Genomic DNA, 54,600 nt, shown 5'->3' on the forward strand with positions numbered 1-54,600 from the left:
AGCGATCTGGTCCCCAATGGGGCCTCGTCGCAGTCGCCCGAGTAGTATGTGTTGGTACAACCGTTGGTTGTGCCTTTTGGGGCGGTAGCTCAGCTGGTTAGAGCAGCGGACTCATAATCCGTCGGTCCCGGGTTCAAGTCCCGGCCGCCCTACTCGAAACATCGTTTGATCAGGGTTTCTTGTTCTCACCATAGGAGCAAGACTTGATGAAGTATCCGTTTATTATCCGTTTATTCAAAAATTCTGACCCCTCACAGCCACCTCTGATGGAGGTGCACGCCCGAGTTCGAGTGCTCTGGATCGGCCTCGCCCACCTGTGGGTTATGGACACTCACACCCTCTCTCGGCTCGGTCTCGAGCCTGTACTCACGACGAGCGAGCTCGCCGACTATCTCGGCGTGCACGTGCAAGCAATCTACGATCTCCGTAATGATGGCCGCGGACCGACCGGCTTTCGCGTCGGACGGGAGATTCGTTACCACGTATCTGATGTTCTCAGCTGGCTCGAGAGTCTTCGTGAGCCGGATCGGTTTCGCCGCGCTCTCGGATCCGATCTCTAATGGCGGGGCGACCACGCACACCCATCAGCACGGGTGGCACGATCAGAATTCGCAAGGTCAACCCCGGCGTGTTTCGAGCCGTGACCGTCTTTCGTGATTGGGACGGCCAGACTCGCAAGGTCACTACGACCAGCTCGAGTCGAAACGCTGCGCAAGCCGCGCTCAAGGTCGACCTGGCCGCACGGATGCGTGCCGGTGGACTCGACGACGCTCTGAACGCAGGGTCGCCGTTCCCGTTGCTCGCCGCCGCCTGGCTCGACGACGTCGAGCACGACGTTGACCGTTCTCAAGGCACCAAAGAGACGTATCAGCGTCAACTGGGAACACTGGTGCTGCCCTTTTTCGAGCACTTCACAATTCGAGAGGTGAGTGTCGGCCGGGTTGAGCGCTATCTCAAGCAGCAGCGCGAGAAGTCGTACACCCAGGCGAAGCGCTCACGCACGATCCTGGGCATGATCATGGCCTTCGCCGTTCGACGAGAGATCATTGCACGCAATCCCGTCACAGAGGCCTCGCGCATGAAGAAGCCTCCGCATACCCCCGAAGGCGCTGACGACAGAGCAGATAGCCGCCATCCGACTCGCGGCGCGCGAGTGGCGCTCGCAAGAGGGCAGGATGGGGCCTCGGCCCGACGGCCAGGTGCGCGACATCATCGAGGTGATGCTCGGTACGGCGACGCGCATCGGCGAGGTGCTCGCGTTTCGACGATGCGACGTCGACCTGAATGCTGATCCGCCGCAGGTGAGCGTGAGCGGAACGATCGTCGTTCATAAGGGGGCCGCCGTGCACCGCCAGGAGCACCCCAAGACGCACGAGTCGAATCGGATCATCCCCGTGCCGGAGTTCGCGGCCGACGTGATTCGCCAGCGACTGGCGCTGCTCGATCCCGACGACCCAGAGCACCTGCTGTTCTTCTCCCGAAACAACACCCCGCTGACGCCGTACAACGTGAGGCGCACCTTCAGGGGAATGCTGCGGAATGCCGGGTTCGAGGGGATGGACATCACTCCGCATTCGTTTCGCCGCACGGGCGCGACGTTGCTTGCCAACGAGCTCGGCATGCAGGCAACGGCCGACATGCTCGGGCACACGTCCACCTCGACGACGAAGGCGCACTACGCCGAGCCCGACCGTACTGTCAGGCCCGGCCCTGCCGCAGTCCTGCAGAAGCTCGCGCCGCCCAAGTGAGGTGTCGCAGTAGGGGAACCCCTTGCGGGACGGCATTCTGAGGCCAATTCACAAAGAGGCTAAATTCTCAGATTCGATTCGATTCCCGTCGGACTATGGTCCGGGATTTTTGCTTCCAGACCGAGCCGGCAGGATCAGGCACCAGACCCGGACGAGAAATCGGCGGGCGAAGAAAAGCAGCGCCAGCAGCCCGACAACGATAGGGATGGCAATTGGCCAAGCGGTGGTGAATACGAGAATCAGCGCAAGAGCTTCGAAGCCGATCAGCGAGGCTGCCCCGACATACATCGCAGCTGCGAGGTCATTAAGTTTCCACCAGGCGCGCGTCAAAAATTCTTGCGTTCGCCTCGCGTGCACGTTCCGGTGTGGATCTAGTCGCGGCTCTTTTGATGTCGCTAGCATTACTTCTCCTACAGATAGCGGCGCACAGTTGTATCTGCCGGCCGACTACCAAAAGAGAGGTGCACGATGAATCGACGTGCTCCATCAAGGGTCAGGCGACGGGCGTCTGACTTGTGGGCGCGCGCGGCATAGGAGTGCCTCTGCCACATCGCGTTATTTGTGGTGTGAAGTGCGAACGCGGCGGAGCTCCCCCGCTTTTCGTGGACGACGCGCGCAGGTCGAATTCCCGCGCCACAACGAAAACCAACAGGGCCACGATCACGGCGAGGCTCAAGAGAATTCCGACGGCGACCATGATGACGAAAACCTGATGACCCAACGTCAGATGCGGGCTGGCAACAACGAGCGCAAAATGACAAATCATGTAAAGTTCTTGCAGCACCATGCCCCCTCACGCACTTCTCTTACCGCTCAGCGTACCCGTCACGGCCTGGCACACAGGCGTCCGTAGCCGGAACCCCCTACGGGACAGGGACGCGACCCCGTCTCTTAGCGATGCTGTTCTGCGGCCCCACGGTTAGTGGTCCGCGACGAAGAAGCGGTCGGGAGCACGATTCTGTGCACTGGATGCAGCTACTGCAGTGCAAGCCAAGCGGCAACGCGAGGGTTGAACCAGTCTGGGCATTCCAGTGGTATTCCATGGCCACGGCCAGGGACAATTTCCATGTCGCTGCTAGGCAGGGCCGCGTGAATGATCTTGGCGGAGTCACGCATCAGGGCGCGCTCCCGGCTGCCGACCATTACGAATGCTTGACCGTGAAACTCTGACCACGTTGGCGGTACCGCGAATCGCATGTTGTCACCGACTGCGGCGAGCAAGGTGGTTTTGGTGATGTGAGCACTCGTGTCGATGTACTCTTCCATCAACTCTGCCGGTACAAACAACTCCCGGGCCTGAAGTCGGGCGAACCTGCGATTTTGCGCTAAGGGTGCAGCGGCCCCGAGTGCGCGAAGGGTGAGCCCGGCAAAGGGCATCGCTTTTGCCTGGGCGCTGACTATCATCACGCGATCTACGAGTTCGGGGTACTGAGATGCGAGTTCGATGGTGAGCTGTGCGCCCAAGGAGAATCCGATGACTGCCGTGGGATTCGAACCGCCACGCACCAGTAACTGGCTGAGAGCGTTTGCCGTCTCGGTGTGGGATTGATACGGCTCATCGGCACTGTGACCATGGCCCGGAAGATCGGGCACGACTACTTTGTACGTCGCTTCGAGGGTTCGTCGAAGCGAGGTCCACATCCACCCTGCTACTCCGCCACCGTGTAACAGAAGCACCGGAGGTCCGTCTGAGGGGCCGAATTCACTTACATGCACGGTGTACCTGCTCGCATGAAGGCCGTTGAAGCAATCAACCCGAAACGTCGGGACGATCGTTCACGTCCCGTGATCTGGTGCGCTCCTGAGCGTTTTCTGCTCGGCGCTGCAAACGATCGAGCCTCAGACCGGGCACAGTCCGAAAGGCACCGGCAAGCATGCGAAAGACTGCTCCGCTGTGAGTGATGGTGTGGGTCACCTCGGTCTTGTGATCAGCAACTGAAACGAGTTTCCAGGTCCCGGTTTCATGCGCCTGTAGTCCGTCCAGGCGCCAGACGACGCAATCCGTAGACACCTGTTCGTAAGTGATCGTGGGTGAACCAGGCAGTTTGGCTCGAATCGGATAGTGCTTGCCAAGCAGCGCAACCGGATCGACCGCTGTGACAGAAAGTATCGCGGGATTCCATTCCGGCAGGCGGCGAATATCGGCGAGAATGCTCGCAATCGTCGCCCTCGATGCATTGATGACGCGACTTTCGATGTATTCCATGATTCGCCCCGTGCTCTTGCCCGTAGAAATTCCTCAAGAACGGATGCTCGCGCCCCCAGTCACAGCCTAGGGCCACGTCAGACGGGGCCAGGTTTACGCTCACCAAGTCCGACGCCGAACGCGCCCGGAGAGCTACGCCTAACCGAACTATTGCACGCAGGTTCCGCACATCAATTGGGCTCTCTGGTCACTCGATCGACACGTCCCGCTCTAGTACCGAATGGGCAACGCCTTGTGAGATCCGGGATACTGGTGAGGCTACTGAAATGGGGAGGGCATTATGGTTTCATCCGAGGTTCCCGCTGAGATGATGGGAATACGAAGCACTTTTCTCAAGACGGTTGTGTCGCTGGTTCTTGGCATCGTGATGGGAGTGTTGACCTACTACGTCACTGTCCTGGCGGTGACCGCTCCGTTCCCGAGCAACCTCACGATCAACCCTCTGACTTTGGCCATGAGCGCTATCGTCGGTGCACTCGCGGTCGCCATCGGATGGCACCGGCCGCTTGTTGGACTGACTGCCGGCATCGTCATTATCGCGGTCGTGGCGTGGGCTGTAACGTGGGCGGCAACCGGACGAATCGTATATTCTCCGGCCAATGCCACTGGAATGAGTCCTTTCAACGCAGTGGCATTCGGTGCGGTCAGCGTGGCTCCGATCTTTGTCGGCGCCACAATGGCCACCGTTTCCGCCCTCAGGCTGCATTCTCCCCGGACCGGTAGCTAGAGAAGTATCTGCGCAGCACGCCGAGCTGTCGCGCCCGGACGCCGGACGCCCACTGCGACAGATATGAGGCCAAACCACCCGGCGGCCGAGTGCGCCGACATAGTGTCACACGGGAACCCCAGGCGGGACGCTGGAGCTCGCGCAGGCTTGCAGTCACTCTGATGAGTGTGCTTGTATCTAGATACAGTTGCGATCTAGATAGAGGATGCTTGATCATGAGGAATGGAGATATCTGGCCTGAGACCGACCAGGCGTGGGTGACGCGCTATCGAGCGTCGATGGCGGGCAAGCATGTGCCTGCCATTGCCCTCGACGAGCGCGAGCGCGAGCTGCTCAACGCGGTCCGGGAAGCAGATCTACCTGCGGCCCATCTTTTCGGCGATGCCCCCACGCTCGCAGCGGAAGATGTTCTCGAACTTGCTACCACCGCTGAAGCGGTGCGAACATCTGAAGGCGGGGGTCCGCACCACGCCGTGAGAGACGCTGGCGGCACCTTGCTCGGCATGGGCGTTGTCTCGGTGTTGCTTCTTGCTCTTCGCAGTGGTTGGTCTGCTGACCTCAACATTGCGCACCTCCTGGTGGCGGTCAGCGTCGCAGTTCCGTTCATGGGCTGGATTGCCGCTCGTGCATTCTTCTCGGCGGGACGATCCGTCGCAATGACGGGTGTGCTCGTGACGGCAGGCGTCATTGCCCTGGCCGGCATCGCCTCCGCAGTTGCTCTGGGCAACGATCACATCGTGGCCCGCGCGGTGCCCGTCCCGATCTTGGGCCTGGCACTCATCGCCCCGGGCATCGTCATACTGGTGCGGGCGAGCCGGATGCAGCGCCAGGTTCTCCGCACGAGTTGGGACGACTCTGACTGGCTGCGACGCCTGCGGGGTGGCCTTCGCGCGCGATTCGTACCAGCAGACATCGCGCGTGGCCATGTCTCGGAAATCCAGCAGTCTCTGGCCGTCAGTGACAAATTAGCTTATGAGGAATACGGGCACCCGCTGGTGTTGGCTCGTGACATTGCCGACGCCGATCGAACGTCACGGTTACGTCTCTGGTGGCTGTGGATCCTTGCCGGTACCGGATCGCCCCTCGTCGGCACCGCCCTGGTCGTCACTGCGCAGAGCTGGGGTAATCTGACGATCCCCATCGCGAGTCTGCTCTTGCTCAGTTCCATAGTCACCCCTCTCGTAGGTTGGAGCCGCCGACCGTGGGTGCAGCAGCGATGAGCACCGCCGCCTGGCAGCGCGCCTCCCTTCCGATGCTCATTCTCAACGTTCTCTCGGTCGCACCACGCCACGGATACGGCATATCTCAATCGCTCGCATCCGCCGGACTGCAACCCATCAAAGGCGCGCAACTGTATCCCGCGCTCGTCCGACTCGAGGACGAAGGAGCAATCGCCGCCCGGTGGGAGCAAAGCGAGTCTGGTCCTGCCCGCAAGGTCTATGAGCTCACGGCGACCGGTCATGCGCAGAGGGAGGCGCTGCGCGGTCTCTGGTTAGCCTTCATAGACGCGGCGGAAGCCGTGGGCCGCGCAGACTGATTCGAGGAATTCCGGACTCTCATCGGGATGGAGGTGAACGCCGTGCGTTGCTTCTACTTCCTCGCTCGGGGATTCTTGCGACGCTGCCGGTCGAGTTCCACACCCGCACAGGGAATCCCTCACGGGACCACGCGTTCTCCTTGTGATCTCAAGCCGCCGCATCACGACCGCGACGCGTGTGGCACACGATGCGCTCGACCGCGCTGATTGGACACACCTTGGACTCTGTCGTTGCCCACCCGCCTCGGCCTGTAGCGAGTTGGGATTACACGATTCCGTGTTGTTTAGGGACACCCCCGCCGGGTTTCAGCGAGCTAGGGTGTCCATGAACAGCTCCAGGGCGCAGAGGATGACACTCACGATGACGAGCAACCAGTTGGTGGCGACCAGAAATAGCCGGACGCCGATAGATATCCGTGGCGTGTCGGCCGGCGCGGAGCCGGGTGGCACGATGGGGTCAGCCTGATAGGAGTGGTGAAACTGGGCCCACAGAGGCGGGGCGATGAGTAGCACGACCGCCGCAATGAAGACCGGTAGCGCGGGAACACTGAACACGATCCGGTCCGCTGACCACAGGGATAACAGCACAAAAACCAGCGTAGTGACAAGCCCAACTGCCGCCCCCTCAATGAACGCTCTGCCCTTCCCGTGCGAAACTATCCGGACGATTATGATGGGGAGGATTCGTGGCAGGAACGCAATTATCGCGAGCACTGCGATCGTAATCAGAACCACCCCGAGCCCGAATGTCACGTCTGTCTGATGCCTGAGCGGAACGACCGTCTCTATGAGCGCCATCAGCCCGAGCAGGCCAAGCCCGCTGCGCAGGGTGGCACCCCACACCCCTTTTGCGGCATCTGCGGTTGCCGGAAGGCTCAGCTCCGCGGCGTAGTAACGAGCGCTGCCGAAAGATTCTTCCGCTAGTGCCCCGGAGTCGGCCAGAAACTCGCGCGCGGTCGCCACGGCGTCGCCGATCCGCGTTCCATTGACGTCGAGCAGGCGCAGCTCGATGGTCAGGCCTTCCAACCACTTCTCGTTTTCGGTGTCGCGGTCGTGTGCGTCGCGAATATTGCTGGTCGTCATGATTTAGCCGTCTCCGTGGTCAGTGCGGTGCTGCTTGTGGGTGTGTTGTCGAGGTGCGCCAGGACCGTGCCCGTAAAATCGCGCCAGTTGGCGGTCTGGGTTGTCAACTCGTCGCGTCCGGTATCTGTCAGCGACAGATATTTCCGCTCGGGGCCGCCGGCGCCGACCCGCCACTCGACAGCGATCCAGCCGGCCACTTCATAGCGAGTCAGCAACGGATACAGCGTGCCGCCTTTGATCGTGCCAAATCCGTTCTCTTCCAGCGCGGCCGCGATGGCGTACCCGTAGGTCGGGCCGGCGGCGAGAGTGCGCAGCACGCACAGGCCGAGGGCTGCCCGCATCCAATCGCTTGACCACTGTTTGGCGCCCATGACTTTCTCCTCCAACGCTGCACGCATAACTACATAGTGTCACTATTTAGTCAGACTATCTACTCGTCATTCGCGCGCTGGAGCCTCTTCCCTGAGCCGCGCCCGCGGTCGACCCCCAGCGCACCCCGAGCGGCCGGCATCGCGGACAACTTCTACGCGCTTTAAATGACCCCGAAGGACCTTGGATGTCATGGGCGCAGAATAATAATGGGGAATTACGCTGGCCTGTATCGTGAAAGCTGGATAAAAGTTCTGCCGCAAGCCGAACCCTCGGCGGGACACTAAAGCTTTTGGAGCGGACAGCCGTTTTCCACGGGCACTACAGGACGTTGATCGTCGGGCCCATCAGGAATTAATAGTGAAGCACAAGGTGCGGGAGACCATCGAGACTCTGATCCCGCAGTGCGCTTTCCGTTGCGGAAAGTGCTAGGTTTTCCGTAAAGGAAAGTCCGAAGCAGAAAGTGGAAAGTGGAGTCACGATGCAAAACGAAGAACAGGTCCCAATCTCTGCAGGCGATGCATTAGCATCCGCTCAAGCAGCAGAAGGTGCCATGCGGCGGCGCGCCCGCTCGATCAGGCCATCCATCGCCATCGTCGGACTAGCCAGTGGCGCGATTACCGCCGCCGTTTTACTCCCACAAGAGGTGTCATTCGTCGTTGCAGTCGTCGCGTTCATTGCCATAATCGTTTCGGCCTGGCTCTTCGAGCGTGCTGGAGTTCGCCGCCTCCTGGCCCAGCCAGGTCAGCATCTTGCAGGGCGACTGATCCTTGTCGGCGTGATGGTGCTGGTCCCGATCGCCGGAATCCTCATTGGAACGTACACAGACTACTTCTGGGCCGTCGTGGGGTTGGCGATCGCAGTGCCACTGGTGATGATTGCGGTTCCCTGGTGGTGGGAGCGAGATCTTCATCGCACAGCAGTAGGAACGTAACGATGCGCGCGGCATTCGATGAAGTGATCCATGCACCCAACAGGCTGCGCATAACGGCCGCGCTGTCGGCCGTCGAGAGCGCGGACTTTTCCATCATCCGTGATCTGCTGGGTGTCAGCGATTCCGTTCTCAGCAAGCACGTGAAGCCGCTGGGTGAAGCGGGCTACGTCAACATCACAAAGACCGTCATTGATTCCCACATGCGGACTTCTCTCGCCCTCACCACGAAGGGCCGGAAGGCCTACCGGGCGCACATAGCAGCCTTGCGAGAAATCACCGCAAATATGGGCGAGGCGGACACGAACAGTGGACAGGTCTCGGGACGTCCGCGACCGTGATCCAGCATCACTAGAACAAATTACCCCGATCGTGGTCAACCACAGCGCAAACTGCGACCCAAGCCAACTGCGAAAAGTTCAACGTGGCTCCCGCGATCCGTCCCAAGAGGTCCGTCCCACGTTCCATAGGAGGGACGTTGAACGACACAGATTTAGGGCCACAGCACCCGTCGGCCGATTTCGCCGACGCTGTGTCACAGAGGAACCCCTAACGGGCGCTCTAGGGTTGCTGGGATTCCCAGCGAGTTTCACCATCCTTCTTCGATGAGGTCGCGTGTAAGGCTTGATTTTGCGCCACCTTCATGGAGGCCTGATGATCGGGATGAATGTGCGCTGTGAGGCGGCAGACTTCGTTTGATCGCAACCAGGCGATCATCGCTTGAGCGGCCTCAGAAGCGATTCCTTGCCCTTGCCAGTCGGGTGAAATGACCCAAGCGATGTCAGCCACGAGACTCGACCCATCGTCTTCGACGGTTGCCTGTACAAATCCCACCGGCTTCCCGGAGTCTAGCTGTGTGACAACCCAGTTCAACCACCACTGCGAACCATCATCAGAGTGCCCAACGGCCTGCGCGGCATAGCGTTTTTCCAACACCGTCAGAGACGGTATTTCTCCGCCGGTGTATTCATAGAGCGCAGGGTCGGCCAGAACCTCGATCATCGAAGGCGCATGCTCCACCGACAGCGGTTCCAACAAAAGTCGCACAGAAGCAATGGGTTCAGTTGTGGGCCAGTCCATTCTTTGACAATGGCAGAGTCCTGAGGTCTTCGTAAGCCGAACCTGCTACGGGACGGGTACGGCACGGAAAAAGAGAGAGTCCGTTTAGCGACCCTGCTGCCGAATATAGAAACAGTCAGGGAACCGAGTCGAGGCGGCCTCCCATCCGTCGGCGGCCGAGGGTAAAGCGCGCGGTGAAAAGATGGAGACGCGTGCGACCTCCCATGAGCCTTCATCCCGTTCGAGAACATGTTCGCCGTGCAGGGACCGGACTAACTTCCAGCCCCGTCGCCCAGCCGCGTTTATGTGGTCGACTTCCTCGGCGCGCGATACTGGACCCACAATCCGAGTGGCTTCGGTGTTAGCAACGGGGGTGTTGCGACGGCTATCGAAACGCTGCTGGGCTGCCTGCCGGGACGTTCCTAGGGCTTTGCCAATCTTCGCCCAACTCAGTCCCGATTCCTGGGCTGATGCCACGGCTTCAGATTGCAGCTGCGCAGCAACGCGTGCCAGGTCCCCGAAGACAGTGACCGAGTGCAATAGGAAGTCAGGGGATTGATCCTCGTCACGGTTACTGAGGGCTACTCCTCTGTCGGCTGCAATTTTGGACAACTGTACCGACAAGGCAGCGTCGGCTGCTCCGGTCATCGTTCGTCGTCGTCCGCTGGGCGCCAGGAATCCGATCGCGAAGCTGCTTTGGACTTCTGGATGAAAAATGAGACGAGTCCAATTAGGCCAGCAATTAGAGCGATCCAACCAGCTACGCCCACGATGAAACTGGGGAGCCCAGCGCCTATGAACGTCGCAAACAATACCAAGCAGATGCCAAAAGCCAAGAGGGCCCAGAGGGCGGTTCGCGCAGTGCGAATCTTTGTCAACGAGTTCATGCGTCAAGGATACATTGACATTCAGCCTACCGTCAAGGCGACGTTGACATTATGGGGTGATCTCCGGCTGGACACATCCCCACGCCGTCGCTTGAAAATATCGAGGACGGCGTCCGGTTGCGACTCGGAAGGGCAACCGTGAGCGCGACTATCTGTTGGAGCGTCTAGCGCGACCAGCGTCGAAAAACGCTCTCCCGCAGCGCACTCAGATGACAATGATACTTGACATTGGATGTCAATGATCCTTAACATATGTGTATGTGTCCCCACGATTCCGCTTCCGCCACGGCGAACCCGGTGCGGGAGCGCCGCAAGGAGCGGCGGATCACCCAAGCCGAGCTCGCCGAGCAGGTGAACGTGAGCCGGCAGACCATCATCGCCATTGAACAAGGCGACTATGCCCCATCTGTGTATCTCGCGTTGCGGATCGCCCGTGCCCTGGGTGGGACCGTCGAAGAACTTTTCACGAACGAGACAGGAGCTGACACATGACGCGCAGACGAAACTTGCTGGACCGATGGACAGAGCGGGTCATGGACCTCGACAGCCCGGCATATGGCGACGAACGCGAACGCGCCGTGTCAATGGAGTCGAGTGCCTTCGGACTGACGGCCGGGCTCTACGTCGGACTCTTGGCAGCCCTCGTCGCCTCACTTTTCGGGCTCATTCTCCTGCCGGTTGTCCTGCTGGTCGTGACCGTCGTGCCGTCGGTCGCGGCCTTGTGGTATGCGAGTCGGCGGAACGTCAACCTCCAGAAGCTCGCCGAGAACGCTGGCGCCCGATCGACAATGGTCGGCATCATGATCTACGGCGTCGCGATGGTGCTGACCTTCGCCGCGATGACCTACACGGTACTCACGGGGGAGCCGATGCTGCCCACGCCATCGCTCGAGGTGACCCCAGGCGAGGGGTTCTTGGGCGGAATGGCCCAGGGCGCGGTCATAGGCGGAATGATCGGCGGGCTCGCCGCCATCGTCGGAGGTGTCCGCTCTTTCCGGCGGGTGAGCCGCCGACGCACGGGGCAAGACCGCTGAACGCTGTCCCGGTGCCGATGCTCGTTGCGCTCGCTTATACGAAACGGGCGAGCCGCAAGCGAGCTCCGCCATGCTCCAAACGGGAACCCCGTCCGGGAATCGGACCGTGCTGTCTTGGAGATGGATCGACTAGGTTTCGTTGTGGTTATTACGCGTCGATGCGTCGTCCGCGGTGCAGAACGGGAGAGACAGCTGCTCTCCGGAGCGATCCGCGAGCTGGTGGCCGGCGGTGAAGTCATTATCTACTGTGACGAGCAAGCGGTGTGCGACTGCTTTGTCGACTCGGTGGCTCTCTGACGGGATAATCAGGTGCATGTTGCACATCATCCCGGGCGGGTCAGCCCTCACATCCGAGCAGGCAAAGATCCTTGATGACGAGTTCTTTCAGGCACGTCCGCTGGCCTACTTCTCCGCGCGAATATCGGCACTTCTCAGTGCAAGCAGCGAGCAGAACGAGGTCACTGCCGGTGACGCGGTTGGGTTTCTCAAGGCGCTTGGCGATCTGGAGCTGGCGAATATCTTGGAGCACGGGGACAGCGACCGAGACCTCCAAGTGGCACTCGATTCTGTTTCGGTTCGCCACCATGCAGCAGAAGCGCTTATCCGAATGCTTCACGCGGTGGTCGTCGCAAGGCCTCGAACCGGGGACGCTGCTTGCACTTGGGCCACTCTCACCGACGGCCCTATTGGCCTTCATGAGGTGACAGATGAGCTGGCAGCCGCGATGAACTCAGACGTCGGTGCATTTGCAAAAGCGTTCCTTCCACCTAAATCGGTGCAGAGTGCGGCTGATATTGAGGCGTTTGGGGTGGCGTGGGCTTGGGTACTGCGGGCAGCGCAGCTCCTTACAGACAACGAGTTGACTGTAAACGCGGCCCATAACAAGTTGAAGCACGGCCTCGCAATCCGGACACGGGATGACGTGCGCCTAGAACTGATGACGGGTCCCGGACCCGGTGAAGACGGAGAAGTTCCCCTGAGTAGCTTTGGCCCCGGCAAATCCATCGTCATTTTCGACCGTCCGTTGGTCACATATCTCGCGCGGCCGTATCCACCCCGGAAGCAGGGGCTCGAAGCGACGTCGCTGCGTGTCGATCCGCCTGCGGTCCTGGCGGAAGCATGGATGATTTCGTGGGTCTATGCATCGGTGTTTCATGTCGCGGCTGCGCGCCATGGCAGCACGACTGATCGATTGCCGGCACCGTACCCAGCACCCCGAACTGGGCCGACGCCGGCGCAACTTCTCGAGAATTCAGGTGCGGCAGCCCTTGGTTATCGCGGCTCGGTGACGACGGCAACCGACACCTCGTTGAAGCCACGCCCGTCGGGGATTTTCTTCCCGGGGTTCTTCCAGTCGATGACCATCGATTTTGCGGGCGCGACAGCGGCCACGGTGGTGGACGGATAGTGAGCGTTCACCGGCAGACACCAGTCGGCAGCACCAGTGAACCTGCCGCCACGAATCCCCGATAGCCAGCCTTTTCGGCCGCGTCCAGCGTTGATTAGTCCCGCAACCGGATCACAGTTGTGTCCCAGTGGCCTCCGGAGCGACCGCGTGGCGTTAGCAGGATTGCGATGGTCACGGGCTCAGAATCAACACTTGACTCGCAGTGTTCATGATGAAGCAGCATCGCCCGTACTTTACCTATCGCCCGCGATAGCTCGGCGAGTCCGCTCGCGGCCATGAAGCTGAGCGACGCCTGCCCGTGACGCGGTGAAAAGAAGATTTTGCTCTCGACGCGGAAGTCGCCGCGCGCTCCAGTCTTCTCGCTCACCCGTTCCATGAACCCGGCCAGCACACCTCCGACACTGGGTAAACAGATTCTGTCGTTACGCGCGCGCTGCTCCGCCGTTCCGCAAGCCGGACGACCAATGCGACAGATCTAGCGCTGATCCATATAACTGCCCAATGCCCTGAGGCCGTGTCAGAGAGGAACCCTTACGGGCGCGGAACCCGTCGGAAAAGGTACCGCCAATGGACGAGATTAATTCGCCCTCCGAATCGAACTTGTGACTTGCCCATCAGATGCTTCGAACGTCCACGCATTGCCGCCCCCGACGATCCTGATGCTGGCAGGGTCGTGGAGCGTTGTGACAACCGCCGTGTTCTCGTCAATGGCAACGACCCGATCAGCGAGACCATTGACGACTACGGAGAGTGCCCGACCGAGGGTTCCGGCCTGGGCTGCGTGAACGTCGACCGTGAATGGGACCACGCCAAGGCCAGCCTTCAGCGTTATCTCCGCGAGCCCTTCCGCCCATTCTTCGGTGCAGACTTCTGTTCCATTCATCGTGTACCCCCCAATCAAGGCCACCTTCGGTGCGATCATCGCGCCCGCCGAAAACCCGATGTAGGACGCTCCTTGTACGATCGCCCTCGCGATCGCGTCGATCGATGTCTGGAGAGCATTCAAATAGGCGGGTGTCGGGCCGCCTGCGACAAGGATCGCATCGACGTCATCGAAGCTGGCCGATTCCACCTGTTTGTCACGGCAGACCAACACTGGTCGGATTTCGCACGGCATGCGGCTTTCGAGCGGTGCTGTGTAGGCCGGTAGAAAGTGCGTCGCGCTTCCTCCCTCGTCAAAGATAACGACGACGATTTTCGGAACCCGGTGTCTCGTCGCTCCTCGCTCAAGTACCTCGTCAACAAACTGGTCAAATATCTCGGAGGAAGTAGCGGTGTCCGGGCCGCCTCCGACAAGGAAGATACTCATGGCTGTCAACTTATCGGTGGCGACAGATGCTGGGACGCAAACGAGGAACGCGCGACGGCTAGCTCGTCGCAGGTGAGGAATTCGACCGGAGTCAGCGACCTGAATCGGCTTGGTCACTGCCCGTAAGCCGAACCGTCTACGGGACTTGGATTCTGCGAATCCGAATCGTTGTTGGCCCGATGCTGACGCCGCCGTGGATCAATCGGGCTGCGGCGAAGGCCGTGCGAGGGCCGCGATCACGCCGACAGCGCCCGAGAGAAGGAACGGTTCACTGAAGAGTGAACCCCTTGCATCGACCTGCTTCAATCTGGATATAAAATGTCCAGGTTGATAGGCTCGACATCATGCAGCTTCCAAAAGGGGTCGAGTGGGCCGCGCATTGCCTTGTCGTCTTGGAACGATTGACCGAAGATCACCCTGTCGCAAATTCGACCTTGGCGGAGGTCTATGGCCTCTCGCCGACCTACTTGAATAAACATCTCCAGGCTCTGACACGGCACGGCTTGCTGATTTCGATGCCCGGATCGGCCGGAGGATTTACGTTGTCACGTCCCGCATCTGAGATCACTCTTGCTGACGTCGTTGAAGCGCTCGAAGGCGGTGGACCGATATTCCGATGCACGGAAATACGGTGCGACGGGTTGTTTCAACCGCATTCTGCCGAGATTCGCGCGAGTGGATCGTGTGCCATTGCGGCCGCGATGTGGACGGCCGAGCAGGCGTGGCGACATAGCTTAGCCGCCGTTTCGATCACAGATCTCGTCCAAGGTGTCGACGCAGTCAGCAGCAAGAATCTGAACGAATTCGTTGAGAATAAGAACGTGAAAGTTGGTCCAATTTTATGAAGATCGCAGTGTTGGGAGCTACCGGAACCGCCGGCACGCGCACGGTAAACCTACTTGCGAAGAAGGGCATTTCCGTGGTTGAAGTGTCCCGTTCGGCTGGCGTAGATCTAATCTCCGGCAAGGGACTAAGTGATGCACTGCGCGGAGTCGATGTGGTGATCGACGCCTCCAATACGTTCCCCCAGGACGCCACGATGGGACTGCACGAGGCGCTCACCACTGCGACTCAGAACGTTGTAAAGAATTGTGTCACTCAAAGAGTAGGCCACCTGGTGTTTCTATCCATCGCCGGAGTGGAAGACCCCGTTTTTGACGATTTCCCCTACTACGCGGCAAAGCGCGCACAAGAAGAAATTGTTGCAGCCGGCCCAATTCAGTCGACCATCGTGAAGTCCACGCAGTGGTATGAATTCGCGACAAACCCCTCGGCAGTCTCCTTTCTGGACAGCGAAGTGCTTGTCCAGGACTGGCTCATTCAGCCGATCGCTGCTGACGCTGTCGCAAAGGTCCTTGTGGACACGGCCCTCAATGCGCCGGGTTCGGTCGTCAAGACCATCACCGGGCCCGAGCGGATCCGACTTCCTGAACTCACCTCCCGGGTACTAGCCCGGAGCGGGGACTCGCGGCCGGTGCGGTCAGCCAGCCCCTCGTTAAACGCGCTCTCTGAGGGGGTGCTGCTTGCTCCTACTGAAGCCACAATATTGGGACCGGATATCAACACCTGGTTAGCGTCGCTGCCCTCGGCGGGGTAAGCGCCATGTTCGACCTGAAGCACTCCGCACACCCGCTGTGGCCATAGTCCGAGAATGGGGCCCTCCGATTCATTCGATGTGCCCGAAAGCCGGACGACCAGCGGGCGCGTTGAAGCGTAATTCCGCTCAAGTCGATTCGCTGAGCAAGTCGCCCGCAACGGGAACCCCCACCGGGACGATCTGACGTGAAACCGAACGCGAACGTCACCTCGGCCCAAAGCCGTTCCCATCTGACACTCCGCGCCCACGTGGTCACTTAGTATTCGAGAAGCAGGACAATAACGCCCACGGTGTACTTTTCAAAGAGCGTCGACAAGCGATGCCGACTGTCGCGGTTTACCGTCCGGTGAACGTCCCGCTTAATGCCGAGGGCGGCGCTGGTTTGGTCGGATGTCATCAGGGGTGACGCCGGTATCGAACAGCTTCGAAGCAAACACCTCCTCCGCGTAACCGCGCCGGGAGCGGACGAGCGCCCCAGCACGTCCGCTGCCTTGCGGTCTTTCGGCCCGGCTGAAATCCGAACGCGAGGCCTACCGGAGGAAACTGAGCCAGCTCCAACTCGCGCTGGCCAAGGCGCAGGGTGAGAACTTAGAGCTCAGACGGCGCCTCGCCGGCCACGAGGATTAGGGCTAGAGATATGAGGAGCGGCCCGGCAAGCGGCCGCATTCGGCGGAGTGGAACTAACCACCCGGCCCGGTCGGATCGATCGGCGCACCGTCGCCATCCTCAGGTAGGTCTCCGCGCTCCACCGGTTCGCCCGGGGTCTTGGGAACGTCGGAGAAGAGCAGTTCGAGTTCCGCATCCGATGGCACGTGCACTTTCTTCGCGGCTGTCAGAAGATTCGCTGGCGACGCGTCGTTCATTCCGGATACCCAGATCAGCGCACCGTCTCGCACCGCGACGTACTCGTGGATGCCTCCAGCCGACCGATGCCAGACGCCATCCTCATTGGCACACGTCACCGCTCCGCCGGGCGTATCCCAAAGGGGTGTCGCAGCACACGACGCTTCCGTGAGTTCCCCGGAATCGCTACGGATGGTCAGCATCGCACCCGTGCTGCTGTTGAACCAGGTAGCCGACATCCCGTCTGCAGCACCCGGCCCGACCGACTGCGGTGCGAGATCGTAGCCGTCTACCTCAGTCGTGTACACGAGTTCAGGAGTGATACCAACAGCTCTCGCGAGCTCGGCGATCGAATCCAGGCTCGCCGAATCCGCGCCCGTCGTCGACGCGCATCCAGTGAGAGATACGCAGACGGACGCCATAGATGCAGCCACGGCTAATGTCCACGCCCTAGGAAAGCGACCAGATCGACGCAAGAGCACCCCCTCCTTCGGTCACGGCTGTGCTTGGCGACTCTGCCAATCGCCAGCTCGTACAGTGTGAGTCTACGGTCCGGCCTACCCGGCCGGGGCATGCGCCGACGACGCGCAACAGAAGAGCGCGCACAGGGGGGATACGGGGAGTCTGCACGCCCCATCACGAACCGTCAGCGGGACATTGCTTGGGCCCGCATAGACGTGTGACAGCATGTCCCATGCCCACCTTTACCTTTTCCGAGTCGAAGCACCTCCTGCGACATGATCTCGTTGGTCTCTATTCAAGCGTCGGGTGGACGGCGTACGCGAGCGACCCAGATGCCCTTGTCCGTGCGCTGGAGCAGTCGTCGTACGTCCTGACGGCGAGGAACGCGGACGGCGAACTTGTGGGATTGGCCCGCGTCGTCTCCGACGACAGCACTATTTGTTATCTCCAAGACATCCTTGTGAGCCCCAGTCAACAACGCGCCGGCCTCGGCAAGGCCCTGGTAGAAAAGGTCCTGGAGCGCTACGTCCACGTTCGACAGAAGGTACTTCTAACCGATGACGAATCTGGCCAGCGCGCATTCTACGAATCCCTGGGCTTCGTCGAAGGAAGTGACTTCAGCCCGACTCCTTTGCGTACTTTCGTTCAAATCGGGGGCTAAGAGCAATCGCTCGTCTTCGAGAGGGGAACCCTCAACGGGATTCCCGATGGAAGCTTACGCATCTGAGAATGGCGGTCGGATCGCGGAAACAGTTCTTGCTGCGGCTACCGCCGGAGATCTTTGATTGTACGGTCGCCCAAGAGCCAACTGATCCCAACAAACACCCCGCTGACGATCAAGGCGGCGAGAAGGAAAATCAGGGCCCTTCCGATGAAGCTGGCTGGTGTGCCGATGATAGTCGTCGTGGCCAGCCCGGCTGCGGCGCTGATCATTGCCGTGGCCAAGAGCCGGGTCAGACCCCACACCGCGGCCGGCTCGGAGTCGGGTTCGTGTCCGCGTTTTCGGAAAGTTCGTCGGAGTAGGACGTGAGCTGTCGACCATCCGGCAATGTTTGCGATCGAGATGCCGGCGGCGATTCCGATCACGGTCAGCTGCGGGGGCAGCAGGATCGCCGCTGCCAGCGCACCGGCTGCAGATAGCACGGCGATGGTGAGTTGTGTGATGAACGGGCCTCGGGCGTCTTGCAGCGTGAAAGATGTCCGGTTGAGGACGTAGGCCTGGCTGAAGCCGACGAGGCCGACCGCCAGCACCTGCAAGACGTGGCCGATGAGGGGCGTGCCGAAGATCGCCTCAGTCAGAATCGGCCCGACAGCGACGAAAACTGCCGCGGCGGCGAGTGACACATACGCGACAGGTCGGAGCGCGAGATTGGAGAGGGACTCGACTTCAACGAAGTTGTTGCGTGCGGCCGCCCCGCTCATGCGTGTATAGAGGACCGTGGTCAATGACACGGTCACAATTCCATGGGGCAGAAGTATTAGCAGGTATGCGATCGAGAGGGAGTTCAGGCTTGGCCCGTCGATGCCTAATTGGTTGAGTGACTCTCCGGCGCTGCTGGCTACGTTCGCCGTCACCAGGTAGGCCACTTGACTGGCAAACACCCCGCCCAGAGTCCAGCCGGCCAGCGAGGACATGTGGCCGAGACCGGCAAAGCCCCATCGGAAGCGCAGACGGAAACCGATGCAACGCAGCGGAATCAGCAACAAAAGGGACTGGACGGCGATGGCCAAGGTCGCGGCCCCGCTGAGGACCGCGACCATCAGTGGGGTCCACGAGCCAGCGTCACCCAGTCCGGAGGGCAAAGCGACGAGGAACACCAGGATGCCGCCGATGCCAAAGACGTTCGAGATTGCAGGTGCCCAGGCTGGGGCACCGAACACGCCGCGCGCGTTCAACACCTGCGACAAGACGGCGAAGGCGATGAGAAAGAAAATTTGCGGCAGGCACCAATACGCCATCGACGTAGCAAGCCCTAGCCACGGCGCGGACCACGTCGTGGCGTAGATCCAGACGATGCCCGGCGCACACAAGGTAAGAACGACCGTGGCGCCGGCCCCACCGATAAGGATGATCGTCAGAAGGCGGTCAGTGTCTTCCTGACCCGCGGGGCCAGCGTGCAGGTTCCGAACGATCTGGGGAACAAGTACGGCGCCGAGGACGCCGCCGGCGATCAAGGCGAACAGATAGGTCGGCGCCGAGTTCGCGATTTCAAACGTTTGACCAGCGACGGCCGTACTTGTTCCGCCGACGGCGGCCACCAGTAGAATGGCCTTCGCAAAGCCCAGCGCCCTGGAAACCAGAGTCGCCGCCATCATCGAGCCGACTGCTCCACGAGCGCTCACCGTGAACGACCTGAACCAGTGCTTCGCTGTCGACACCCAGCACTAGATTCCCCCATTGGTCAACATTCCCACAACTCCGTCCCGGTGCCACACTGCCGCAATTGCCCAAACCCCGTTTTGAACTGTTTCTCGGGGGAACCCTGAGCGAGACAGCTGCAACGTTCCGGTCGTGGATCCCTTAAAGCGCAGGCCGAGTCGCTGTTTGGGCGTTGGGCTAGCGTGGGGTTATGACGCGCGTGTGGCTGACGGAATGGGAATGGGCGTGCTGCGGCGATGCTTTTGCCATCGGCGATGGGGTGGACTTCGGTATCGAGACGCGAACGCCGCCTGCTGGTCTCGCTGACATGCTCGGACCGGAACTCATGGCCACGGTAGACGCGATGGAGTCGCACCATGAGGAAGAGTTCACCGATCGTGTGCGCGGCAGGGTCCTTGCAGTGCACGCGGTCACGCAGGACGTCATCGAGCGTCGGTCGCTACGTCGGCCCGGCCACGGCGCGCCGCCCGAATCGATCATGCCGGCGGACGGCGACGAGTGGCCGAAGGTTGGCCGCGACCTCGGTAATGGTACGTTCCTGGGGACTTCGCCCTCTCGATACATGATCGAGATCGTGCCAGTTGCGAATACAGCGATGTTGGCCCCGGCTCAGGGCGTTCGGCTGCGCATCGATGAAGACGCCGAACCTGACGTCGAAGAGTTTGCTGTCCTACCGCCCGAGCAACACCGACGCTCACTGGAGGGCTGGCTCGTCGACGTCCAGGAGTATCCGTAAGGTGTCCGCTCGCGGAACCCTCAGCGGGATTTGCGTAGCTTGGAGTCCAACTTGCTCATAAGGTGATCGACGCGACTCTTTCCCGTTGGTGCTTTTGGATAACGGCTGAGAACATCAATCAGGCCTGGGGTGGCGTGGTTTTTGGCTCGCTCAACGAAGTTGTCGCCAACCTCGGGATTGTCACCCGCGACCAACTCAGCGATACGCGCCGCACTTGCGGGACCGCGCAGGATGTGACTCACCTGAGTGGCTTTCGCAATTGGGTGCAGGTAGGCGGCGGCTGCGGCGTCGCCCGCGGTGCGCGCGGCAAGCCGTCCTGATTCGGTGGCGGCTTCTTGTGCGGCGCGGTGTGCGTCTGAAGCTGTGACACGCTGCAGGTTGGTCTTCTTTGCGCCGTTGACAAACTCCCACGCAGCGTCGACGGCCGCGCGTGGCTGAGGGTCATCTGGATGGGCGGCCTCAAACACCGGAAGCACTTCCTCTGCTGCCTCCACCACAAAGCGTGCCACGACTCGCAGTTCGTCCATGGTCAACTCGAAATCGCCGGTTCCCACAGTCATGATCCAATTTTCTCATTTCTGCGAAGCCCAGAAGGGGAACCTCTACTGGGCTTTCGTCACATCCGAAGTATCCGGGGAGTCGAGGGCAATGAGGTACGCGGCATTACCGCGGATCGCCGCGTCGTAACGCGTGACTTCCTCAGACTGGAAGCGGTCCGCGATTAATTCAAGCACGTACCCCAAGGCCGCACTCGGGCGGCCTGCCGCGTGAAGAGTGAGTGCCTCAAAGATCGCCAGCGATTCGGAGTCGGGGAACTCGGTTCGGGCACGAGCGAAGACAGCGACTGAAGCGTTGATCCTGCCGAGATTGCGGAGGGTACTTCCGTACTGGAGATAGCATTTGCGCAGCATGTCGCCGTGGAGACCGTTGCCGAGCGCGTGCTCGTAGTAGCCGAGGGCTGCTTCTTCTTGGCCAGCAGTGTCGTATGCGCCGCCAACCTCGTACAGCACCGACGGTTCCTCGGGATACTCGTCGAGGATTGTGAGTAGGGCCCGGATGGTGGGTTCCATATCGTCGCGATCTCGGGCCGTAAAAATAGTGGCGAGATCGAATTCGAGGCGGTTGTCAGATGTCATGGTTCCTCACGGGGCTTGACCGGTCCGGCCGGCGCAGGACAAACGCAATTCTATTGACCGGGGCTGGTTACGACAGTCGTGTCCGAAAGCCGAGCCTCTTACGGGCACCTTTTTCGATCTGTGAATGGTCACAACGAGCGAACAATGGCGAGTGAAGAATGCTGGTCGCTCCCGGGGAGCGAAGGATTTTCAGTTGTCATCGTGAATTTTTACGAGTCCTCGTGCGCCCATACCGAGTCCCACGAGCGCTAGGGCAGAGCACGCCCAAAAGGTTGCCGCAACAGATGTTGTTGCAGTGAGAACCCCTGCCCCTAGTGCTCCGAGCGTAGTGAAGGTGAGGGCGCTGGCTCGGTAGGCGCTACTCACGCGACCGAGGAGTCGGTTGGGAACGATGCGTTGTCGTGTGGTGACCGAGGCGATATTCCAGGTGCTCACGGCGACTCCTAAAGCGGCGAGTAGCAACGCGGCGACGATGGAGTTCGAGGTTGCTGCCAGGCAAGCAAAGATGACGGTGGCAACAAGAACAGTTCCGGCTAAGACCTGAGGAAGAGGCCATCGGCGCATGACGCGTGGGGCGGCCAGAGCGCCGCTGACACTGCCAATCGCGAACGCTCCAAGGAGGAGGCCGTAACCGAAACTCGTCAGGTGTAGCTGCTGGCGTGCGTAGATCACGAGCATGGCCAGGAGTGCGCCGCTGATGGCGCCGAGAGCGGTGGTGATGAATGCCATGGCTTGGAGCGTGGGATTGCGCCAGAGCCAGGTGAGCCCTTCGGCGATGTCGCGCCGAAGATTCTTCCGCACGTGAGGTACTCCCGGCGGCGTGCGCGGCATAAAGGCAATGAGTAGGGCGCTGAGGGCGAAGCTGATCGAGTCCAGTGCGAGGGGGATGCCTGCACCGAGGGCGAAGAGAAGGCCTCCCAAGGGTGGCCCTACGAGCTGTGTGGCGCTGAGTTGGCTCGTGAATAGGCGCGAATTCCCAATCGGGAGCAGCTCGGTCGGGAGCAGCTGGGGGAGGAATCCGACGGCTGCGTTGTCGTACACGGTTTCGGCCGTTCCGAGCGTGAATGCGAGAATCGCGAGCGCTGCAATGGGAAGTGTCCTTTCTGAGAGAAGGTTCACGCTGGCTGCGGCGACGATCAAGGCCCGAGTGGCGTTGACTATCCACATCAGTCGGCGCCGGTCGAAACGGTCCGATACGGCTCCTCCGAGCAGTCCAAGGACAGGCCATGGCAAGAAACCTGCCGCAGTCACGATGGCAATGGCCACAGGATCCCGAGTGCTTGATGCTGCCAAGAGCGGAAGAACTGCAACTCGCACGCCGTCGCCGAGCGCCGACACTGTCGCCGCGATCCAGAATTGGACGTAGCGAGCCCGCAAAGCTGCTTGGGCATTCGTCATGGTTCCCCTTACGCTTGAGATGTACAGAATGTACGGATTAGTCTAAATCCAAGAATGTACATTTTGTACAGAATGCGAGACGATGATGAAAGAAGTTCCTGTTACTCAAGCTCGCGCGGATTTGTCGAATCTTGTCAACGAAGTCGTTTACGGGCACGAACGCATCACTCTTACCCGGCATGGGAAAGCGCTGGCGGTTCTCGTCTCTCCGGAAGAAGCGAAGCTGCTCGACTCGATCATGAGCAGCTCTCCGGACATGAATCATGCCGTGCAGATAGTGGACACGAGTGGCTCGCGGGACAACCTCGGATTAGCTGCTCGTTACGTGGAACCCAATATTGAGTCCGATCAGCTGTAGTTCCTATGGACTTTGTGAACCAGCACGGCGTGAGTTAAATGCGAGAACCTCATAGAAACTACAGTTAGCAACAGTGCAGCCAACGCCCGAAAGCGCAACGGCTGACGGGCGCCCGAACGGCTGAATCCGCCGACGGCGCGGTATCTCGCGGAAGTGCCCGCAAGGGAACCTTTCGATGTGAAGCGCTCCAGACCCTCATTGAGATTGCGCGCTAAGTCTCAGGATCGGGACGCTGCTCGGTAGTTTTGTTCAGTGGCAGCCAAGCACGCCCATCACGTGGTCCCGCAGTTCTATCTGCGTCGCTTTGCAGACGGAGAACGAATGGTCCGCGAATGGTCGATGAACACGCAGCGAGGCTTACTGGTACCAGTACGGCATGCAACGGTCATCAAGGATCTCTACACAATCGATGACAAGCATGGGGTCGAATTGGACGGCTTTGAAGACATTCTCGGCCGAATCGAGTCAGACGCGGCTCGGGCACTGAACGAGGTTCTCACAGCTCGTCGTTGGCCCCTTAACGACAGATCGCGCCAGCGACTCTCCTTGTGGGTGAGCGCACAGTATCTCAGGACCCCACGATCCCGCGGCTTTTTGGAGGCGCAAATGAACAGCCTTCGATCGTCTCTAGACGAATCGTCGGTAAACCGCCTGCGCGATGAGATCCGGGTATTGGGCTGGACCGATGAAGAAATAGATAGCAAATGGGCAGAAACGCTCGCTTATTATGTACCGGAGGGCTCCCAACCACGGAACGCTCACGTCGGCTGGTTTAGGAATCTTGTCTTCGACGCTTCAAAAAAGCTCTTCGAACGCCCTTGGCATCTGTTCCGATTTGACGATCCAGTCCTTGTAACCTCCGACTGCCCAATCGTTCCGATCCGAGAAAACATTCGGGAGCCAGGACTTCACCTTCTCTCCGCTCCACTCGTGCACATCCCGCTCGATCGCTTCACCCTTCTCCAGATTCTCCCTGCCAAAGCCAAGATTCAAAAGGGCGATGATCTTCTCTGGCAAGGTCCGCAACGATTGGCGACAATGTCCAACATCATGGTGATCGAACACGCCGATCGGCACACCTACGAACATCCGGAGGACTCGATCCAAGACGTACTAAGTTCAAGGCTCCTGCGCGGGCCGAGTCAATAAAGCCAGCCAGGAATCGCGGTCGCCGTCGCCAAATATGCTGTCCGCAAGGGGGACGACCAATGCGACAGATCTAGCGCTGATCCATATAACTGCCCAATGCCCTGAGGTCGTGTCAGAGAGGAACCTCTTCCGGTCGATCACAGCGATCCACGTGGGCAGCCAACGAGGATCGGGGTGCGCTCGTCTATGACTTGTTGAGCGCTGCCGCTGCGCGGACGAGCGCTTGGAATGCTGTGGCGTTTATCTTGTCGCCCTCGTGTAGGTCGATGGCTCGCCTCACTCTGGCGGTCTGGCTGGCGTTGAAGAGTTCATCCGCGTCGTGGAGCGAGGCGCCTTTCGCGAAGGTGAGTTTGACCTTGTCCTTGTAGGTCTCCCCGGTGCAGATGAGCCCATCGAGGCTCCAGGTCGGCACGCCGAGCGGGTTTGTCGTCTTCTTCCATTTGGTCTCTTCGACCACGTTCGGTTCGGCCTCAAGGATCAAGCCGCGAATGCGGGCCAGCATGTCGCCTCGCCAGCCACCCAACGCGGCAATGATTTAATCAATCGATGTCATCGGAATCTCCGCTACCTCTCTGTCACACCGGGCGCAGCCCGCACGTCACCCATAGTATGAGACCCCGGAAGGAAGCGTGACGCGGATGGACGAGACTGCAGCTTTCGAGCGGGAGCGCCCCCGGTTGTTGCGTATTGCCGGGCGGATCCTGCGGGACAACGCAGAGGCCGAAGACATCGTCCAGCGAACCTGGCTGCGCCTTCACTCCACCGAGGCTGTCATTGACAACCTGCCCGGCTGGCTGACCACGGTGACCACGCGGCTCTGTTTGGACAGGCTGCGCGCCCCGAAACCGATCCTGGTCGACGACATGGCTTTCCCTTCGCTGATTGAAGATCCCGCCGATGCATTTGCCCTGGCCGACACGGTTGGCATTGCGCTCCAGGTGGTCTTGGACCGCCTCACGCCCAGCGAGCGGGTCGCGTTCGTGCTCCACGACAGCTTCAGCTTTGATTTCTCCACGATCGCCGCGATCCTCAGCACCACTCCCGCCGCCGCCCGCAAGCTCGCCTCGAGAGCGCGTAGCAAGGTCCGCCCGCAGGGCGTGCAGCGCCGCCGAGCTGACTGGGAAGTCGTGGACGCGTTCCTCGCCGCCGCACGACAGGGCGATTTTGAGCAGCTCTTGGCCCTGCTGGCGCCGGGAGTAGTGGTTGCCGGTGATGAAGCGGCGATCTCGGCGGGAACCCCCACCCGGATAGAAGGACGGAGCGCCGTCGCGACGATGTTCAACGGCGCGGCCAAAGCCGCGTTGCCGGTGTTCATCGACGGCCGCCCGGGCGCGGCCTGGTTTCATCGTGGCTCGCCGCGGGTCGCGTTTGATTTCAGGGTCGTCGGCGGGGTTGTGTCTCGGATCGATTTCCGCGCCGATCCGGCCGTTTTGGAACACCTCATCCGCCGCGACGCAGGAGGACAGCGGGGCTGACCGGCCGCCTGCAACAATCGAACCCGTTGTCAGCGGTCACACTTGCTGGCGTTGCATCGTTATACAGGTAGCAAACCTCAAACGGGGCAACGCGTTCACAGTTAGGATTCGAGTCGATGAAAACAATGACCTGCCGCCAGCTGGGCGGCCCGTGCGAAGAACCGTTGCACGGCAATACTGCTGATGAGGTAATCAAGGCCCAGGACCGCCACCTCAAAGACGCCGTCAAGGCCGGAGACACCACCCACGAGCAAGCGCACAAGGATATGAAAGATCGTTGGAAGCACCCAAAACGATCAATGGACTGGTACTCCTCCACCAAGACGGCGTTCGCTGCGTCACCCGAAGACGACTAACCGGGCCGCGGCCGCCCAAAGAACCGCACGGCCCTCTGCGAAACTACACGGCGAGACCTTCCTCAGCGCGCCCGCTCCGCTGTATCCCGCCGTTCCGTAAGCCGGACGCGCCCGCTCAGCGTCCGCACGAATACTGGGTTCTGCGGGTCACGAGCCCGAGAGTGTCGCGTTTACCCTGCCCTTTGATCAGTCGCGCTCAGGTGCGTCAACTGCGACAGCGACGCAGGGCCTTTGCGCCCTTCGCAAGAGCCAAGGCTTGGCGATATCAACTAGATTAACCGCGAGAGTAGAGCGATGCCTCGGCATCACGGCGACGCGCGACATCGTCGACGACGAACTGCACGAAGTCCTCGTCGCGATCGCCGATCACGACATCCTTGATGGCGTTTGCAGGCGGTTCCCCGGGCCACGCCGTCTGTCGAGTGTGTCGGTCGCGTTCCAGACGTGTGCCCGACATCGCGACCCAGTCGCGGAGCCGCTGGCGGGCATCCGCGAAGTCGCGATGCCAACCGAACGGAGCCGAGCCGTGCTGATCAGGGTCATAGGCGCCGAGCCAGTGCAGGTGCAGTGCGGAGAGTTCCCAGACGAGTTCGGGGTGCCGATGCCAGAACGGCGGTACGACGGATGCGGGCAGCCCGTAGGTGCGTCTCAGCCAGTTCACCCAGTGGTTGAGTTCGATCCATTCGGCCTCAGCGTTATCGGCGCTGAGCAGGTTCCAGTTGATCGGATGTGGCGGCTCCGCCATGTGCGCGTCGAGGTCGTCCCAGGAGGCGTCGTCGTGATCGCCGGATGCCCATTCGACGAGTGACTCCGACATTGCTGGTTCACCGCCTGGATCCAGTGTGAGCCGCTTCCGCCTCGTGCTCGACCTCGGTGTCCGAGCCTGTGCGATGGGTGCGGTCGACCTGATAGTTGGTGCGTGCGAGGTCGTGGCCGATTTTCTTGGCGACGAACTCCTCGCGTTGGATGGTTTCGCCGTCGCGTTCGACCTGGAAGGTGCGCACGTACCCTTCGGCGACAAAACTGTCGCCTTTGGCGAAGCGGGTAAGAGCCCGGTCGGCGGTGGCGCGGTAGGCGGCGAGGTCGTGGAACGTTGGCTCGAGCGCGGTGAAGCTTCCAGTGCATTCGTGGCGGAAGTGCGGCTGCCCGACGCGCACGTAGAAGCGGGTGTCGCCGTTCTCTGTGACCGACTGCTGAGGGTCTGAAGCGATGAAACCGGACAGCGATTGCTGGGTGTGAAATGCCATGGGACTTGACCTCCTGTGATTGGGGCGGACCGTAGTCGTCCGCGCTCACTATGAGGTGCGCCATACGAAACCTGCGGGTCCCGGTTTCGCGCCATGGCTACCATCCGAGTCGTTTCCCGATGGACCTACAGGTGGCCCGATCGGCTTTGCCACCGGTGGCCTCAGTAGGCTGATCCGCATGAACTCGAATCCTGTCTGGATGTCGCACTTACCAATCGGCCTGCCGCACAAGAACGGTGACCGCCTTTACGGGACGTCCTCCGGCTACGCAGCCGATCTCATGGCGGCCGGGACACCGACAGTCAGCTCCCTTTTCCGAAAATCAATAACGCCATCCGTGAGCAGCATCGATATTGGCGATATGCTCCAGGTCGTATTTGATGGCTCGTTTTGGTGGGTTTCCAATGCTGATGCAGTTATTGGGCGTCTCACCTGGGCGGCATCTAGTCGGGATCATCCCGATCCACGCACCGGCATATTGCCTCCACTTCCCGACAACGGCTCGCTTCTCGTCGAACGCGTCTTCGTCAATAGTGGCGCGGTCGTCAACCTCGGCGGAAAGGTCCTACCCACGTAGTCGTCGCCCAGCACCGAGCTCAATAACGACACTGTTTGTTGGTTTTCTGTCTCATTGCGCGGTCGCCAGGGCGCTAGCCGCGGATCGGATTGACTGCATCAATGATCGTTAGCTTTAGTCTGAGTCGGACCAGCGCGGCCGGATCAATCGTCTGGGCGGGACGGCTCCTCGGGATCGGCGGCGGGGACGCGCATCAGCCCCTCGATCTCCTCGCGATTCGCCCGCAGCGCCTTGGACTCGGGGCGGGCGGTCCACATCTGAAGCCTCGCGATGATCGGCGGGGCGGCGCGGAGCATTATCAGGCCGGTGCCGAAGGGCAGGGTGCGGATGGTGTCGGGCGGCATGATCGGGACACGGCGGATCGCGCGCTGCGATGAGCGTGAACCGCGGTCGCCGATGGTCGTCGAGTCCGTCGTCTCGTCACGGTCGCCGATCAGGGTCGAGAGGTCGTGCAGGTCCCGGGAGTTGGAGCCGCCGCCCAGCACGATTTTGACGATCGACGAGTCCCAGATGGTGCCAGCGGCGTTGTCGCTCCACTTCGTGCGGGCCTGAGCGAGCGACTGCAGCACGGGCATGGTGGTGATCCCGGTGCCACCGCCTTCGGCCATGAGAGTGGGGAGCGAGGGGAGTGGCGCAAGGTTGCCGATCTCGTCGAGGGCGAGCAGCAGCGGCGGGTCTAACCGTGCGCCCGCACTCCGGGCAGCGATACGGCGAGCAGTTTCGACGAGGTCTTCGACGAACGCCGACACGAGAGCGGCTGAGTTGTTCGAGCCGGCGCCGGTGGCCAGTAGGTAGAGGGTGCCGTTGCTACTCAGAAACGCTTCGGGGTCGAACTCCTCGCCCTCCGGCGGGGAGACGGAATCCAATACGCGTGGGTCAGCCAAGGCACCGAGCGAAAGTGAAACGCCCTGCCAGATGGAGTCGCGCGTGCGCGGGTCGGCCTCGAGCGTGGCCCGGAGAGAGTCGCCCCAGCCGGTGGCCGCTGCGGGAGTGCTCAACAGAATGGAGACGGCGTCGTGGGCGGCGGCCGGGTCGAGGGTCCAACGAAAGAGGTCCGCCGGAGAGCAGCGGTCGAGCGCGGCAGCGTGCAGCATCGACTGCAGTGCAGTGCGGGTTTTGGCTTCCCAGAATCCGCCGCCGTCGACGCCGCCCGCGGCCAGTCCGGTTCCGGCAGCGAGACCGGCCGCGCGGATCATCGCCGTGAGCGGATCCTCACACCCACGAATGGGCGACCACCGCAGTCCTACCGGCACCCCCGCCGCCAGTTACTGCGGATCAAAGACCGCTACCGGTCCGATCCGTTGCCGTGCGCGCAGCGTGGTGGTGAGGTTGTCGGGGCGGGTGGAGGTGGTCACGCCTGGGCCTGGCGCATCGAGGATGGCGTTGATCACAATGTGCGCGCCTTTGCCGGAGCGCGGCGGGCCGATCACCAGGATCGAGTCCTCTACGCTCGCCCAAACCGCAGTGTTGCGTGATCGCCCGATGCGATACCCAACATCGCTCGGACCAGCCTTCGCGAGCGACGGTCGAAGGTGCGCAGCGCGTTTCATGCTGGCCGCATGCGACGCGGCACATGCGACTTCGGCACGGGTCGCTATGCCAGCGATGCGGAACGGGTCGACCTTCTTCGTGACGCCTCTGAATATCCGCCACAACACAAATGCCAAAGCTGATGCCAGCCCCACCAGCAAGATCATCGTCGCCCAAAAGGCGACCGGATTCAGATTTGGTGCCCGCAGCGCTGCTGCCGGGTTGTCTGGGTGCAGAAGCACGGCGAGCCCGGTCTCCGCTCCGCCGGTGGGCTGCGCGGTCCCAGTTGCCAGGCCGCGACAGCACCCGAGCCACGAAGTAGCAGGGCCAACACTGCCGCACCGATCAGGAGTCCAATACCGAGGTTGGTGAGCTCGTCGCCGAGGTCGGTCTGCGGTCGCTGGGAGGTCATCTGCTTAGAATTTCAGGCCCGGATCGGCGTTGATGACCGTCGCGTGGAGGACGACGCGGTCGCCCGAAAGACTCGGCCGCGAAGCCCGGCAGGTACGTCGCATTGCACTTTTCGGTCAGTGACGCGAGCGTCATGCGCATATCCTTCCATCGCCAGACTTGCTCCTTCAGATATCAGGTGTGCAGCTATCGCCGTGCGGTCATTCGCGCCGTTGTTTCAATGGCCACCATCTCATCAGGATGCAGGTGGTGCTACACCACAAGGCTGCGATCCTTCACCCGCCACGACCCCTGACTGGTGACGAGGGCTGGCAGGAGTTTCTGCTCGGTTCGGCTCATCCCAAGTGCGTTCGCATGGGATCCGAGCTGGTCCGGTTCCTGCCGGTAGACGATGAGGGTTTTCCGCGTTGGGCAACAGCGATGACGTGAGTGCGCGCATGGCGGACCCGGAGTCGCCTAAGTGTTCGATGGCTCTGGCCACGTATTTTGTATTCGCCTATCTTCAGCATCAGAGCTGGGCCCTGAGGCAAATCCGCATCCTCTCACAGAGGTGGATATCCCGTGATAGCCGATATCCGCCTGGCGGTTTGGATTAGTTGGATTCTTCGTTTGATCAGCCATCGGGACGTGCGATGGTAACCTCGTTATCAACAGTGTTTCGAGGATTGTCCATAGAATTGTTTACATTCAGCGAGGCCGATATTCTGGGTGAGGAAAACTATTCCATCCGTAGTTGTGAATAAAAGATCAGCGGTATGTAGAACGCGCGGCTTTCCGTTGAAAAGTGGGACAATCTCAGGGATTGACAACGGGAAAAACCGAGCCCCCATGTCGATACCAAATTGGGTTGTTATATCCAATCTGGCGCAGTAGCGTAATTTCATGACTATGACGCAGAAGAAGAAACGCAAGTCCCAAGGATTGATGACTGCAATTGCATTAGGAAGCCTTTTCGCAGCGTTTGGCGCGTCTCCCGCTAACGCCGCGGAAGTATCACCTATGTCCAGTGAACAGGTCACTCTCACCGATTCCCAGGCGTCTGCATTGCTGCTGGAGGCCGATCTTCCGGACCAAGCCGCCAGCACGTATGTGCTGGACCCCACAGACGTCGAGGGATGGTCGATCCCCGGTGTGGTCTCTTTCGTTTCTGTTGGTCTTGATTCTCCTCAGACGGAGGTGCGTTCATTCCTCGGAGCGTATTTTGATACGGATGGCGCACAGATATCGACTGTGGAGATCGCGTATCACACCGATGCCACGATGACTTCCTGGACAAATGGGGTGAAAATTGATCCAGCCGATTTGAACTTCACGGGACAATCACAGGTCGAGGGTAATTCGGACTCTGACACGGTTTCCGCTCGCGCTGCCACATCGACTCGTGACTTCTGCTGGTACCTCAACAAGTACGCTGAGGGCGAGATCGCTATTGGCACTCTGGTCGCAGCAGCGGGAGGTGTGGCTGCGCTCTTTAGCGGACCAGTCGGAGGCGTCATCGCCGCTGCGGGAGGTCTCAAGGCTGGGCTGGGTGTCATGTACAAGTGGCTCATCTCTCTCTGGTGCCTATGATCGAATAAGGCTGGAAAACTGAAAGGTTCAACACATGAATGGAACAATTCCGCGCCCTCTCAGGCTCGTGCTTTGGATACTGGGAGGAGTTTTAGCCGTGATGGCTATTTTCAGCCTTATCTCCGCGTGGCAGTCTCGGGCGGATGACTGGTGGGTCGGCGTTGGTGTCGCTATTTCCGCCGGCGTATGCCTCACTATTGCGGCCACGAGCCATCGAACCGCGTCAGGCTCGAACAAATCGAGCTAGCTATGGCTCGGGGTGGCGGGGGCCCCGTCATTCGGTGTGACATCCCGGCAGACCAAATGCACTCCGGGCCCGTTCGATCCCGATTGCTGACGGATGCTGGGATGTTGCTCTCGCTTTTCGGCACTGCTTTGTCCACCCGACGTTCACCTTAAAATGAGAGTGACCTTAGCGTTGGAGGCCGACGGCCCTTACGCCAGTTTAGAAAATGCTTGGCGGTACAGTCGGGGCCCGATTAGTTGGATGAGTACAGGCGAATACTGTGGGGGCTATTGCCCCGACGTCATTCGCGCCGTCGTATCAAACGCCGCGCGCTCGTCGGGATGCAGTTGATGCTGCACCACAAAACTGCGATCCTTCACCCGCCAGAGCCCCTGCCCGGTGCCGAGCGCAGGTAGTAGCTTTTGCTCGGTGCGGCTCAGCCCCAGCGCACTCGCCGTGGACCCGAGCTGGTCCGTCTCCTGGCGATAAACGATGCGGGTTTCCGCGTTGGCCAACAGTGATGATGCGAGGGCGCGCATGGCGGATCCGGAGTCGCCGACGTTGTCGAGGTCGCTGAGCTTGTGGAAGATGAGCATGTTGGCGATGCCGAAGTGGCGGGCGAGCCGCCACTGGGCATCCATTCGGCGCAACAGTGCCGGATACGCCATCAGCCGCCAGGCCTCTTCGTAGATGACCCAGCGCTGGCCGCCGGCCGGGTCGGCGAGGGCGGATTCCATCCACGCCGAGGAGCACGTCATCAGTACGGAGATGAGCGTCGAGTTCTCGGCCACTCGCGACAGGTCGAGCGACACCATCGGCAGCGACGGGTCGAAGCGCACGGTGGAGGGTCCGTCGAAGAGTCCGGCGAGGTCGCCGGCCACGAGCCATCGCAGGGCATGGCCGACGAGGCGTCCGTCTTCGGCGAGGCGGCCCTCGTCGTCCTCGGGGTTGGGGGAGAGGATGCGATAGAGTATCATGGGCAGGTTCCGCACCTCGGCGCTGCACGGCATCGGCCAGGGCGAGGTCGATGGCCGTGTGCTCGAGCGGGCTGAGCGGGCGATCGAGCACGGTCTCGGCCAAGGCGCCGATCAGGTCGCGCCGGCGGGCGGCCAGTTGCGCCGACCATTCCGCGTCCGAAACGGATGCCGCCCGATGCCCTTCGTCGAGAGGGTTGAGCCGGTTGCGCAGGCCGTGGCCGAGAATGATGGCCTTGCCGCCGACGGCTTCGGCGACGGCGGTGTGCTCGCCCTTCGGGTCGCCCGGCATGTAGACGCGTCGGCCGAAGGGGAGCGAGCGGGTGTAGAGCGACTTCGCCAGCGAGGACTTGCCGGAGCCGACGATGCCGGCCAGCACGATGTTCGGCGCGGTGATCATGCCCTGTTGGTAGAGCACCCATGGGTCGTAGACGAAGGATCCGCCCGAGTAGAGATCTTTCCCGACGAAGACGCCCGCCGAACCGAGTCCGGCCTCGGCGAGAAACGGATAGTGGCCGGACAGCGTCGCCGTGGTGTCCTGGTGCTTGGGCAGTTTGAGTCGTCCGGGCGTTCGCAGTTGGGCCGGGCCGAGTTCGCCCGATCTGGGTAGGTAGGCGCCCGATCGCGCTTCATCCCGCTCGGCGTGCCACCGCGTACGGGCGGCGAGGGTCGTGGCCTTCTGCGCATCCGCTTCGATTTTGGCGGCCTCTCGCCGCCGGGCGCGACGGTCGCGGCGCAGCTCGCCGCGCGGCTCGACCAACGCGGCCGTGTGTATCCGCTCGGTTGCGGTGTCTTTCACAGCGTGAGCGTTCGCTCGGTCTGACGCGTTGACCGCGGGGCGGCCCAGATGTCGCTTTGACGGGAACCCGGGCGGGTTGGCTGCACTTCAGATTCAAGTGGATGCCACCGCAGCAGTGAAACGTACCTGTACGTCCTGCTGTAGGTCAGAGCGTACGGGGAGCCGTCATGCTCGATGACGTGGTCGGTCCGGCCGGCCGGGATGCGGTCGTAGACGTACCCATTTTCGAGGGCGGCATCGGTCGTGGCCTCGCCGAGGTCCTGTGGCTGCAGGTAGTCGAACGCAGCGGATGCTCCACTTCGGTCGATCATGGCGAGCACCACGTCGGCCTCAGCTCCTTGCAGGAAGGCCACACTGATCCATCGAGATGTGCGGTTCTTTGATTCGTACCCAGCCATGCGTCGCTCCCATCACGTCTTGCTTTGATGTGGAGGTGCGCAAAGCGTTACGCGGCCGGAGAATGCGATGACTCAGTTAAGTGAGAGGCGTCATGCCCGACTGAGTATGGCTGCGCGACGGCCTCTGATCACGACCAGGGGGCAGCCCCGTGCCGTGCGTCTGCGAGGATACTGAGATCTTTGGTCGAAGCCATCGACGGGGCGACGAGTATGGACAGCGAAGTCAATCCGCTTTATCGAAAGGATCTCCAATGACCGAGGAAACTCCCAGTGCTCTTGAGAAGATCTCGCTGGACGCCCAGCAGGCGTGGGACGAAGGGCAGTCATTTTACGCGCCAACCTTTATTGATTTGAGGGATGGAGGCATCAAGTGGATACTGGAAGATTTCACGGAACCGATGGGAATGGTTGGGCGCAACGTTGAATGGGAATCCGCGCTCGCCAAAATCGCCGCCACTGGGTGGAAGTTGACTTCATGGTCAGTTCAAACCAGCGTGTCGACTGGTCAGCTTCCAATTAGTACCACCCGGGCCTTTGCCATGTTTATCCGAGGATGAGTGACGAGTCCATGCGAGTCACTATTGCGTCCAAGTAAGCCGCAAACCGTTGCAGGGCATCGTAGATGCTGGCATCCAGCCGCTCGAAGCCATGTGTCGCTCACACGCTCCGACACAACGGCAGCGCCGCAGACGTAAACGCCTGCGCCTGCTGACCAACGAGCCGGCGCGTTTCGCACGAGGCCTGAATGGCGGCCTGCTCGATCGACGCCACCGCGGCGTCGAGCTCATCGACCGTGGGTGCGGTCACGCAGATGAGTCCGGTCGTGCGCAGCACTCCGTGGCCGGCGGTGAGGTCGGCCTCCTGGTGCAGGAGGTCATCGTATTCGGCGGTGGCGGAGGCATCCTCTATTTGGCCGATACGGGTGCGTTGGTGCGCGTCGCTGATCAGCTCGGTCTTCTTCTTGCGCAGGTCGCGCGCGGCCTGGTCGGCGCGAACGGGCAGGTAATGCAGCGACACCGTGCGCAGGATGCCGTTCGTGAAGACCAGCGGCGACAGAAAACCGGGGAAAACCTGCGACCGGGGCCATTCGCTGATCCACAGCACCGCGTGAAACGCGCTGTCGGTGCGGAGGTGATCCCAGCTCTCGGCGACCGCGACTGGCCCGGCCGTGGCCAGCGACCGCCCCACCAGCGGATGCCGCTCCAGATCGATACCAACGGCGGGGTCGTAGGCGGTTCGTAAAACCACAGCGAGCTCGTCGGCGGTGAGCCAGCCGCCGACCGTGAGGTCCGCCGCGCGCAGCGCTCCGGTCAGGGCTGTCATTTCCTGGCGCAGCACGGTCGCTGCGCCGCGCATGCCGCCCCCCTGCGTGCGCACCTGCCGAGACGCCGCGCTCAAATCGAGGGAGAGGGCGATCGTCGTCGCATGGCGTTCACCGGCAGGCCCGGCCCGCTCGATCAGATCACGGTAGGTGGTTGCGGCCCAGCTGCCATCGTTGGTGCCGTGCCCCTCCCACCACTCGGCCAGCCCGGTGCCCGAATCGGGCAGCGTGCGCTCCGACACTTGCAGGCGCGCGATGCGCCCCGACCGGCAGGCCCCGGCTAGCACCCGGCCCCACCCGATCACGCGGCGGTGCTGCTCGTCCGGGTCGAGCAGCGCGAATGCCGGGTGCGATACCGCGACGACGGCGGTGAGGGTTTGCCCGTGCGGGTCGTGGATCATGACCGCCCCCGACTCGGGATCGTTCCACTCGCGCAGCGGGGCCGCATCGCCCGGCAGCGACAGGGTTCCCACCGCTTCGCGCCCGAGCACGCGTGAAGCCCGTTCCCGCCACGCCGCCGTGAGATCCGCCAGTGAAAGCACCTGCTTCGCCGAGCTGTCCGCGCACGAGACTCTGACCGCCGAGCAAGATGCCTGGGGATCGGTCGCGCAACTCGCGGCAGAGTACGAGACACTCGCGGCGGCCGCGCAGCACGACCGGTGGGCCTCTCTCGTGCGAGCGAGCGGTCTCTCGCCTTCGCAGGTTTCAGATGTGGTCAATTCGGATGCCTTCGGCCCGTTGGCCGCGGAGCTGCGGCGAGCTGAGGCGCACTTTGTGGACGTGGCGAGCCTGCTGCCGCGGGTGGTTGCTGCGCGCGGGTTCGAGGATGCACAGGACATCGCCGCGGTGCTGCGGGCTCGAGTCGCGGCGGTGGTTTCGCGGGATACCGGGGCAGGACGAACGCGCCGCGTGCCGCGACTTGTCGCAGGGCTTATCCCGCGTGCGCTCGGGCCGATGGACGCTGCCATGCACCAGGCGTTGGTCGACCGAGCCGACCTGATCGAGTCGCGGGCGGCCGCCGTGCTCGACCAAGCGTTGCTCGCGGGGGAGCCGTGGACTCGAGCGCTTGGCCCCGCTCCGCGCGGGGCGACGGCCACCGCTTGGCGGCAGAACGCTTGCGCGGTAGCGGCGTACCGAGACCGCTACGGCATCGTCGGCGTTCGGCCCCTTGGGGCAGTCCCAGATTCGACAACTCAGAAGCTCGATGCCGCTCGCCCCCATGCCGCACTCGAAACGGCGCAATGGCTCGCGGATGAACGTCGGACTCACGACGCCCGCAGAGCTATCGTCAGTCCCGGGCTTCCGCCCTTGGTCACTCGCTTTTAAATTGGTGTGCAGCATCGAGCCGTTGACACGAGACACCACACCGACCGGCATCGGGAATCCCAATTTAACCGATTGAATCGGCTATGGAAGGCACGAAGCCACTCTGTCTGGGGTGCACGCCTCGAAGCCGTATCGTGGAAGCACTATCCACTTGGAGGGAAAAGAATGCCGGTAGAAATTGGTTTTTGGCGCGTGGATGACAAGCCTCAGCGAATTACTCCACAAACGATGCCGCTGGAAGCCAAGCTCGAACAGCTCATCCTTGATGATCCCGAGATCCTTGAATCGAAACTGCTATTCCTTGGCAGCCAAGTACTCACCAAATACGGCAAGTACATTGACGTTCTGGGAATCGATTCCGAGGGTATTTTGCACATTCTCGAACTCAAGCGGGACCGAACGCCGCGCGACGTGGTCGCTCAGACAATGGACTACGCATCGTGGGTGCAGGAACTCGGCAATGATGACGTTCGGAGCATTTTCGACGCCCATCATCCCGGCGAAAATTTCGACGAAGCATTTGCCAAGCGGTTTGACGGAGCACCGGTGCTCGACGAGCTGAATTCCGGCCACGTCATGACGATCGTTGCCAGCAACCTAGATCCAAGCACCGAAAGAATCGTGGCCTATCTGAACCAAACACATGGCGTCCCGATCAACGTCATGATCTTTCGATACTTCACCGACAACGGTCACGAATATCTGGCGCGAACATGGCTCATTGACGGGGCCGCCCCCGCTACTGCACCAGGCACTGCTCAAGGCAAATCAACCAAAGCCAGCTGGAATGGGAATGACTGGTACGTCTCCTTTGGTGTCGAGGGGGACTCGCGAACATGGGACGACGCGCGCAAATACGGTTTCGTTTCCGCAGGCGGAGGCGACTGGTATTCCAGAACCCTCAGGGGCCTTCCCGAAGGAGGTCGAGTGTTTGTCCACGTCCCACAACGCGGGTACGTCGGCGTTGGCATCGTCCAAGGACGCGTGCAGTCAGCGGATGAGGCAGTTCTCAATGTCGAGGGGACTGATCAAGCTTTCCGATCGCTGGAGTTGCAAGGAACGTACCGCCACCCCTCAGGCGGTGAGGGAATTGATTCCGCCGAGTACGTCGTTCCGGTCATGTGGATCGGAACCGTGGCGTTAGAGCAGGCTCACTGGCAAGTCGGCTTGTTTGCCAACCAGAACAGCGCCTGCAAGCTTCGGAATCAATTCACCATTGACCAATTGTCCAAAGTGTTCAAACTCACCGACTAAGGCATTTACTACCGTCCATCTCGGAGTACGGGATATAGCAAGTTGATTTGGCCCCGGTTTAGCGTGGCGTCTTCTAGCCAACGTCGCAACACTCGAGTTAGGGGTGACTATGGCCAGCGAGCCCAAACCATCAGAGGACTACGAACTCGGTGTCCTGTTGCACGGGACCAAAGCGGGCTTGGCGGTCGCGGATCTGTTGGTTCCCGGTCGCGACTCGAACTTCGAAGCCGGGAGGCAGACGAACCTTGTCTATCTGACGGCGACGCTTGACGCCGCAACTTGGGGGGCTGACTTGGCCGTCGGGGAAGGCCGGGGACGGTTCTACTTCGTTGTACCGAAGGGGCCCTCGAGGATGACCCCAATGTGGCGGATCAGAAATTCCCCGGCAATCCGACTCAGTCCTACCGCACCCGCACCCGCGAGCCGGTGGAGGTGGTGGGAGAACGGGGGGATTGGATTGGGCACTCGCCAGTTCAGGTGCAGTCGATGCGCAACGTTCTCGCCACCCCGACCCGCGAAGGGCTCGCCGTCGTCGACGACTAGGGCGTGTCTCCTAATACCAGTACCGAAATGATTATTGCTTGTCTTTTGAGCACCCTTGAGAAGCGGGAGCAAGATCAGTCTTGCTCCCGCTTCTCAAGCGGTCTCCCAGGATGGGGCTCGCCCGAAATGCCACGGCATCGCCGGGCCGCGACCGACCGTCCGGGCGCCCAGCGGTCTCGGGGAAGACTCTTATCCGACGGATAGAAACTTCTGATTCAGTATCTATTATGCTGATCAGAGCGATATCGCCGAATCGAACCAACTCCCGGGAACACGCGATTCCCTCACCGGTCAGCCTCCACGGAGTTTCGCGGCACGGCCGAAACCTAAGCTCGGGCCGTGCCCAAGTGTGGCTGGTCCGGCATTCGTCGGACTACCGCAAGTAATCGAAAGGATCCACATATGACTTCGAACAACACCTCCACGGCCTTCGGCTCGCCAGCCCGAAAGCGCATCGCCGTCGGCGCGGTCACCGTGATGACCGTCGGCTCACTTCTCGGTCTCGGCGTCGCGGGAGCGAACGCCACCCCGCTGACCGCGGACAACACGTCGAGCACGAGCTCCCACGCGGGCCACGACGGGCTCGCCTCGCTGACCAAGGAGCTGCGCGCCGACCTCCAGGGCGCCAACAACGCAGAGACCACGAAGCAGGTCTCTGACACGCTCGCGAGCCACCCGGACCTCTTCGAGAGCCTCCCGGCGAACCTGCAGGCCGACCTGACCGCGCTCAACGCCGCCACTGCCGACCAGAGCGCCGCGACCGCCGCGCAGACGGCCGCTGCCGACAAGATCGAGATCACCGCGCTCGAGGGCGGCTACGGCGTGGACATCCAGAAGCTGGCCGAGGAGATCCAGAAGGACCCGGCACATCCGCTCGCTGCAGCCTTGCGTGGCCTGTTGGCCGTTGACGCCGAGCAGGGAACGGATGCCGCGAGTGCGCCCGAGAAGATTGCCACCACGATCTCCAAGAACCCGGCCCTACTCGCCCAGCTTCCCGAAGCGCTCACGGCAGACCTCGCCGAGCAGCAGGCACTCCCCGCAGCCGAGCAGGCCGCTGCGGCCGAGGCCCTCCTGGCCTCCGCGCTCGAGGGCGGCTACGGACCGGAGATTCAGAAGGTCACCGAACAGATCCAGTCAAGCCTCGACGCGAAGTCTTCGGCTGAGGGAACGACTGACGCCACTGCCTCAGCCGAGGGCGCCGACGCCGACATCGACCTGAAGGTCGACGGCGAAGTCAACGCCGACAACTAAAACCGCCTCACCGAAACCGGCCAGGGGTCGGGAGCTTTCGCTCCCGGTCCCTGGCTTTTTGAGTCCCAAGCAGAAGCTGAGACGACGGAACCTAACATCGTTAGGGATACGCCCTGATGGGCCGGTCATAAGCTTCCCTCGCGCGGAAGCACTTCTGACCGATCCGGCAGTCTCCGCGCCTGCTGCGACCAGCCGGCTGATCCGAACAGGGTAACCTGCGCCCGCTGGCTCTTCTCCTGGCCCAGGTCAAAGCGGCGACTCGCCCATGTTCCCCGAGGTGCCCGGGAGCCCGCGGACACCACGCCTCGGCGGAGAGCGGCTGACCTACCGCGGCGGAGTTGTCCTCCGGACAATAATGGGCATTGGGAGACACGCCCTAGGACCAGCCGGGCGCACCCGGTGGTCAGTCGAGCGATTCCCGAAGTCGCGCCAATTGCTGCTCGGCTTCCGCGCCCAAAGCATGATCGCGGAGACGGTCCGCCGCCTGGGCCAGGTCGGCCGCGCTAACTTGATCTATCCGCATGCACAGCTCAGCGGGGTAGAGGAGCGCGTCAAAGCGTTCGATCGCGGGCGCATCCGCGTGGCGGGTGAGTCCAGCGTCGAGGACGGAGATGGCCTGACGTTCATCGCCGCGTGCGTCGCCCTGCCGAGCGGCCACGTCGATCACTTGCCTGAGACCGACCCCGGCCGGCCGGCCGGCAGTTCATCCACTGTTGCACCCGTTCGGTAGAACCGGAGCCAGTTGCCCCCAACGCCGACGACGCAGAACGCCGTGGCTGTCCCCGCTTATCGCCGGATCGGCAGGATGCGAGGGATCCCTTTCATCGGAATTTTCCCGTAGTGTGCGCGGAGCCCAGCGGAAAATGCCTCATACAACTCGTCCGGCTCGGGCACCGTGATGATGACACTCGCATACGAGGCAGAGGCATCAAATCCGTCGATCGCCGAAAGGTGGATCTGCGGGTCGCTGCGGGCGACGACGGCGCAGGGATAGGGTCGGCGTTGGGAGTACGTGGCCTCGAAGCCCAGAGCCCGGTAGAAATCCAAACCACTGTCCAGATCGGGGCACGGAAGCACCGGATACGTTCGCTCGCCCGTCATGGTGTCCAGAATACCGTTGGGCGGCTGGGCTCGACCGTGTGAGCGGAGGGGAGCGGGGCAAGCATCCGCTCTGAAGGTGCACGCGCGATACTTTCGCACGCGGGCATCCGGTTCTACAGTATTAGTGGGCAACCTCTAAAACGCGCCGCCGCTTGTTGCGAAGGCATGACTTTCAGTCCTTTCAGGTTCTTGTTGCCGAACATCTGAAGGGCTGGATCGTGTTCGAATTCATTGTGGGCGTCCTCGCCCGCAGCTACTACTTCCTGCGTCGGTTCATGCCGACCAACATTGTGACCAACGCCATCCACACCCGGCGTGGTCTCAAGTGGGGCGTGCCGGCGATGCTGCTTGCCGCTCTGTATGCGATCGCAGCGGCGTACTGCGCGGACCTGCTCGAAGCCGGTGGTCCCGGTTGGCTGAACCTCCTCGTGCTGCTGTTTGTCTGGAACACTCTCAAGTTTCTTGGGGTCGGGCCCGTCAGCCTGATGCGGTTGGTATCGGTGCGAGTTCGTGAAAGTGTGGCGCGCCGTCGAATGGCGAAGGTCCTGTTCGCCGAAAACGTCGACATGGAGCGCATAGACGAGCCGATGCTCGCGTCGAGGCGCAGTTGACGGCCCAGCCAGTCACGGCCAGCGTACCTCCTGGTAGCGGCATGATTGGCTCACACACGACCGCCTCAGGAGGCTTCACTAAGACGATTCCGCAGGAGCAGTTCGACGACCTGCTCAGCCGCACCGCGCTCGCTGCATTGTTCTACTATCCGAAGATCGCCGTCGACGATGACGGCCACAACCTCCAGAATGACATCGCGTATTGCCTGGAGCCCGTCGCCGGGATCGGAGACGAGGATGCCGAGCGGCTGCGCGTCGTGGTCGGGCGTGTGATCACGAATCCGACGGCGCATCGCTCTGAACTGCTTGCGTTGGTCATCGAGCTGGCTCCGCCGCCGTCTGCCGAGTAGACGCGATCAGGAACGTCCCGTCTGAGGAAGCCGCCGGCGCGCAGAAGTCGCTGGCGGAGCATCCGTCTGTTGATGATGCGGCGGAGCGGCGGCGGCAGTATGTGGCGGCGAACCGCGACAGGATCCGTGAGCTAAATCGTCTCTGGCGCTCGGAACACCTTGACCGGGCCCGGGAGCTCAATCGGGATTCGATCCGTCGGGCCGCTGCGCGTCGGCATCGTGAGGCGGAGGTGCGTGCGAGGGGGAGGGAGCGGGTGAAGCGATGGGTGGCGGAGAATCGCGAGGGGCGGCGTGAGTTTCAGCAGCGATGGGTGGCGGAGAATCGCGAGAAGGTGCGCGAGTATTACAACCGCTACTACGAGGCCCACTATGACGAGGTGAACGCCCGGGCTGCGGCCAGGCGGGATGCGGACCCGGAGAGGTTCAGGTTCTCGTTGTGGTTGGGATCGTCGTGGCTCTGGGGCTTTTCATCCGCTGGGGACGGCGCAAGAGCGCGATTCTGGAGTCAAGCAATCCACCGGAGGGTCACGGGCCCGCTGCCACCGGAAAGTAGCGAGCGCATGGCGGGGCGCGATAAATGCACGCTTCCGATCTGGACAGGCATCATCGTTGCCACCTCGCGGTTTTACTCGACTACGACCGCCTTTCGCTGACCTGCTATAGCAGCGCAGGCAGTGTTCTGGCGATATAGGGGGACTCGGAGAAGTTCGACTCGGTATACCCGTCGAGAAGCCAAGCTTCAAAGGATCGCTCCCAGGTGTCGAGAATCACACCATCACCTTTTGGGGTGAACGCCGAAACCCCACCTCGAAGTCGTTGCGCACACTCCTCAACGAGGAGATCATTCACCGCATCCAACAGCACATCATCGGTAGGGAACAGGGAACGGAATGCGTGCGGATGAAGCCCAATCTGTTCGCAAACATCGCTGACCAGCCTCTCATTCGCGCCACCGCCGGTCGCGAGGGAGACTCTCGCCGCGACCGTGATCCCGCGCCGGGAGGATGCGCGCTGCCGCGCGATCCTCGCCGCCGGACTCACCTCAATGAACTGAAGCCGCTTCCACTCTGGTCGGCACCGATGCGCGCAGCAGATCGGCCGCCTTCTCTCCGATGATGATGGATGGAGCATTCGTGTGCCCCCGGATGATCTCCGGCATGATCGACGCGTCGGCGATGCGAAGTCCCTGCACGCCGCGCACACGCAACTCCGGGTCGACCACCGATCCAGCATCCGATCCCATGCGAGCGGTGCTCGTCGGGTGGTAGAGCGTCTGCGAGAACTCATTGATCACCGTGGCATCACGCTCGGCCGCGGTCTGAGCATCCGACCCGGCGGGTTGGATGAACTTGCCGTCAGTCCGCGTTGGAGCGAACGCCGTGGCGGCAAGAATACGCTCGCACACGCCGAGGCCCGCGAGCAGGGTGTCACGATCTTCTCCGTTCGGATCGCCCAGGTAATTCGGATCGATCAGCGGTTTCGCGAGCGGATCGGCGGAGGCGAGTCGCACGGTTCCGAGGCTCTTGGGCCGCAGCAGAATAGCGCCGACACTGACGCCGTGCCGCGGCGCGCCCACGAGCCCCTCACCGATATACGGCACGGCGGCGAAGAGCACCTCGATGTCGGGGAAGGCGAGCGATGGGTCGGTCTTGACGAAACCGTACGCCTCCGCAACGTTGGAGGTGAGCATGCCGCGCTGCTGCGAGACGAAGTCGTTGAGCTGCTCCTCGGTCTCGGCACCGAAGAGAGTGTCATCGTCGGTCTCGACTGCCAGCGCCGCGAACAGGTGGTCGCGCATGTTCAATCCGACCTCGGGAGCATCGACGAGCACGGTGATTCCGAGGGAGCGAAGGTGCGTCGCATCGCCGATGCCCGACAGCATGAGCAACTGCGGTGTGTTCACCGCTCCGCCGCTCAGCACGATCTCGCGGCGCGCGAAGACCGAGGTCGGGGTGCCCTCGCTGAGGTACTCGACACCGACAGCGCGGGTTCCGTCGAACAGCACGCGAGTGGCGTGTGCCCCGGTGCGAACGACCAGGTTGGAGCGCTCGGCTGCCGGCGCAAGGTAGGCGGCCGACGTGTTGTGCCGCATGCCGCCACGCTGGCTCACCATCGTTTGACTGACCCCTTCCGGGTTTGCCGAGTTCGGCGCGACGAGGGGCATTCCGACCTCGGCGGCAGCCTCAAGAAAGGTTGCGGTATGCGATCGAGGGCTGCGTTGGTGCGAGATCGAATTCGCGCCGTCCGTGCCCTGGTCGGGATCGCTGTTGCCCTCCACTGCCTCCGCCTTGCGGAAATACGGCAGGAGCGCTTCGTACGACCAGCCGTCCCCGGCGAGCCTTGCCCAGTTGTCATAGTCGGCAGCGAATCCGCGCACCCACATCATGGCGTTCAGGGAGGATGAGCCGCCGAGCACCTTGCCACGTGGCCAGTAGATCGACCTCCCCGTTAGCTCGGCCTGCGGCTCGGTCTGGTAGTTCCAGTCGGCATCGGACTTGAACAGCTTCGGGAACGCGGCCGGGATGACGATTTCCTGCTTATCGTCGACACCACCGGCTTCGAGCAGCAGAACGGAGATGCTCGCGTCTTCGGTGAGTCGAGCTGCGACAGCTGCTCCGGCCGATCCGGCACCGACGACGATGTAGTCGAATTCTTCAGTGTTGGTACTCATACGAGCGCTCCTTTTGACCGCAGATCCTTGCGCAGGATCTTGCCTGACGCCGACTTCGGGATGAAGTCGATCATTTCCACCTGTCGAACCTTCTTATGCGGGGCTACCCGATCGGCGACCCACATCATGATGTCCTCCCCGGTGAGCGTGGCCTCCGGTTGCAGTCTCAGGAATGCTTTCGGCACCTCTTCACCATCCGCGTCGATCACACCGATCACTGCGGCGTCGGCGATTTGGGGATGCCCCAGCAACAACGACTCAAGCTCTGCGGGCGCGACCTGATATCCCTTGTATTTGATGAGCTCTTTGAGTCGGTCAACGACAGTCACGTACCCCTCGGCGCTCACCGTTGCGATATCGCCGGTGTGCAGAAAACCGTCGGCGTCGATGGTCGCCCGGGTTGCTTCATCGTTTCCGAGGTAGCCCACCATGATGTTCGGGCCGCGGCACAGCAATTCGCCGGGCTCACTCACGCCCACGGCCGGGATCTCGATGTCGTCTCCGGTGAGCGGGTCAACGATACGGCACTGCAAGTTTGGCACCGTCAGACCGACCGAGTTCAGGGGAATATCGGTTCGACCTCGGGGTGAAGCATGCGATACCGGACTCATCTCGGTCATTCCATAGCCTTGGAGAACCTCGCAGTTCAGCCGCTCGGCAACAGCGCCGCCGACGATGCCGTCCAGGGGCGCCGCCCCTGAGAACACCGTGCGCAGGCTCGACAGGTCAAATTCGCTCACCAGCGGATGCTTCGCAAGCGCCACCGCGATGGGAGGAGCGATGAAGACGTAGGTGATGCGCTCGGACTGGATGAGACTGAGGAAATCAGTCAGATCGAATCGTGCCATGGTCACGAGGGTGCTTCGTTGTGCCAGAGAGATGTTGAGCAACACCGTCATGCCGTAGATGTGGAAGAACGGCAGCACAGCCAGAACGCGATCATCGGCGCTCACGCCGATGATGGGTGCCGACTGCGCAACATTGGCCACGAGATTGCGGTGGGTGAGCATGACGCCCTTGGCCTTGCCCGTCGTGCCCGAACTGTATGGCAGCACGGCCAGGTGCGTTGCCGGATCGAAATATACCTCGGGCGCGGGATGCGCCTCCGCGATCAGGTCGGCCAGACTCGTGCTCCCGCTGACCTCCCCGATGCTGATGATGTGGTCTGCTGCCACACCGGCGAGATCGCCGGCTTCCGCAGAGACGGCAAACAGCATATCCGCTGCGATGATGGCTACCGCTTTGGAGTCGGCCAGCTGAGTGGCCATCTCACCGGCCGTCGACAGTGCGTTGACGGTCGTCGCCGTGGCGCCAGCTCGCAGAATGCCATGGAACGCCACGGCGAAAGCGGGTCGGTTCGGGGAGTGCAGCGCCACGACGCTACCCACACCGATGCCACGAGCGGCGAGTGCCCCCGCAACTGCTTCGATCTGGCGCACCAACTCGCCGTACGTGGTGGTTTCACGGGTCGCCCCGTCGACGAGGGCAATGTGGTTCGCGGATGCGACTTCGAGTGAACCGAAGAGGTGGTCAAAGACGCTGAGATTGGGGATTTCGACGTCGGGAAAGGGACTGGTGAACACGGCGGCTCGCCTTCTGGCTGGGGATGAGTGTGGGGGAGCGTGCGGGATGACCGGAGGGTCAGGCCCGGAATGCCGCCAGGAAGATGGCGGGCATCTTCAGCCATGACGGCTTGGCCGCGAAACCCGCGAGACGACGTCCGGTCGTCGCGGCGGAACGCGCCTGCACGAACCACGGCGGCTTCGGGAACAGAGTGAATTCTCCGTGTGCGAACGATCGCGGAAACGGCCGGAACGGGCCGCGAACGATCGTGCGCTCGGGCCGATCGATGAGCAGGGCGTTGTGCACGGTTCCAATGCCACTCTGCACGTTGTCGATGGTGGCACCGGGGAAGGCGCCCCACGACGCGGTTGCTGTGAGGAAGCCGAGGCCGGTCCACGCATTGATGGCGATCGTGCCATAGCGCAGGCGTGCAATGGACTCGAGGAACCCGGTTCCGAGCTGCCGGATGACCTTGGGCTCGACAATGAGATTCGCACCGAGGGTGCCGACGAACTCGTCATTGGCCAGCGTGACGGCGGCGTCGAGGAAGGCTTGCCCCGTGCCCGGCACTTCGACAACGCCCAGCACCGGGGAGAAATATTCCGTGGTGATCACGTTCGATGCGTCGTCTTCGGCTGTGACATCGATCAGCAGGCGGCAGCCGTCTTGACCCATCCGCTCGGCGGTCGGATACGCGGCCGATGCGGCTCTCATGCGCCCATCGCTGCCGGGGTACCAGGCGGGGCGTTGAGGTGCTGCCGCCAGTGCCCGTCGGAGTGCGGCGAGGAACGCTTTCTTCTGGGGCCAGTTGCTGCTGACGACAACCACTTGGCCGGCAATGCAGTTGTATCCGCCGTTGTGCAGGCGCTGAGTAACGACGTGCTCGGCCTGATAGCGCAGGTCATGCTTCGTCCATGCGCTCGGAAGCACAATGATGGGCGATACTCCGCCGAGTTCGCTGGTGATCGGTTTGCCTAGTAACGGGGTGCCCGTTGCTTTGCGGCTCGCGGCATCCGCGCCCGTTCCCCAGACGATGGCATCGTGTGTTGCCGCACTCCCGGTGATGTGCACGTGCGCGATGCCATCGTGCTGCGTGAGATACGCACCGACGTCGCCGGCGCCCTGCACGATACGAAGCACTCCGATTTTGATCAGGGGGGCGAGAGCCTTATCGAAAACGGATTTCATTCCAGCCATGACCGGGTTGAGTTTGAGCAGCACCGACCGGTTGTTCGCGACGATCTCGTACAGCACGTCGAGCGGCGGAATCGACGTGATATTGCCGGCGCCGAGCACGAGTCCCACTCCGCCCGACGTTGTCGGCGTGAGCTCACCGAGGCCAGCGCTGGCCCGTACCTCCTCGGGAGAGCGGCCAGGAGCCATCCAGATCTCAGCGCTGAATCCGTGCAGCAGCAACCACTCGTACCCGTTGGTCGGAAGTACCGGGACGATGACGCGACCGCCGGGGGCCGTTCCGAAGCGGCTGCTGGCAAGGGGGCTCCTCCCCGCAGCGAGGGCTGCGATGGACTGAGCGAGGGTACCGGCGCCTGAAAGGCTGGCATACGGGCCGGAAATCCACTCTTCCCCGACGAGCTGCGATGACGGGTCTAGTCCCTTGATCGCAGCGGCAGTCTCCGCCCATTCCTGAGCGGCCCCCGTCATGGCTGCGTGCACAGCTCCCAGTAATGCGGCTCGTTCGGAAAGTGGGGTGCTGGCCCAGCGCTTGGCACCCGAGGCCAGCTCGATGATGGCGGCGTCGAGTTGGTCGCGCTGCTGCTGGTCGAGGGCCCGAATGGGCTGTGTCCTCGACATCGGATCGGTGGTAGTCATCAATCTCCTTTGATTGTTGCCTGACGGCGACCCGGATTCCGGGTTGCGGTGTCAGGCTAGTCTCGGCTCCACCGTCAGCGATAGCGATGGGCCGCCGCCGCGATTTCGGAACTGTGCATTGTGCGGCCGCACAACCAAACGGAAGAGTCACCGGATTACACTGTGCAAATGGAACGCAATGAAGCGCCGCAGAGCATGCCGACCCAGGATGTCATGGTGGACGGCGCTCGCGAGCTCTTCTCGGGCATGATCGACTCGGTCGGCGAGTTATCAGACAGCATCGTTGCCCAGATCATCAACGGCGAGCACGACTACGCCGAGAGCGTGCTCGGCGCCGGTGTGCTCGAAGGTATCGTGCATGACAACCTCGAGTCGATCCTGCAGTGCCTGCTCGGCATCAACGACTCGCTCGCCGCACCCCGCCATGCCGGCCGCGTGAAAGCGGAGCACGGCATCCCCATGGCGAGTCTCCTGCACGCATACCGGCTTGCCGGTCTGCACCTGTGGGACGCGTTGATGGCGAAGGCGACGACGCCCGAACACGCAACAGCGCTGCTCACCGCGTCATCCGGAGTATGGGGCATTATCGACCGGTACTCGAACGCCGCCGCGGAGACGTACCGAGAGGTCGTCGACGAACGGGAACGCAAAGACCAGCAGAGCAAGAACGTCGTGCTGCTCGCGATTCTGGAAGGCGAGTTCTCGGGGGATGCCGGTCGAGCGGTTCGTGCTCTTGGCCTTCCAAAGGAGGCAACCTTCGTCGTTCTTGCCGTTGAGATGCGGCACTCAGATGATGACCCAATTCCCGCCATAACCGACCGACTGCGGGGGATGGGGGTCAGCTCCGCCTGGGCTCCGTGGAAAGGTGAGTATCTGGGCCTGCTCGGAAGTGTGGCGGGTGCGCACCCTTCAGCCGCCGCGCACGCACTGGTCGGAACCGTCAGTTCACGAATCGGGGTGAGCCTGCCGATACAAGCCCTCGAGCGCGCGCCTGTCGCGGTGCGACAAGCGCTTTTGGCCATGCGTTGCATCGCCCCCGCCGCGGTGGGAGTGCATCTCTACGGCGCGGCCCCGATCGATACCATTCTCGTGTCTCAACCCGCATACGCTGCCGAACTCCGCGATGGCGTTCTCGGCGGGCTGGCTGACCTTGATCCAGACGATGCGCGCGTGCTTCTGGACACGCTTGAATGCTGGTTCACCACCGACGGTTCGACCGCCGAGTGCGGCAAGCAACTTCATTGCCACCGAAATACGGTACTTCACCGACTGGGGCGTATAACCGAAATGACCGGGCGTTCCGTAGCCAAACCCGTGCAGGCGGCCGAACTTTTCACCGCCCTTCGAGCGGTACGACTGGCCGGTTTGTGGGCGACTCCCGTGCGCGCGCCCTTGCGGGCAGCCCCCCGGAGCGCTTGAGCGGACTCACGTCCGATGGTGTTGTCGCTCGCTGGGGACTGCAACGGTCGTCGCAGCTTTCGCGGTCGTCGTGGTCGCGATGAACGTTGGTCCTAGGGGAAAAGGACCATGGCTCTCCCCGGTCTGGGTGGCGGCGGAGCGGGTGCATATTTTCGGGCCACAGGGCCACAGGGCCACAGGGCCACAGGGCCACAGGGCCACAGGGCCACCGGGTCGCTGGGTGCGGCTGGGTCTATTTCAAGGCGGCTCGAGAGGAGAGGGCGGGTTACCACGCAGACCGTGTTGTGGATGATCCGGCCCATGATCGCGTCTGTATGAACTCCGGGGCGGAGGCGCTGGTGTCAGCCCTTCTGCTGATACTGAGTGCAGAAGCGCGTCGACCCAGCAGCGCGTCGCGTTTCGATTCCGCTGGCCAGTCCAGCGGCTACTCGTCAATGACCAACAGCGTGAAGACCGAATATTCACACAGGAACGTGCCGGCGCAGCCAGGAGTGTCGTGGGCTGCGACCCAGGCTTTCTCGAAGTCGGGCATCCCGACGCCATTCGCGCCGATGCGGTGCAAGCTGTTAACGCGATTGAAAATCGTCAGCAATGAATATAGTTACGCGGAGGTTTTCTAAGAGTCAACGTGCACTCTTGACGACATTCGGGCGGTCTTTTAGAATTTCGGCCGTGCTTGATCTCGGAAAGGCGCCGGGTCGCGATGGCCGTTCGCGGTGAGATTTGACGCACGCACGTTTATTCAACGTTTATTGCCTCGAAACAGGCCGGAGTCAGTCCAGCTATTTCGAGAGAACGCAGGCCTCTAGACCGAAGAACTCCTCGTCAGGTCGAGAATACTCGAGCTGCGCGCGGTCGGTACGAGCCGGACAATGCCTGGCTATCGGTGGAGCCGTAGGGCGATGACCCTTGAAGTAGATTGCACCCCCTGGGGCCGCAGGCTATTCAACGCCATTGAGGTTCTTCACCCCTTTTAGGGGATGGATCTGGTTCGAATCGACATGGAAAGACGGTCACAATGAGATATGGACTCAAAGCAGGAGAAGAATGCGGTCGACGATGTGGTGCGTCGGCTCGAGGTCAGGTACGCCGATCTTCCGATAGGTCGGGTCAAATCCGTCGTGTCGGCGTGCCACGCCTCGCTCGACGATAAGCCCATCCGGGACTTCATTCCCGTGCTCGTTGAACACGCAGCGCGGTCCCAGCTGCGCGCCGAACGACGCCCAGCGCCATACACAGCCCTGCACGAGGCGTAACGTCAGGGTGCGCGACCGCGGTTCGCGGCTAAGAAATCCTCAGCGATTCATCGGGTACAGTTCACCCGCGGATTACCTTGATCGCCGAGGATATGGTCCTGTTCTCGATGACAGGAACCGTTCGTCCCGCTGAAGCCCCGCGGATGTCCGCGTTGCTCGGTCAGAGTCTGCGCCGCAACTTTGTGGGACGGACCGGCGCTGGTGTCGGCAGGGCCGGACGGTTCGATTTCTTTATGGTCGAGGCCTGTGCCCGGCTGTTTCTGTGGCGGCGGCAAGCTTGCCTGCTCCTTTTTCCTGTTTCGTCGCTAACTTCTGCGTCTGCTTCGACAAGGCCTGCGCCTCTTTGCGCAACTTCGCGCTGGCGTGGGCGACGGCTTCGCGGGCGGCCTGCACCGATTTCTCGGCGCGTACTAAGGCCTTCTTGGCTTGCTTCTGCATACTATTGGTCGAAACGGACGTTGTTTTTTCGTCTCAGTCTGGGCCATCTGCGTACCTCCCCTAGGTCGCGGCAGTCCGCCGTTTCTCCACAATGCTGATTACACGGCGATGTGCACGGCGATTCATACATTCGGCGCTGCACGAGAGCATCTCGATGCGCGCTTGGCTGTGATGTTAGCGCGCACGCAATTTTGACGGTGCTGCCCGTTTGACCTTGGACGAGGTGCGAACATACTCCCAAAGTTCCGCGAACACGCGGGCCGCCTCGGTGTCGGGAGCGTACGATCCGACCGGGGCGCGCTCTGAACCCATCCGCTCGATCACAACGGTCGCGGGGACCACGAGGTCGATCACCTGCGGATATTCACGCGGCAGATTCTCGGCAGCAGCGCGGTGCGAAAGTTTGCGGCGGTCCACCATCGACAGGAATGCAAAGACCTTGGGGGGACTGTCGGAATCCGCGATGATCTCGTTGACTTGGGCCAGTGACCGAAGCGAGAGCGGCGACGGAACGAGGGGCAAAACGACGAGGTCGGCGGCGTGCAGCGCGTTCTCGGCGACACGGGATTCCCCGGGCGGGCAGTCCAGGATCACGACGTCATATTCTCTTGCGACCGATTCAAGCGCCTTGGCAATACGGTGCGTGGACTTCTTCGCCGCGTCCAGGACCAGATCCAAATCTCGGTAAGTTTCGTCTGCTGGCAGTACGGCGAGATTTTCGTAGACGGTCGATCGGATCGCGGCATCCATCTCGGTCTTCCCTCGAATGAGGGAGTTCACGCCGCCCTTGACCCTCGGCTTTACATTGAGCACATAGGTTGAGGCACCCTGCGGGTCGAGATCCCAGAGCAGTACCCGGCACTCCCGAGACGCCTCCCAGGCCAGATTGACGGCTGCCGTTGTTTTGCCGACCCCGCCCTTGGTGCTGTACACCGCAACCGTCTTCATGCCCCCATCCTAGGAGCACGCGGCATTGGGGGCCGTCGCCGCAGCTGCCCGCGACCGATATGGTGCTGCGTCGGAGATCCTCGACCGGATCGACGAGCTGGTGCCCTTGGCGTCACGACCAACCCCGCGACAACAGCTACGGGGCCAGCGGGAGCAACTGCTCTGAAATGGCCTGCGCGGCTCTTTTGCCTGCGGGCATCCGGTTCTACAGTCTTGGTAGACAACCTCTATTACGCGCTGTCTCTCGTTGCGATGGCACGACGTTCAGTCCTTTCAGGTTCTTGTTGCCGAACATCTCAAAGGCCGCACCATGTTTGAATGCATTCTGGCCGCCACGGCCCGCAGCTACTTCTTCGTGCGCCGGCTACGAGAACTTCGCGGCCCATGGCGGTGACCTCGGCGCCACCATCTCCCCAGAAAGCGCCCGCGTAGCACCCGACCGGGTGATCGGCGTTCACGTCAGCGGAGCATTAGCTTCCCGGGCCAGATCGTCAACACGGCGCGGAATGCGATGAGCCAGCTTGACCAGGACCGGCTGAAGCGCGTCGGCACGTTCATGAACGACGAGTGCGGCTACATCGCCATCCAATCAACCCGGCCCGGTCTCCTCGGCATAGCCCTAACCGACTCACCAGTTGCACAGTTGGCCTGGATGCTCGACAAATTCCGGGCTTGGACCTGGCCGGTCGAGACGCTGCCCGATGAGATCCTCGGACGCGAGTGGATCCTGGCAAACGCCTCGCTGCACTGGTTCACCGGTAGTGGGGCTCGTCCGCGTATGTCGGCTACGCCCAGAACTCTTGGGGTGCCGCGCCAGCGAACTCCGGAGACCCGACAGCTGCGACCCAATTCGCTCACGACGTCGGCATCGCCCAGAATCGACTCAAGCCAACACAATCGTGCGCTGGACCGACATCGAAGACCGCGGCGGCCACTTCGCCGCCCTCGAAGAGCCAGAACTCCTCATCGACGACCTCCGACACTTCCTGCGCGTACTGACTCAGCGGCCTAAGAACGTTATAAATTAGTGTTTGCGTGCCAGGAGGAAGACTTGGGGGGTTTTCTCCGATTGGTCCGGAGCGCGTACGAGCTGACTCTGCACGGCCAGTCCCGCCGCGGCCAACAGGTCGACGATGCGATCAGGCGGCAACCGATACGCCATGAGATCGATGTCGTGGCCATAGGCGTGCGCCAGGTGCCGTGGCTCGTCGCTTGCTTGGAACGCGAGCAGCAGGTACCCGCCGCCAACGACCGTTCGGCCCGCAACGGGGCGTGACTTGGTCGCCTTGGTACGGCTGGGGCTCGGTATTCAGAAGATGCATGCGGCTGGCCGACCGGACTTGTTCGTCGAACCATCCAGCGACGCATTGCACGATTTCTTTCGCGCCCGCTTTTCAGATGGCAGTCATATCCTCCTCGCAGAAACGGATGCCCATGTCGCGGTCGGCTATCTCCTCGCCGAACACGCCACTCGTGCTGCCAACCCGTTCAAGGTGGCTTCCTCGATCCTGCACATCCACCACATCGCTGTCGAGTTGGAGCAACAATCCGGCGGTGTAGGTCGACAGCTCATGCACGCTGCCGTGAAACTCGCTGGCGAATTGGCCGTTACGACGCTCCGCCTTGATTCTTGGCACTTCAACACGCACGCTCATGGATTCTTCGAGGCAGAGGGGTTCACCCCAGTCAATATCGTTTTCGAGAAGCTGCTTCAGTAGATCGTGAGTAAGCCTTAAAGGCGTTGCTCCGGGGCACCGCTCGCTGTGCTTAGGAGCTTCGTCTGCCGCCTGATGTCTGCCGATAGGCTCGTTCCATGGAAAATGACCTGGTCCCCATGAATCTGCCGGGGGACCGGGATGAGCTGATTCGCTTCCTGACAGGAAACGATTTTCCGTTCCACGGCGGCGGCAGACTGACTATTGGCGAGGTCGAGGATCGAATTTCTGGGGGACGCTTCGAGGGGCCGGACCACGCCGGTTTCTGGATCAACGTCGACACGCTGGGCCGCATCGGATACGCGGTTCTCGATGACCTGACCGACGGAGCGCCGCTGTTCGATCTGCGTCTGGCAACCAAATATCGCCGGCGCAGCCTCGGGTCGCCGGTCCTCAACGCGCAGACGACTCACGTCTTCTCGTCGATGCCCGAGGTCAATCGTTTCGAGGGAAACACCCGCTCCGACAACATCGCGATGCGAAGGACCTTCGTACGTGCCCGCTTCATTCCGGAAGCTTGCTACCGCGACGGGTGGCCGGTTGCGGGTCGCGTCCCCATGGCCTCCTTCGGCTACGCAATTTTGCGACGGGATTGGGAGTCGGGAACGACGACCCCGCTCGAGTGGGATGACATCAGCGCCTGACGCCTCAGGTGCTGCGATGTCGAACAGACCGCAAACGGGTTCCTAAATCGGCGGCATGGTCAACCGATAGTGTGGAAAAAAAGACAAGATCAAACTCAGTACCGATCGGCTGATTTTGCAGGCGCCGACACTGGCTGATGTCAATGCCATCACCGCCGCCTTCCAGGATCCGGAACTTCAGCGCCGCGTGCCGATACCCGTTCCTTACGGAGTGGTTGCCATCCGTGATTCCAGGCGGCCATGTCGGCGGCCGTGAAATCCACCGCTTTCGACCGCGCCTGATGTACCTGAACAGTCTGAATCTCAACAACCGACGCGGAATCATCACGGGCGCCGGGCAGGGCATTGGTCGGGCACTTGCGCTCGAATTCGGACGACGAGGAGGACATCTCCTTTTAGTCGGGCGCCAGCTCGCTACATTGATCGAAACAGCACGTCTC

The 54,600-nt window shown here is 61.8% G+C and carries 61 protein-coding genes, 1 tRNA gene and 3 pseudogenes (2 of these 65 cut by a window edge); 37 read left to right on the plus strand and 28 right to left on the minus strand.

Going from position 1 to position 54,600, the window contains the following annotated elements:
- From E3T29_RS17605 to E3T29_RS17620, 4 genes are all read left to right on the plus strand, one after another.
- On the plus strand, positions 1–45 hold the 3' end of the coding sequence (locus E3T29_RS17605; RefSeq protein WP_134346792.1) for a glycosyltransferase. The gene continues 1,236 nt to the left of window position 1, outside the view; 45 of the gene's 1,281 nt are visible here — the last part of the coding sequence; its start codon lies beyond the left edge, outside the window; it ends in the stop codon at positions 43–45.
- A 33-nt stretch (positions 46–78) separates the two neighbouring features.
- Positions 79–152, plus strand: a tRNA-Ile gene (locus tag E3T29_RS17610).
- 114 nt (positions 153–266) lie between these two features.
- Positions 267–560 (plus strand): helix-turn-helix domain-containing protein, encoded by a 294-nt coding sequence (locus E3T29_RS17615; RefSeq protein WP_241987880.1) that lies wholly within the window; start codon positions 267–269, stop codon positions 558–560.
- Positions 561–1,199: 639 nt separating this feature from the next.
- On the plus strand, positions 1,200–1,748 hold the full coding sequence (locus tag E3T29_RS17620) for a site-specific integrase (protein WP_166792452.1): 549 nt from the start codon (positions 1,200–1,202) through the stop codon (positions 1,746–1,748).
- A gap of 93 nt (positions 1,749–1,841) precedes the next feature.
- Here E3T29_RS17620 and E3T29_RS17625 read toward each other — a convergent pair whose 3' ends face one another.
- The 4 genes from E3T29_RS17625 to E3T29_RS17640 all read right to left on the minus strand — a co-directional run bounded on the left by E3T29_RS17625 (position 1,842) and on the right by E3T29_RS17640 (position 3,954).
- Positions 1,842–2,078, minus strand: a complete 237-nt coding sequence (locus E3T29_RS17625; RefSeq protein WP_134346794.1) for a hypothetical protein — start codon at positions 2,076–2,078, stop codon at positions 1,842–1,844.
- Positions 2,079–2,241: 163 nt separating this feature from the next.
- Positions 2,242–2,535, minus strand: coding sequence for a hypothetical protein (locus tag E3T29_RS17630; protein ID WP_134346795.1), 294 nt, complete (start codon positions 2,533–2,535; stop codon positions 2,242–2,244).
- A gap of 188 nt (positions 2,536–2,723) precedes the next feature.
- Positions 2,724–3,464, minus strand: coding sequence for an alpha/beta fold hydrolase (locus E3T29_RS17635; RefSeq protein ID WP_134346796.1), 741 nt, complete (start codon positions 3,462–3,464; stop codon positions 2,724–2,726).
- A gap of 34 nt (positions 3,465–3,498) precedes the next feature.
- On the minus strand, positions 3,499–3,954 hold the full coding sequence (locus E3T29_RS17640; protein ID WP_134346797.1) for an SRPBCC family protein: 456 nt from the start codon (positions 3,952–3,954) through the stop codon (positions 3,499–3,501).
- Between the two features lie 280 nt (positions 3,955–4,234).
- On the opposite strand from E3T29_RS17640, the gene E3T29_RS17645 reads away from it, so the two are divergent.
- From E3T29_RS17645 to E3T29_RS17655, 3 genes are all read left to right on the plus strand, one after another.
- The gene (locus E3T29_RS17645) at positions 4,235–4,681 is read left to right on the plus strand and encodes a hypothetical protein (protein ID WP_241987881.1); all 447 of its coding nucleotides are present in this window, start codon (positions 4,235–4,237) and stop codon (positions 4,679–4,681) included.
- Positions 4,682–4,896: 215 nt separating this feature from the next.
- Positions 4,897–5,901, plus strand: a complete 1,005-nt coding sequence (locus E3T29_RS17650; RefSeq protein ID WP_134346798.1) for a hypothetical protein — start codon at positions 4,897–4,899, stop codon at positions 5,899–5,901.
- Positions 5,898–6,218 (plus strand): PadR family transcriptional regulator, encoded by a 321-nt coding sequence (locus E3T29_RS17655; protein WP_134346799.1) that lies wholly within the window; start codon positions 5,898–5,900, stop codon positions 6,216–6,218. The genes E3T29_RS17650 and E3T29_RS17655 overlap by 4 nt, the downstream gene beginning before the upstream one ends.
- A gap of 306 nt (positions 6,219–6,524) precedes the next feature.
- Here the strand turns inward: E3T29_RS17655 and E3T29_RS17660 are convergent, their stop codons facing one another.
- Both E3T29_RS17660 and E3T29_RS17665 read right to left on the minus strand, forming a co-directional pair.
- Positions 6,525–7,301: a hypothetical protein gene (locus tag E3T29_RS17660; protein WP_134346800.1), complete on the minus strand. Its 777-nt coding sequence runs from the start codon at positions 7,299–7,301 to the stop codon at positions 6,525–6,527.
- The gene (locus E3T29_RS17665) at positions 7,298–7,672 is read right to left on the minus strand and encodes a PadR family transcriptional regulator (protein WP_241987882.1); all 375 of its coding nucleotides are present in this window, start codon (positions 7,670–7,672) and stop codon (positions 7,298–7,300) included. Before E3T29_RS17665 ends, E3T29_RS17660 begins: the two co-directional genes overlap by 4 nt.
- A 479-nt stretch (positions 7,673–8,151) precedes the next feature.
- On the opposite strand from E3T29_RS17665, the gene E3T29_RS17670 reads away from it, so the two are divergent.
- Both E3T29_RS17670 and E3T29_RS17675 read left to right on the plus strand, forming a co-directional pair.
- The gene (locus tag E3T29_RS17670; RefSeq protein WP_134346802.1) at positions 8,152–8,604 is read left to right on the plus strand and encodes a hypothetical protein; all 453 of its coding nucleotides are present in this window, start codon (positions 8,152–8,154) and stop codon (positions 8,602–8,604) included.
- Between the two features lie 2 nt (positions 8,605–8,606).
- The gene (locus E3T29_RS17675) at positions 8,607–8,942 is read left to right on the plus strand and encodes a transcriptional regulator (protein ID WP_134346803.1); all 336 of its coding nucleotides are present in this window, start codon (positions 8,607–8,609) and stop codon (positions 8,940–8,942) included.
- Between the two features lie 220 nt (positions 8,943–9,162).
- Here the strand turns inward: E3T29_RS17675 and E3T29_RS17680 are convergent, their stop codons facing one another.
- The gene (locus E3T29_RS17680; RefSeq protein WP_134346804.1) at positions 9,163–9,681 is read right to left on the minus strand and encodes a GNAT family N-acetyltransferase; all 519 of its coding nucleotides are present in this window, start codon (positions 9,679–9,681) and stop codon (positions 9,163–9,165) included.
- Positions 9,682–10,805: 1,124 nt separating this feature from the next.
- Here E3T29_RS17680 and E3T29_RS17695 point away from each other — a divergent pair.
- The 3 genes from E3T29_RS17695 (at position 10,806) to E3T29_RS17705 (ending at position 12,989) form a co-directional block, all read left to right on the plus strand.
- Positions 10,806–11,039 (plus strand): helix-turn-helix transcriptional regulator, encoded by a 234-nt coding sequence (locus tag E3T29_RS17695; RefSeq protein ID WP_134346807.1) that lies wholly within the window; start codon positions 10,806–10,808, stop codon positions 11,037–11,039.
- Positions 11,036–11,581 (plus strand): hypothetical protein, encoded by a 546-nt coding sequence (locus E3T29_RS17700; protein ID WP_134346808.1) that lies wholly within the window; start codon positions 11,036–11,038, stop codon positions 11,579–11,581. Before E3T29_RS17695 ends, E3T29_RS17700 begins: the two co-directional genes overlap by 4 nt.
- A 313-nt stretch (positions 11,582–11,894) precedes the next feature.
- Positions 11,895–12,989, plus strand: coding sequence for a hypothetical protein (locus tag E3T29_RS17705; protein ID WP_134346809.1), 1,095 nt, complete (start codon positions 11,895–11,897; stop codon positions 12,987–12,989).
- A gap of 577 nt (positions 12,990–13,566) precedes the next feature.
- On the opposite strand, the gene E3T29_RS17710 is transcribed toward E3T29_RS17705, so the two are convergent.
- Positions 13,567–14,298: a Type 1 glutamine amidotransferase-like domain-containing protein gene (locus E3T29_RS17710; protein ID WP_134346810.1), complete on the minus strand. Its 732-nt coding sequence runs from the start codon at positions 14,296–14,298 to the stop codon at positions 13,567–13,569.
- A 344-nt stretch (positions 14,299–14,642) separates the two neighbouring features.
- Between E3T29_RS17710 and E3T29_RS17715 the strand changes: the two genes are divergently transcribed.
- Together E3T29_RS17715 and E3T29_RS17720 are read left to right on the plus strand one after the other, a co-directional pair.
- Positions 14,643–15,143 (plus strand): Rrf2 family transcriptional regulator, encoded by a 501-nt coding sequence (locus E3T29_RS17715; protein ID WP_134346811.1) that lies wholly within the window; start codon positions 14,643–14,645, stop codon positions 15,141–15,143.
- Positions 15,140–15,895: an SDR family oxidoreductase gene (locus E3T29_RS17720; RefSeq protein ID WP_104198638.1), complete on the plus strand. Its 756-nt coding sequence runs from the start codon at positions 15,140–15,142 to the stop codon at positions 15,893–15,895. The genes E3T29_RS17715 and E3T29_RS17720 overlap by 4 nt, the downstream gene beginning before the upstream one ends.
- 680 nt (positions 15,896–16,575) lie before the next feature.
- On the opposite strand, the gene E3T29_RS17725 is transcribed toward E3T29_RS17720, so the two are convergent.
- On the minus strand, positions 16,576–17,046 hold the full coding sequence (locus E3T29_RS17725) for a hypothetical protein (protein WP_241987883.1): 471 nt from the start codon (positions 17,044–17,046) through the stop codon (positions 16,576–16,578).
- A 386-nt stretch (positions 17,047–17,432) separates the two neighbouring features.
- Between E3T29_RS17725 and E3T29_RS17730 the strand changes: the two genes are divergently transcribed.
- Entirely contained in the window at positions 17,433–17,861 is a 429-nt protein-coding gene (locus tag E3T29_RS17730; protein WP_134346812.1) for a GNAT family N-acetyltransferase, read from the plus strand.
- Positions 17,862–17,965: 104 nt separating this feature from the next.
- Here the strand turns inward: E3T29_RS17730 and murJ are convergent, their stop codons facing one another.
- Complete coding sequence (gene murJ, locus E3T29_RS17735) at positions 17,966–19,459, minus strand: murein biosynthesis integral membrane protein MurJ (RefSeq protein ID WP_166792453.1); 1,494 nt, start codon at positions 19,457–19,459, stop codon at positions 17,966–17,968.
- 7 nt (positions 19,460–19,466) lie between these two features.
- Here murJ and E3T29_RS20525 point away from each other — a divergent pair, with 7 nt between their 5' ends.
- On the plus strand, positions 19,467–19,589 hold the full coding sequence (locus tag E3T29_RS20525; protein WP_255575407.1) for a hypothetical protein: 123 nt from the start codon (positions 19,467–19,469) through the stop codon (positions 19,587–19,589).
- A gap of 181 nt (positions 19,590–19,770) precedes the next feature.
- Positions 19,771–20,316: a DUF6578 domain-containing protein gene (locus E3T29_RS17740; RefSeq protein ID WP_134346814.1), complete on the plus strand. Its 546-nt coding sequence runs from the start codon at positions 19,771–19,773 to the stop codon at positions 20,314–20,316.
- A gap of 20 nt (positions 20,317–20,336) precedes the next feature.
- Here E3T29_RS17740 and E3T29_RS17745 read toward each other — a convergent pair whose 3' ends face one another.
- From E3T29_RS17745 to E3T29_RS17755, 3 genes are all read right to left on the minus strand, one after another.
- Complete coding sequence (locus E3T29_RS17745) at positions 20,337–20,876, minus strand: putative immunity protein (protein WP_134346815.1); 540 nt, start codon at positions 20,874–20,876, stop codon at positions 20,337–20,339.
- Between the two features lie 42 nt (positions 20,877–20,918).
- Positions 20,919–21,452, minus strand: a complete 534-nt coding sequence (locus E3T29_RS17750) for a tetratricopeptide repeat protein (RefSeq protein ID WP_134346816.1) — start codon at positions 21,450–21,452, stop codon at positions 20,919–20,921.
- A 189-nt stretch (positions 21,453–21,641) separates the two neighbouring features.
- Positions 21,642–22,850: an MFS transporter gene (locus E3T29_RS17755; protein WP_134346817.1), complete on the minus strand. Its 1,209-nt coding sequence runs from the start codon at positions 22,848–22,850 to the stop codon at positions 21,642–21,644.
- A gap of 82 nt (positions 22,851–22,932) precedes the next feature.
- Between E3T29_RS17755 and E3T29_RS17760 the strand changes: the two genes are divergently transcribed.
- Together E3T29_RS17760 and E3T29_RS17765 are read left to right on the plus strand one after the other, a co-directional pair.
- Positions 22,933–23,208 (plus strand): type II toxin-antitoxin system Phd/YefM family antitoxin, encoded by a 276-nt coding sequence (locus E3T29_RS17760; RefSeq protein WP_134346818.1) that lies wholly within the window; start codon positions 22,933–22,935, stop codon positions 23,206–23,208.
- A 252-nt stretch (positions 23,209–23,460) separates the two neighbouring features.
- The gene (locus E3T29_RS17765) at positions 23,461–24,357 is read left to right on the plus strand and encodes a DUF4238 domain-containing protein (RefSeq protein ID WP_134346819.1); all 897 of its coding nucleotides are present in this window, start codon (positions 23,461–23,463) and stop codon (positions 24,355–24,357) included.
- 184 nt (positions 24,358–24,541) lie between these two features.
- On the opposite strand, the gene E3T29_RS17770 is transcribed toward E3T29_RS17765, so the two are convergent.
- The gene (locus E3T29_RS17770) at positions 24,542–24,859 is read right to left on the minus strand and encodes a DUF1801 domain-containing protein (protein ID WP_134346820.1); all 318 of its coding nucleotides are present in this window, start codon (positions 24,857–24,859) and stop codon (positions 24,542–24,544) included.
- Between the two features lie 136 nt (positions 24,860–24,995).
- Between E3T29_RS17770 and E3T29_RS17775 the strand changes: the two genes are divergently transcribed.
- Both E3T29_RS17775 and E3T29_RS17780 read left to right on the plus strand, forming a co-directional pair.
- On the plus strand, positions 24,996–25,832 hold the full coding sequence (locus E3T29_RS17775; RefSeq protein WP_134346821.1) for a sigma-70 family RNA polymerase sigma factor: 837 nt from the start codon (positions 24,996–24,998) through the stop codon (positions 25,830–25,832).
- A 116-nt stretch (positions 25,833–25,948) separates the two neighbouring features.
- Complete coding sequence (locus E3T29_RS17780; RefSeq protein ID WP_092342623.1) at positions 25,949–26,188, plus strand: hypothetical protein; 240 nt, start codon at positions 25,949–25,951, stop codon at positions 26,186–26,188.
- 274 nt (positions 26,189–26,462) lie between these two features.
- Here the strand turns inward: E3T29_RS17780 and E3T29_RS17785 are convergent, their stop codons facing one another.
- Positions 26,463–26,933, minus strand: a complete 471-nt coding sequence (locus E3T29_RS17785; protein WP_134346956.1) for a hypothetical protein — start codon at positions 26,931–26,933, stop codon at positions 26,463–26,465.
- A gap of 79 nt (positions 26,934–27,012) precedes the next feature.
- The gene (locus tag E3T29_RS17790; protein WP_134346822.1) at positions 27,013–27,435 is read right to left on the minus strand and encodes a single-stranded DNA-binding protein; all 423 of its coding nucleotides are present in this window, start codon (positions 27,433–27,435) and stop codon (positions 27,013–27,015) included.
- 178 nt (positions 27,436–27,613) lie between these two features.
- Here E3T29_RS17790 and E3T29_RS17795 point away from each other — a divergent pair, with 178 nt between their 5' ends.
- On the plus strand, positions 27,614–28,012 hold the full coding sequence (locus E3T29_RS17795; RefSeq protein ID WP_134346823.1) for a hypothetical protein: 399 nt from the start codon (positions 27,614–27,616) through the stop codon (positions 28,010–28,012).
- Between the two features lie 143 nt (positions 28,013–28,155).
- On the opposite strand, the pseudogene E3T29_RS17800 reads toward E3T29_RS17795, so the two are convergent.
- Positions 28,156–29,954: pseudogene (locus E3T29_RS17800) on the minus strand (type IV secretory system conjugative DNA transfer family protein).
- Positions 29,955–30,835: 881 nt separating this feature from the next.
- Between E3T29_RS17800 and E3T29_RS17805 the strand changes: the two are divergent.
- Positions 30,836–31,522, plus strand: a complete 687-nt coding sequence (locus E3T29_RS17805) for a hypothetical protein (RefSeq protein WP_134346824.1) — start codon at positions 30,836–30,838, stop codon at positions 31,520–31,522.
- 513 nt (positions 31,523–32,035) lie between these two features.
- On the opposite strand, the pseudogene E3T29_RS17810 reads toward E3T29_RS17805, so the two are convergent.
- Positions 32,036–33,521 (minus strand): annotated as a pseudogene (locus E3T29_RS17810) (ATP-binding protein).
- A complete protein-coding gene (locus tag E3T29_RS17815) occupies positions 33,518–33,874 on the minus strand; it encodes a hypothetical protein (protein ID WP_134346825.1) in 357 nt (118 codons plus the stop codon). The pseudogene E3T29_RS17810 and the gene E3T29_RS17815 overlap by 4 nt, the downstream one beginning before the upstream one ends.
- Before the next feature lie 296 nt (positions 33,875–34,170).
- On the opposite strand from E3T29_RS17815, the gene E3T29_RS17820 reads away from it, so the two are divergent.
- On the plus strand, positions 34,171–34,476 hold the full coding sequence (locus tag E3T29_RS17820) for a hypothetical protein (RefSeq protein WP_134346826.1): 306 nt from the start codon (positions 34,171–34,173) through the stop codon (positions 34,474–34,476).
- A 100-nt stretch (positions 34,477–34,576) separates the two neighbouring features.
- Here E3T29_RS17820 and E3T29_RS17825 read toward each other — a convergent pair whose 3' ends face one another.
- Positions 34,577–35,773 (minus strand): SCO6880 family protein, encoded by a 1,197-nt coding sequence (locus tag E3T29_RS17825; protein WP_370449200.1) that lies wholly within the window; start codon positions 35,771–35,773, stop codon positions 34,577–34,579.
- Here E3T29_RS17825 and E3T29_RS17830 point away from each other — a divergent pair.
- From E3T29_RS17830 to E3T29_RS17845, 4 genes and pseudogenes are all read left to right on the plus strand, one after another.
- Complete coding sequence (locus E3T29_RS17830; protein WP_134346827.1) at positions 35,760–36,566, plus strand: hypothetical protein; 807 nt, start codon at positions 35,760–35,762, stop codon at positions 36,564–36,566. The genes E3T29_RS17825 and E3T29_RS17830 overlap by 14 nt on opposite strands.
- 165 nt (positions 36,567–36,731) lie before the next feature.
- Entirely contained in the window at positions 36,732–37,820 is a 1,089-nt protein-coding gene (locus tag E3T29_RS17835; protein WP_134346828.1) for an endonuclease NucS domain-containing protein, read from the plus strand.
- A 109-nt stretch (positions 37,821–37,929) separates the two neighbouring features.
- Positions 37,930–38,363 (plus strand): annotated as a pseudogene (gene arr / locus E3T29_RS17840) (NAD(+)--rifampin ADP-ribosyltransferase).
- A gap of 402 nt (positions 38,364–38,765) precedes the next feature.
- The gene (locus E3T29_RS17845) at positions 38,766–39,614 is read left to right on the plus strand and encodes a hypothetical protein (protein WP_134346829.1); all 849 of its coding nucleotides are present in this window, start codon (positions 38,766–38,768) and stop codon (positions 39,612–39,614) included.
- Between the two features lie 403 nt (positions 39,615–40,017).
- On the opposite strand, the gene E3T29_RS17850 is transcribed toward E3T29_RS17845, so the two are convergent.
- Positions 40,018–40,281, minus strand: a complete 264-nt coding sequence (locus E3T29_RS17850) for a hypothetical protein (protein WP_134346830.1) — start codon at positions 40,279–40,281, stop codon at positions 40,018–40,020.
- 119 nt (positions 40,282–40,400) lie between these two features.
- Entirely contained in the window at positions 40,401–40,715 is a 315-nt protein-coding gene (locus E3T29_RS17855) for a hypothetical protein (protein WP_134346831.1), read from the minus strand.
- A gap of 152 nt (positions 40,716–40,867) precedes the next feature.
- Here E3T29_RS17855 and E3T29_RS17860 point away from each other — a divergent pair, with 152 nt between their 5' ends.
- Positions 40,868–41,326: a sulfate permease gene (locus E3T29_RS17860; protein WP_370449195.1), complete on the plus strand. Its 459-nt coding sequence runs from the start codon at positions 40,868–40,870 to the stop codon at positions 41,324–41,326.
- A gap of 41 nt (positions 41,327–41,367) precedes the next feature.
- Entirely contained in the window at positions 41,368–41,676 is a 309-nt protein-coding gene (locus E3T29_RS17865) for a hypothetical protein (RefSeq protein ID WP_134346832.1), read from the plus strand.
- Between the two features lie 1,042 nt (positions 41,677–42,718).
- Here the strand turns inward: E3T29_RS17865 and E3T29_RS17870 are convergent.
- The 3 genes from E3T29_RS17870 to E3T29_RS17880 are packed head-to-tail and all read right to left on the minus strand — an operon-like array spanning position 42,719 to position 47,740.
- The gene (locus E3T29_RS17870) at positions 42,719–44,347 is read right to left on the minus strand and encodes a GMC family oxidoreductase (RefSeq protein ID WP_134346833.1); all 1,629 of its coding nucleotides are present in this window, start codon (positions 44,345–44,347) and stop codon (positions 42,719–42,721) included.
- Positions 44,344–45,930 (minus strand): AMP-binding protein, encoded by a 1,587-nt coding sequence (locus E3T29_RS17875; protein WP_134346834.1) that lies wholly within the window; start codon positions 45,928–45,930, stop codon positions 44,344–44,346. Before E3T29_RS17875 ends, E3T29_RS17870 begins: the two co-directional genes overlap by 4 nt.
- Positions 45,931–45,988: 58 nt before the next feature.
- Positions 45,989–47,740: an aldehyde dehydrogenase family protein gene (locus E3T29_RS17880; RefSeq protein ID WP_241987885.1), complete on the minus strand. Its 1,752-nt coding sequence runs from the start codon at positions 47,738–47,740 to the stop codon at positions 45,989–45,991.
- 168 nt (positions 47,741–47,908) lie between these two features.
- Here E3T29_RS17880 and E3T29_RS17885 point away from each other — a divergent pair, with 168 nt between their 5' ends.
- Positions 47,909–49,159: a CdaR family transcriptional regulator gene (locus E3T29_RS17885; RefSeq protein WP_134346835.1), complete on the plus strand. Its 1,251-nt coding sequence runs from the start codon at positions 47,909–47,911 to the stop codon at positions 49,157–49,159.
- A gap of 424 nt (positions 49,160–49,583) precedes the next feature.
- Here E3T29_RS17885 and E3T29_RS19910 read toward each other — a convergent pair whose 3' ends face one another.
- Positions 49,584–49,751: a hypothetical protein gene (locus E3T29_RS19910; RefSeq protein ID WP_166789858.1), complete on the minus strand. Its 168-nt coding sequence runs from the start codon at positions 49,749–49,751 to the stop codon at positions 49,584–49,586.
- Positions 49,752–50,184: 433 nt separating this feature from the next.
- Between E3T29_RS19910 and E3T29_RS17895 the strand changes: the two genes are divergently transcribed.
- Positions 50,185–50,415, plus strand: coding sequence for a three-helix bundle dimerization domain-containing protein (locus E3T29_RS17895; protein ID WP_134346836.1), 231 nt, complete (start codon positions 50,185–50,187; stop codon positions 50,413–50,415).
- A 231-nt stretch (positions 50,416–50,646) separates the two neighbouring features.
- Here the strand turns inward: E3T29_RS17895 and E3T29_RS17900 are convergent, their stop codons facing one another.
- Positions 50,647–50,853, minus strand: a complete 207-nt coding sequence (locus tag E3T29_RS17900) for a hypothetical protein (RefSeq protein ID WP_134346837.1) — start codon at positions 50,851–50,853, stop codon at positions 50,647–50,649.
- Positions 50,854–51,027: 174 nt separating this feature from the next.
- The gene (locus E3T29_RS17905; protein WP_134346838.1) at positions 51,028–51,801 is read right to left on the minus strand and encodes a ParA family protein; all 774 of its coding nucleotides are present in this window, start codon (positions 51,799–51,801) and stop codon (positions 51,028–51,030) included.
- An 899-nt stretch (positions 51,802–52,700) separates the two neighbouring features.
- Between E3T29_RS17905 and E3T29_RS20530 the strand changes: the two genes are divergently transcribed.
- The 5 genes from E3T29_RS20530 to E3T29_RS17925 all read left to right on the plus strand — a co-directional run.
- Positions 52,701–52,829 carry a hypothetical protein gene (locus tag E3T29_RS20530; protein ID WP_255575412.1) on the plus strand — a complete coding sequence of 43 codons (129 nt, stop codon included), beginning with the start codon at positions 52,701–52,703 and terminating at the stop codon, positions 52,827–52,829.
- Positions 52,830–52,852: 23 nt separating this feature from the next.
- Entirely contained in the window at positions 52,853–53,077 is a 225-nt protein-coding gene (locus E3T29_RS17910; protein WP_134346839.1) for a hypothetical protein, read from the plus strand.
- A gap of 1 nt (position 53,078) precedes the next feature.
- Complete coding sequence (locus tag E3T29_RS17915; protein ID WP_134346840.1) at positions 53,079–53,519, plus strand: GNAT family N-acetyltransferase; 441 nt, start codon at positions 53,079–53,081, stop codon at positions 53,517–53,519.
- A gap of 95 nt (positions 53,520–53,614) precedes the next feature.
- A complete protein-coding gene (locus E3T29_RS17920) occupies positions 53,615–54,160 on the plus strand; it encodes a GNAT family N-acetyltransferase (RefSeq protein ID WP_134346841.1) in 546 nt (181 codons plus the stop codon).
- A gap of 143 nt (positions 54,161–54,303) precedes the next feature.
- Positions 54,304–54,600, plus strand: the 5' end (the start) of a protein-coding gene (locus E3T29_RS17925) for an SDR family oxidoreductase (protein WP_198417785.1). Its footprint extends 669 nt past the window's final position; only the first 297 of its 966 coding nucleotides appear in the window; the start codon lies at positions 54,304–54,306; its stop codon lies off the right edge, out of view.

Source organism: Cryobacterium sp. TMT1-66-1, from assembly GCF_004403435.1.
In the GTDB taxonomy this organism is placed as follows: domain Bacteria; phylum Actinomycetota; class Actinomycetes; order Actinomycetales; family Microbacteriaceae; genus Cryobacterium; species Cryobacterium flavum.

What these genes read in the sequence shown, in the direction of transcription:
- E3T29_RS17615 (WP_241987880.1), top strand. Translation starts at nt 267, where the DNA reads ATGGAGGTGCACGCCCGAGTTCGAGTGCTCTGGATCGGCCTCGCCCAC.
- E3T29_RS17630 (WP_134346795.1), bottom strand. Translation starts at nt 2,535, where the DNA reads ATGGTGCTGCAAGAACTTTACATGATTTGTCATTTTGCGCTCGTTGTT.
- E3T29_RS17640 (WP_134346797.1), bottom strand. Translation starts at nt 3,954, where the DNA reads ATGGAATACATCGAAAGTCGCGTCATCAATGCATCGAGGGCGACGATT.
- E3T29_RS17645 (WP_241987881.1), top strand. Translation starts at nt 4,235, where the DNA reads ATGGTTTCATCCGAGGTTCCCGCTGAGATGATGGGAATACGAAGCACT.
- E3T29_RS17650 (WP_134346798.1), top strand. Translation starts at nt 4,897, where the DNA reads ATGAGGAATGGAGATATCTGGCCTGAGACCGACCAGGCGTGGGTGACG.
- E3T29_RS17655 (WP_134346799.1), top strand. Translation starts at nt 5,898, where the DNA reads ATGAGCACCGCCGCCTGGCAGCGCGCCTCCCTTCCGATGCTCATTCTC.
- E3T29_RS17660 (WP_134346800.1), bottom strand. Translation starts at nt 7,301, where the DNA reads ATGACGACCAGCAATATTCGCGACGCACACGACCGCGACACCGAAAAC.
- E3T29_RS17665 (WP_241987882.1), bottom strand. Translation starts at nt 7,672, where the DNA reads ATGGGCGCCAAACAGTGGTCAAGCGATTGGATGCGGGCAGCCCTCGGC.
- E3T29_RS17670 (WP_134346802.1), top strand. Translation starts at nt 8,152, where the DNA reads ATGCAAAACGAAGAACAGGTCCCAATCTCTGCAGGCGATGCATTAGCA.
- E3T29_RS17675 (WP_134346803.1), top strand. Translation starts at nt 8,607, where the DNA reads ATGCGCGCGGCATTCGATGAAGTGATCCATGCACCCAACAGGCTGCGC.
- E3T29_RS17680 (WP_134346804.1), bottom strand. Translation starts at nt 9,681, where the DNA reads ATGGACTGGCCCACAACTGAACCCATTGCTTCTGTGCGACTTTTGTTG.
- E3T29_RS17695 (WP_134346807.1), top strand. Translation starts at nt 10,806, where the DNA reads ATGTGTCCCCACGATTCCGCTTCCGCCACGGCGAACCCGGTGCGGGAG.
- E3T29_RS17700 (WP_134346808.1), top strand. Translation starts at nt 11,036, where the DNA reads ATGACGCGCAGACGAAACTTGCTGGACCGATGGACAGAGCGGGTCATG.
- E3T29_RS17705 (WP_134346809.1), top strand. Translation starts at nt 11,895, where the DNA reads ATGTTGCACATCATCCCGGGCGGGTCAGCCCTCACATCCGAGCAGGCA.
- E3T29_RS17710 (WP_134346810.1), bottom strand. Translation starts at nt 14,298, where the DNA reads ATGAGTATCTTCCTTGTCGGAGGCGGCCCGGACACCGCTACTTCCTCC.
- E3T29_RS17715 (WP_134346811.1), top strand. Translation starts at nt 14,643, where the DNA reads ATGCAGCTTCCAAAAGGGGTCGAGTGGGCCGCGCATTGCCTTGTCGTC.
- E3T29_RS17720 (WP_104198638.1), top strand. Translation starts at nt 15,140, where the DNA reads ATGAAGATCGCAGTGTTGGGAGCTACCGGAACCGCCGGCACGCGCACG.
- E3T29_RS17730 (WP_134346812.1), top strand. Translation starts at nt 17,433, where the DNA reads ATGCCCACCTTTACCTTTTCCGAGTCGAAGCACCTCCTGCGACATGAT.
- E3T29_RS20525 (WP_255575407.1), top strand. Translation starts at nt 19,467, where the DNA reads ATGGCCTTCGCAAAGCCCAGCGCCCTGGAAACCAGAGTCGCCGCCATC.
- E3T29_RS17740 (WP_134346814.1), top strand. Translation starts at nt 19,771, where the DNA reads ATGACGCGCGTGTGGCTGACGGAATGGGAATGGGCGTGCTGCGGCGAT.
- E3T29_RS17745 (WP_134346815.1), bottom strand. Translation starts at nt 20,876, where the DNA reads ATGACTGTGGGAACCGGCGATTTCGAGTTGACCATGGACGAACTGCGA.
- E3T29_RS17750 (WP_134346816.1), bottom strand. Translation starts at nt 21,452, where the DNA reads ATGACATCTGACAACCGCCTCGAATTCGATCTCGCCACTATTTTTACG.
- E3T29_RS17755 (WP_134346817.1), bottom strand. Translation starts at nt 22,850, where the DNA reads ATGACGAATGCCCAAGCAGCTTTGCGGGCTCGCTACGTCCAATTCTGG.
- E3T29_RS17760 (WP_134346818.1), top strand. Translation starts at nt 22,933, where the DNA reads ATGATGAAAGAAGTTCCTGTTACTCAAGCTCGCGCGGATTTGTCGAAT.
- E3T29_RS17770 (WP_134346820.1), bottom strand. Translation starts at nt 24,859, where the DNA reads ATGCTGGCCCGCATTCGCGGCTTGATCCTTGAGGCCGAACCGAACGTG.
- E3T29_RS17775 (WP_134346821.1), top strand. Translation starts at nt 24,996, where the DNA reads ATGGACGAGACTGCAGCTTTCGAGCGGGAGCGCCCCCGGTTGTTGCGT.
- E3T29_RS17780 (WP_092342623.1), top strand. Translation starts at nt 25,949, where the DNA reads ATGAAAACAATGACCTGCCGCCAGCTGGGCGGCCCGTGCGAAGAACCG.
- E3T29_RS17785 (WP_134346956.1), bottom strand. Translation starts at nt 26,933, where the DNA reads ATGGCGGAGCCGCCACATCCGATCAACTGGAACCTGCTCAGCGCCGAT.
- E3T29_RS17790 (WP_134346822.1), bottom strand. Translation starts at nt 27,435, where the DNA reads ATGGCATTTCACACCCAGCAATCGCTGTCCGGTTTCATCGCTTCAGAC.
- E3T29_RS17795 (WP_134346823.1), top strand. Translation starts at nt 27,614, where the DNA reads ATGAACTCGAATCCTGTCTGGATGTCGCACTTACCAATCGGCCTGCCG.
- E3T29_RS17805 (WP_134346824.1), top strand. Translation starts at nt 30,836, where the DNA reads ATGACTATGACGCAGAAGAAGAAACGCAAGTCCCAAGGATTGATGACT.
- E3T29_RS17820 (WP_134346826.1), top strand. Translation starts at nt 34,171, where the DNA reads ATGACCGAGGAAACTCCCAGTGCTCTTGAGAAGATCTCGCTGGACGCC.
- E3T29_RS17835 (WP_134346828.1), top strand. Translation starts at nt 36,732, where the DNA reads ATGCCGGTAGAAATTGGTTTTTGGCGCGTGGATGACAAGCCTCAGCGA.
- E3T29_RS17845 (WP_134346829.1), top strand. Translation starts at nt 38,766, where the DNA reads ATGACTTCGAACAACACCTCCACGGCCTTCGGCTCGCCAGCCCGAAAG.
- E3T29_RS17855 (WP_134346831.1), bottom strand. Translation starts at nt 40,715, where the DNA reads ATGACGGGCGAGCGAACGTATCCGGTGCTTCCGTGCCCCGATCTGGAC.
- E3T29_RS17865 (WP_134346832.1), top strand. Translation starts at nt 41,368, where the DNA reads ATGATTGGCTCACACACGACCGCCTCAGGAGGCTTCACTAAGACGATT.
- E3T29_RS17870 (WP_134346833.1), bottom strand. Translation starts at nt 44,347, where the DNA reads ATGAGTACCAACACTGAAGAATTCGACTACATCGTCGTCGGTGCCGGA.
- E3T29_RS17880 (WP_241987885.1), bottom strand. Translation starts at nt 47,740, where the DNA reads ATGACTACCACCGATCCGATGTCGAGGACACAGCCCATTCGGGCCCTC.
- E3T29_RS17885 (WP_134346835.1), top strand. Translation starts at nt 47,909, where the DNA reads ATGGAACGCAATGAAGCGCCGCAGAGCATGCCGACCCAGGATGTCATG.
- E3T29_RS17895 (WP_134346836.1), top strand. Translation starts at nt 50,185, where the DNA reads ATGGACTCAAAGCAGGAGAAGAATGCGGTCGACGATGTGGTGCGTCGG.
- E3T29_RS17900 (WP_134346837.1), bottom strand. Translation starts at nt 50,853, where the DNA reads ATGCAGAAGCAAGCCAAGAAGGCCTTAGTACGCGCCGAGAAATCGGTG.
- E3T29_RS17905 (WP_134346838.1), bottom strand. Translation starts at nt 51,801, where the DNA reads ATGAAGACGGTTGCGGTGTACAGCACCAAGGGCGGGGTCGGCAAAACA.
- E3T29_RS17920 (WP_134346841.1), top strand. Translation starts at nt 53,615, where the DNA reads ATGGAAAATGACCTGGTCCCCATGAATCTGCCGGGGGACCGGGATGAG.